39 protein-coding genes and 1 rRNA gene are annotated in these 40,873 nt (G+C 70.8%); 25 read left to right on the top strand and 15 right to left on the bottom strand.

The features are described 5' to 3' along the window. From rrf to ACIQAC_RS14810, 9 genes are all read left to right on the top strand, one after another. Positions 1–95, top strand: a 5S ribosomal RNA gene (gene rrf, locus ACIQAC_RS14850); the annotation flags it as partial. A gap of 59 nt (positions 96–154) precedes the next feature. Continuing rightward, on the top strand, positions 155–799 hold the full coding sequence (locus ACIQAC_RS14845) for an HAD family hydrolase (RefSeq protein WP_402190648.1): 645 nt from the start codon (positions 155–157) through the stop codon (positions 797–799). Between the two features lie 101 nt (positions 800–900). After that, positions 901–2,118 carry an MFS transporter gene (locus tag ACIQAC_RS14840; protein WP_402190645.1) on the top strand — a complete coding sequence of 406 codons (1,218 nt, stop codon included), beginning with the start codon at positions 901–903 and terminating at the stop codon, positions 2,116–2,118. Beyond that, positions 2,069–3,244, top strand: a complete 1,176-nt coding sequence (locus ACIQAC_RS14835; RefSeq protein ID WP_402190642.1) for an acetoin utilization protein AcuC — start codon at positions 2,069–2,071, stop codon at positions 3,242–3,244. Before ACIQAC_RS14840 ends, ACIQAC_RS14835 begins: the two co-directional genes overlap by 50 nt. 197 nt (positions 3,245–3,441) lie before the next feature. After that, the gene (locus tag ACIQAC_RS14830) at positions 3,442–4,239 is read left to right on the top strand and encodes a phosphatase (RefSeq protein ID WP_402190640.1); all 798 of its coding nucleotides are present in this window, start codon (positions 3,442–3,444) and stop codon (positions 4,237–4,239) included. A gap of 129 nt (positions 4,240–4,368) precedes the next feature. Continuing rightward, positions 4,369–4,581 (top strand): helix-turn-helix domain-containing protein, encoded by a 213-nt coding sequence (locus tag ACIQAC_RS14825; RefSeq protein ID WP_402190637.1) that lies wholly within the window; start codon positions 4,369–4,371, stop codon positions 4,579–4,581. Positions 4,582–4,747: 166 nt separating this feature from the next. Beyond that, a complete protein-coding gene (locus tag ACIQAC_RS14820; RefSeq protein WP_003948845.1) occupies positions 4,748–4,846 on the top strand; it encodes a 30S ribosomal protein bS22 in 99 nt (32 codons plus the stop codon). Between the two features lie 244 nt (positions 4,847–5,090). Next, positions 5,091–6,152 (top strand): NAD-dependent epimerase/dehydratase family protein, encoded by a 1,062-nt coding sequence (locus tag ACIQAC_RS14815; protein WP_402190635.1) that lies wholly within the window; start codon positions 5,091–5,093, stop codon positions 6,150–6,152. A 14-nt stretch (positions 6,153–6,166) separates the two neighbouring features. Further along, entirely contained in the window at positions 6,167–7,255 is a 1,089-nt protein-coding gene (locus tag ACIQAC_RS14810) for a lysophospholipid acyltransferase family protein (RefSeq protein WP_402190633.1), read from the top strand. A gap of 101 nt (positions 7,256–7,356) precedes the next feature. Here the strand turns inward: ACIQAC_RS14810 and ACIQAC_RS14805 are convergent, their stop codons facing one another. The 3 genes from ACIQAC_RS14805 to ACIQAC_RS14795 all read right to left on the bottom strand — a co-directional run bounded on the left by ACIQAC_RS14805 (position 7,357) and on the right by ACIQAC_RS14795 (position 11,367). Further along, positions 7,357–8,601 (bottom strand): DUF5667 domain-containing protein, encoded by a 1,245-nt coding sequence (locus ACIQAC_RS14805; RefSeq protein WP_402190630.1) that lies wholly within the window; start codon positions 8,599–8,601, stop codon positions 7,357–7,359. Between the two features lie 255 nt (positions 8,602–8,856). Continuing rightward, positions 8,857–9,639, bottom strand: coding sequence for an ECF subfamily RNA polymerase sigma factor, BldN family (locus ACIQAC_RS14800; RefSeq protein WP_402190627.1), 783 nt, complete (start codon positions 9,637–9,639; stop codon positions 8,857–8,859). Between the two features lie 783 nt (positions 9,640–10,422). Next, positions 10,423–11,367 (bottom strand): HAD family hydrolase, encoded by a 945-nt coding sequence (locus tag ACIQAC_RS14795; protein WP_402190625.1) that lies wholly within the window; start codon positions 11,365–11,367, stop codon positions 10,423–10,425. A gap of 95 nt (positions 11,368–11,462) precedes the next feature. On the opposite strand from ACIQAC_RS14795, the gene ACIQAC_RS14790 reads away from it, so the two are divergent. From ACIQAC_RS14790 to hemB, 6 genes are all read left to right on the top strand, one after another. Beyond that, positions 11,463–11,756 (top strand): glutaredoxin family protein, encoded by a 294-nt coding sequence (locus tag ACIQAC_RS14790; protein ID WP_402190622.1) that lies wholly within the window; start codon positions 11,463–11,465, stop codon positions 11,754–11,756. A gap of 272 nt (positions 11,757–12,028) precedes the next feature. Beyond that, the gene (locus tag ACIQAC_RS14785) at positions 12,029–12,790 is read left to right on the top strand and encodes a redox-sensing transcriptional repressor Rex (RefSeq protein WP_402190619.1); all 762 of its coding nucleotides are present in this window, start codon (positions 12,029–12,031) and stop codon (positions 12,788–12,790) included. Beyond that, positions 12,787–14,484 carry a glutamyl-tRNA reductase gene (locus tag ACIQAC_RS14780; RefSeq protein WP_402190617.1) on the top strand — a complete coding sequence of 566 codons (1,698 nt, stop codon included), beginning with the start codon at positions 12,787–12,789 and terminating at the stop codon, positions 14,482–14,484. Before ACIQAC_RS14785 ends, ACIQAC_RS14780 begins: the two co-directional genes overlap by 4 nt. Beyond that, positions 14,481–15,440 carry a hydroxymethylbilane synthase gene (gene hemC, locus ACIQAC_RS14775; RefSeq protein WP_402190615.1) on the top strand — a complete coding sequence of 320 codons (960 nt, stop codon included), beginning with the start codon at positions 14,481–14,483 and terminating at the stop codon, positions 15,438–15,440. The genes ACIQAC_RS14780 and hemC overlap by 4 nt, the downstream gene beginning before the upstream one ends. Next, positions 15,437–17,143 (top strand): uroporphyrinogen-III synthase, encoded by a 1,707-nt coding sequence (locus ACIQAC_RS14770; RefSeq protein WP_402190612.1) that lies wholly within the window; start codon positions 15,437–15,439, stop codon positions 17,141–17,143. The genes hemC and ACIQAC_RS14770 overlap by 4 nt, the downstream gene beginning before the upstream one ends. Positions 17,144–17,339: 196 nt before the next feature. Continuing rightward, entirely contained in the window at positions 17,340–18,332 is a 993-nt protein-coding gene (gene hemB / locus ACIQAC_RS14765) for a porphobilinogen synthase (protein ID WP_402190609.1), read from the top strand. Positions 18,333–18,360: 28 nt separating this feature from the next. Here the strand turns inward: hemB and ACIQAC_RS14760 are convergent, their stop codons facing one another. Further along, positions 18,361–19,101: a DUF4232 domain-containing protein gene (locus ACIQAC_RS14760; protein WP_402190607.1), complete on the bottom strand. Its 741-nt coding sequence runs from the start codon at positions 19,099–19,101 to the stop codon at positions 18,361–18,363. A gap of 215 nt (positions 19,102–19,316) precedes the next feature. Here ACIQAC_RS14760 and ACIQAC_RS14755 point away from each other — a divergent pair, with 215 nt between their 5' ends. From ACIQAC_RS14755 to ACIQAC_RS14745, 3 genes are all read left to right on the top strand, one after another. Further along, positions 19,317–20,624, top strand: a complete 1,308-nt coding sequence (locus tag ACIQAC_RS14755; RefSeq protein WP_402190604.1) for a helix-turn-helix domain-containing protein — start codon at positions 19,317–19,319, stop codon at positions 20,622–20,624. A 184-nt stretch (positions 20,625–20,808) separates the two neighbouring features. Next, complete coding sequence (locus tag ACIQAC_RS14750; protein ID WP_402190601.1) at positions 20,809–22,029, top strand: PLP-dependent aminotransferase family protein; 1,221 nt, start codon at positions 20,809–20,811, stop codon at positions 22,027–22,029. Positions 22,030–22,099: 70 nt separating this feature from the next. After that, positions 22,100–22,918 carry an arylamine N-acetyltransferase gene (locus ACIQAC_RS14745; RefSeq protein WP_402190599.1) on the top strand — a complete coding sequence of 273 codons (819 nt, stop codon included), beginning with the start codon at positions 22,100–22,102 and terminating at the stop codon, positions 22,916–22,918. Between the two features lie 172 nt (positions 22,919–23,090). On the opposite strand, the gene ACIQAC_RS14740 is transcribed toward ACIQAC_RS14745, so the two are convergent. The 3 genes from ACIQAC_RS14740 to ACIQAC_RS14730 all read right to left on the bottom strand — a co-directional run bounded on the left by ACIQAC_RS14740 (position 23,091) and on the right by ACIQAC_RS14730 (position 25,287). Then, positions 23,091–23,495 carry a hypothetical protein gene (locus ACIQAC_RS14740; RefSeq protein ID WP_402190596.1) on the bottom strand — a complete coding sequence of 135 codons (405 nt, stop codon included), beginning with the start codon at positions 23,493–23,495 and terminating at the stop codon, positions 23,091–23,093. A 92-nt stretch (positions 23,496–23,587) separates the two neighbouring features. After that, the gene (locus tag ACIQAC_RS14735) at positions 23,588–24,475 is read right to left on the bottom strand and encodes a helix-turn-helix domain-containing protein (RefSeq protein ID WP_402190593.1); all 888 of its coding nucleotides are present in this window, start codon (positions 24,473–24,475) and stop codon (positions 23,588–23,590) included. Further along, positions 24,472–25,287, bottom strand: coding sequence for a peptidoglycan-binding protein (locus tag ACIQAC_RS14730; protein ID WP_402190590.1), 816 nt, complete (start codon positions 25,285–25,287; stop codon positions 24,472–24,474). Before ACIQAC_RS14730 ends, ACIQAC_RS14735 begins: the two co-directional genes overlap by 4 nt. A 285-nt stretch (positions 25,288–25,572) precedes the next feature. Here ACIQAC_RS14730 and ACIQAC_RS14725 point away from each other — a divergent pair, with 285 nt between their 5' ends. Beyond that, complete coding sequence (locus ACIQAC_RS14725; RefSeq protein WP_402190587.1) at positions 25,573–26,031, top strand: peptidoglycan-binding protein; 459 nt, start codon at positions 25,573–25,575, stop codon at positions 26,029–26,031. Positions 26,032–26,096: 65 nt separating this feature from the next. Here ACIQAC_RS14725 and ACIQAC_RS14720 read toward each other — a convergent pair whose 3' ends face one another. Both ACIQAC_RS14720 and ACIQAC_RS14715 read right to left on the bottom strand, forming a co-directional pair. Further along, entirely contained in the window at positions 26,097–26,348 is a 252-nt protein-coding gene (locus tag ACIQAC_RS14720; protein WP_402190585.1) for a DUF397 domain-containing protein, read from the bottom strand. Next, a complete protein-coding gene (locus ACIQAC_RS14715) occupies positions 26,345–27,172 on the bottom strand; it encodes a Scr1 family TA system antitoxin-like transcriptional regulator (RefSeq protein ID WP_402190582.1) in 828 nt (275 codons plus the stop codon). Before ACIQAC_RS14715 ends, ACIQAC_RS14720 begins: the two co-directional genes overlap by 4 nt. Positions 27,173–27,285: 113 nt before the next feature. On the opposite strand from ACIQAC_RS14715, the gene ACIQAC_RS14710 reads away from it, so the two are divergent. Then, positions 27,286–27,729 carry an ATP-binding protein gene (locus tag ACIQAC_RS14710; protein ID WP_402190579.1) on the top strand — a complete coding sequence of 148 codons (444 nt, stop codon included), beginning with the start codon at positions 27,286–27,288 and terminating at the stop codon, positions 27,727–27,729. A 1-nt stretch (position 27,730) separates the two neighbouring features. Here the strand turns inward: ACIQAC_RS14710 and argS are convergent, their stop codons facing one another. Continuing rightward, complete coding sequence (gene argS, locus ACIQAC_RS14705; protein WP_402190763.1) at positions 27,731–29,497, bottom strand: arginine--tRNA ligase; 1,767 nt, start codon at positions 29,495–29,497, stop codon at positions 27,731–27,733. Positions 29,498–29,673: 176 nt separating this feature from the next. On the opposite strand from argS, the gene lysS reads away from it, so the two are divergent. Continuing rightward, positions 29,674–31,440 (top strand): lysine--tRNA ligase, encoded by a 1,767-nt coding sequence (lysS, locus tag ACIQAC_RS14700; protein WP_402190576.1) that lies wholly within the window; start codon positions 29,674–29,676, stop codon positions 31,438–31,440. A 230-nt stretch (positions 31,441–31,670) separates the two neighbouring features. On the opposite strand, the gene ACIQAC_RS14695 is transcribed toward lysS, so the two are convergent. From ACIQAC_RS14695 to ACIQAC_RS14685, 3 genes are all read right to left on the bottom strand, one after another. Continuing rightward, positions 31,671–32,921 carry a DUF2637 domain-containing protein gene (locus ACIQAC_RS14695; protein WP_402190574.1) on the bottom strand — a complete coding sequence of 417 codons (1,251 nt, stop codon included), beginning with the start codon at positions 32,919–32,921 and terminating at the stop codon, positions 31,671–31,673. Between the two features lie 142 nt (positions 32,922–33,063). Next, entirely contained in the window at positions 33,064–33,894 is an 831-nt protein-coding gene (locus ACIQAC_RS14690; protein WP_402190572.1) for a DUF3558 family protein, read from the bottom strand. A gap of 155 nt (positions 33,895–34,049) precedes the next feature. Then, positions 34,050–34,880 carry a DUF3558 domain-containing protein gene (locus ACIQAC_RS14685; protein ID WP_402190570.1) on the bottom strand — a complete coding sequence of 277 codons (831 nt, stop codon included), beginning with the start codon at positions 34,878–34,880 and terminating at the stop codon, positions 34,050–34,052. Between the two features lie 230 nt (positions 34,881–35,110). On the opposite strand from ACIQAC_RS14685, the gene ACIQAC_RS14680 reads away from it, so the two are divergent. Continuing rightward, entirely contained in the window at positions 35,111–36,304 is a 1,194-nt protein-coding gene (locus tag ACIQAC_RS14680) for an RtcB family protein (RefSeq protein WP_402190567.1), read from the top strand. 30 nt (positions 36,305–36,334) lie between these two features. Here ACIQAC_RS14680 and ACIQAC_RS14675 read toward each other — a convergent pair whose 3' ends face one another. Beyond that, on the bottom strand, positions 36,335–37,123 hold the full coding sequence (locus tag ACIQAC_RS14675; protein ID WP_402190565.1) for an SDR family NAD(P)-dependent oxidoreductase: 789 nt from the start codon (positions 37,121–37,123) through the stop codon (positions 36,335–36,337). A 219-nt stretch (positions 37,124–37,342) separates the two neighbouring features. After that, positions 37,343–37,777 carry a winged helix-turn-helix transcriptional regulator gene (locus tag ACIQAC_RS14670; RefSeq protein ID WP_402190562.1) on the bottom strand — a complete coding sequence of 145 codons (435 nt, stop codon included), beginning with the start codon at positions 37,775–37,777 and terminating at the stop codon, positions 37,343–37,345. 126 nt (positions 37,778–37,903) lie between these two features. On the opposite strand from ACIQAC_RS14670, the gene ACIQAC_RS14665 reads away from it, so the two are divergent. The 3 genes from ACIQAC_RS14665 (at position 37,904) to ACIQAC_RS14655 (ending at position 40,685) form a co-directional block, all read left to right on the top strand. Continuing rightward, entirely contained in the window at positions 37,904–38,788 is an 885-nt protein-coding gene (locus tag ACIQAC_RS14665; RefSeq protein ID WP_402190560.1) for an NADP-dependent oxidoreductase, read from the top strand. A gap of 167 nt (positions 38,789–38,955) precedes the next feature. Further along, on the top strand, positions 38,956–40,089 hold the full coding sequence (locus ACIQAC_RS14660; RefSeq protein ID WP_402190558.1) for an LLM class flavin-dependent oxidoreductase: 1,134 nt from the start codon (positions 38,956–38,958) through the stop codon (positions 40,087–40,089). Then, positions 40,086–40,685 (top strand): CE1759 family FMN reductase, encoded by a 600-nt coding sequence (locus tag ACIQAC_RS14655; protein WP_402190555.1) that lies wholly within the window; start codon positions 40,086–40,088, stop codon positions 40,683–40,685. The genes ACIQAC_RS14660 and ACIQAC_RS14655 overlap by 4 nt, the downstream gene beginning before the upstream one ends. Positions 40,686–40,873: the final 188 nt, after the last annotated feature.

Here is a 40,873-nt window from a genome sequence, read left to right as displayed (position 1 = left end):
AAACGCCCGGTTACATTCCGAACCCGGAAGCTAAGCCTTACAGCGCCGATGGTACTGCAGGGGGGACCCTGTGGGAGAGTAGGACGCCGCCGAACAATTATTGAGGAAACCCCGCATCTTCGGATGCGGGGTTTTCTGCGTTTAAGGTTGATTCATGCGCTACGACCTCGTGATCTTCGACAATGACGGTGTCCTCGTCGACAGTGAGCCGATCTCGAATCGGCTGCTTGCCGCTTATCTCTCCGAGCTCGGCCATCCCACCTCGTACGAGGAGTCGCTGCGCGACTACATGGGGGCCGCCATGCATCGGGTGCACGATCTGATCGCCGAGCGGACCGGGGAGCGGCTGCCGGGGGACTTCGACGATGTTTTTCATGGGCGGGTCTTCGCCGCGTTCGAGCGGGAGTTGCAGCCGGTTGCCGGAGTTGTGGATGTGCTGGAGAAGCTGACGGCCGACGGAGTGCCGTACTGCGTGGCCTCTTCCGGGAGCCATGAGCGGATTCGGGTGGGGCATCGGACGACCGGGCTGGACCGGTGGTTCGACGATGAGCGGATCTTCAGCTCGCAGGACGTGGGCAAGGGGAAGCCGGCGCCGGATCTGTTCCTGCACGCGGCTCGGGTGATGGGCGTACCGCCGGAGCGGTGTGTGGTGGTCGAGGACAGTCCGCTGGGGGTGCAGGCGGCCGTGGCCGCGGGCATGGATGTGGTGGGGTTCACCGCGATGACGCCGGCGGAGCGGCTGGCGGGGGCAGGTCATCTCTTTTCCGACATGGGGGAGCTGACCGACCTGCTGATGTGACCCGGGGCGGTGAAGCCTTCCAGGTCGGCCGGGGTAGCTGAGGGAAATTCATCTTTGGCTGGATATACCCAGCGGTGCTCCGGAGCCCTACGCTCGCCGCCATGACTCAAGTGCTGCGGCGCGGCAGGGCCTCGCTCGGGTTCGGCTTCTTCGCCCAGGGCGTCGCCTTCGCCCTGCTGGTGACACGGATCCCGACGACCCAGGACCGCTACGGAGTGTCCGACGCGCTGCTGCCCGCCTTCCTGGCCGCGGTACCGATCCTCGCCGGCGTCGGGAGTGTGGCCACCGAGCATCTGGTGAAGCGGGTGCGGCCCAGTGTGGTGCTGCGCTGGGCGCAACCGGTGGTGCTGCTGGCGCTGTTCGGCGTCGGGGTCGGCGACCGGATGGTCGAACTCGCCGTCGCGTTGGGTGCGTTCGGGCTGTCCGTGGGTGCGCTGGACGCCTCGATGAACATGCTCGGGGTCACCCTTCAGCGGTCGTACGGGCGCAGCATCATGCTGGGGTTCCATGCCGCGTACAGCCTCGGTGGGATCGTGGGGGCCTCGTTCGCGTGGGTCGGGGCGCACTGGGATCTCGCGCTGTGGGTGTCGTATCTCCCCGTGGTGGCGGTGCTGGTGCCGGTGTGTCTGGTGGGGAGCCGGTGGTACGTCGACGGGGACCACGGCGAGAAGAGTGCCGAGGGGGAGGCGGGGGCCGGGGGCGGGCTGGTCTTCAAGGCGCTGCTGCCGCTGTGTCTGGTGATGGCCTTCGCCTATATCGGGGACTCGACGGTCTCCAACTGGAGTGCGAAGTACCTCCAGGACGTGCTGGGGAGCTCGGAGCAGCTCGCGACCGTGCCGTACAACGTGTACATGGTGACCACGCTCGTGGGCCGGGCGCTGGGGGACTTCGGGGTGCGGCGGCTGGGGGCCGTGACGGTGGTGCGGGGTGGGTCGGTGCTGGCGGCGATCGGGTTCGCCGTGGTGGCGGCGGCGCCCGGACCGTGGGTGGGGATGCTCGGGTTCACGCTGCTGGGGCTGGGGTTGTGTGTGCTGGTGCCGCAGACGTTCGCGGCGGCCGGGCGGCTCTTTCCCGGGGCTTCGGATGCGGCCATCGCGCGGCTCAACATCTTCAACTATGTCGGGTTCCTGATCGGTTCTCCTTTGGTCGGGGCGCTGGGGGACGCCTGGAGCTACCGCGGGGCCATGCTCGTACCGATGGTTCTGGTGCTGCTGACACTTGTGTACGCCCGCTCGTTCGATGGTCAACAGGACCGATACCGTGGCGGGCATGAGCGGTCGCGGGCAGCTGATGTGGGACGAGGCAGTAACGGGCTATGACTTCGGTCCGGATCATCCGATGGATCCGGTACGGCTGGATCTGACGCGGAGACTGGTCGCGGCGTTCGAGCTCGACCAGGAGATGGACGTGGCGACGGCGAAGCCGGCCGGGGAGTCGACGCTGCGGCTCGTCCACCGGCAGGACTACATCGACGCGGTGAAGGCCGCGTCGGCGGATCCGGGGGTGGCGGACGCGTCGTACGGGCTGGGGACCGTGGACGATCCGGCGTTCGCCGGGATGCACGAGGTGTCCGCGCTGATCGCCGGGCTGTCCGTGGGGGCCGCCGAGGCGGTGTGGCGCGGCGATGTCGCGCACGCGGTGAACTTCGCGGGTGGGCTGCACCATGCGATGCCGGGGTCCGCGTCGGGGTTCTGCGTCTACAACGACGCGTCGCTGGCGATCGCGCGGCTGCTGGAGCTGGGGGCCGAGCGGGTCGCGTACATCGACGTCGACGTGCATCACGGGGACGGGGTGCAGGCCGCGTTCTGGGACGATCCGCGGGTGCTGACGATCTCGCTGCACGAGCATCCGCGGACCCTGTTTCCGCAGACCGGGTGGCCCGAGGAGACCGGGGCGGACGGGGACGCGGCGGGGTCGGCCGTGAATGTGGCCCTGCCGGCGGGGACGGGGGACGCGGGGTGGGTACGGGCGTTCCATGCCGTGGTGCCGGAGCTGCTCGCGGAGTTTCGGCCTCAGGTGCTGGTGACTCAGCACGGGGCCGATACGCATTTCGAGGATCCGCTGGCGCATCTGGCGGTGTCGCTCGATGCGCAGCGGGCTGTGCAGGTCGCCTGTCACTCGCTGGCGCACGAGTTCGCCGACGGGCGGTGGGTGGCGCTGGGTGGGGGTGGATACGCCGTGGTGGATGTGGTGCCGCGGTCGTGGACGCATCTTGTGGGGATTGTCGCCGGGCGGGAGGTTGCGCCGGAGGCGGTGACGCCTGAGGGGTGGCGGGCGGAGGTGTTTGCTCGTACTCGGCAGATGGCGCCTCTGCGGATGACTGATGGGCGGTGGCCTGTGGGGTGGGGGGAGTGGGGGGCGGGGTACGACCCCTCTGATCGGGTGGATCAGGCTGTGTTGGCTACTCGGCGGGCCGTGTTTCCGCTGCGGGGGTTGTTGGCGTAGGGCGTTTTCCCGGGCCCGGGCCCGGAGTGGAGGCTGGGGGCGGGGTGTTGCGCGGCCCGGCGTTTGCGGGGTGCCGCTGCGCCCACCCGTGCCGCCCTGCGGCACGACTGCCCGCAGCGGCGGCCGTTGTTAGGCCAACCGTGGTGGGTTTTTGGTGAGTTGGGGACTTGGCGGGGTGGTTTCGGGAGGATTGGGGGATGTTTGAGTATTTGGTTCGGTGTGGGCTTGCTGGGGTTGTGGGGACCTCGCGGGAAGTGAGCCTGCGGAGGTATCGGCTGTTCGCGGCACGGGATCCTCGGGTGCTGATCGGGATTGATCCCGAGGGGTCCTGGGGTGAGCGGGAGTTGATCGCTCTGATGGCCGAGAAGTGTGGAGTTTCGGCCGATCCCGAATGTGTTGACGGTCAGGATGTGATCGATCCGGGGCGGACGGTGGCCGCGCTGGACGCGTTCGCGGAGCGGCTCGGCACCGCCGCGCGGCACAGGGTTCCCGTACTGCTCGGCACTGGGCACCCGCATCGCCTGATCGGTTTCTACGCCGCGCTCGCGGACGCGTTGTCGGCGGCGGGATGTGCCGTACTCACACCGGCGCAGGGTCGCTGTGTCGACATAACGACCCGGTTCGGTCTACGCACGTACAACCTTGACTACGTACGAGGCGTCGCGATCGTGCGGGCGCGCGACGGGGAGGGGCCCGGTTGTGCGACCGGCGCACACTCGCACTCACCACTGCCGGTTCGGACGGCTCTGGCGGCGGTCGCCGAGGCCGGCGGGCCGCTCCCCGAGCTGGTGATCGGAGACCACGGCTGGGTCTGCGGAGCAGGTCAGCTGGGGTTCGACGCCATGGGGCTGGCCGACACGGACGACCCCGCCCCGTTCGTGGGCGAGGCGGAGGGGCGCGTGTCCGTCGTCGTTCCACTTGATGACGGCGTGCGGGCCGATTACTACCTGCCGCTGACCCGCTACGTACTCAATCGAGCGTGTCTGTCACAGTAGGCCAGCGATGGGTGCACCTCTTCCCCACTCGCATCACCCGCCCCTACATTGGGGAGTGAGCACGCAACGACGAAGAGTCACCGGAAGGGGAAGCCGGTGGCCGTCGAGTGCGGAAGGTTCAGGTGTGTCATGGCAGCAGGCGATCAGAGGCCTCTGAATGAGGTCGTGTTCCTTACCGTGGCGGAAGTCGCCTCGGTGATGCGAGTGTCGAAGATGACCGTGTACCGGTTGGTGCACAGCGGTCATCTGCCCGCGATCCGGGTCGGGCGGTCGTTCCGAGTCCCGGAGCAAGCGGTTCACGAGTACCTCCGCGAGTCGTATGTGGGGGTGGAGACGGCCTGACGGCGGTCCGGGGAGATCCGTACCAACGCGGCACAGGGCACCTTCGGATCTCCCCGTCCGGCCTCGATTACGACCCCGGCGCTCGGGCGGGTAGGCTAGCCCCTCGTAGGTCGTATGGGCCCATGGCGCCCAAACGCCGAGTGATGAGAAGTGAGCGAGGGTAGTCGTGGGCTCTGTTATCAAGAAGCGGCGCAAGCGGATGGCCAAGAAGAAGCACCGCAAGCTGCTCAAGCGCACGCGCGTTCAGCGTCGCAACAAGAAGTAGTACCGCTCTCCGGCGGTACTGCTCGCGAACGGAACGCCGCATTGCGTGGCTGTGGCCCCCCATCGGATCCGATGGGGGGCCACGCGCGTATCCGGGTACCCGTCCGGGGTTGGTCCGGCGGCTGGTCCGGGCCGGTTCGGGGCCGGTTTTGGCACTTCGGGCCGTGGGCGGTCATCACAGCGCAACACCAACCCGCTAAGTTGGCCCGCAGGGACGCGGTACGTCTGGAAGGAAGGCGCTGATCTTGGGCAAGGTCGTGCTGGTGACCGGAGTGGCCCGTCGACTGGGAGGCCGGTTCGTACGACGGATCCAGCGCGATCCCGACGTGGAGCGGGTCGTCGCCGTGGACGTCGTGGCCCCCGAGCACCACCTGGGCGGCGTCGACTTCATCCGCGCGGACATCCGGCAGCCGACCATCGCGCGGGTGCTCGCCGAGACCGGCGCCGACACGGTCGTACACATGGACGTCACCGCGACCGCGCTGGGCAGCGGCAGCCGGACGACGGTCAAGGAGACCAACGTCATCGGCACCATGCAGCTGCTGGGCGCCTGCCAGAAGTCGCCGACGGTGAAGCGGCTTGTGGTGAAGTCCAGTACGAACGTCTACGGGTCGGCGCCGCGTGATCCGGCCGTGTTCACGGAGACCACTCCGCCCAAGTCGCTGCCGAGCGGCGGCTTCGCGAAGGACACCGTCGAGGTCGAGGGGTATGTGCGCGGCTTCGCGCGGCGGCGCCCCGACGTCGCCGTGTGTGTGCTGCGGTTCGCCAACATCCTCGGGCCGAGCGCGGACTCGCCGCTCGCCTCGTACTTCTCGCTGCCGGTGCTGCCGACCGTGCTCGGCTACGACCCACGGCTTCAGTTCGTGCACGAGGACGACGTGATCGACGTCCTGCGGATCGCCTCGCACGAGCCGCGGCGGTCCACGCTCAACAGCGGGACCTTCAATATCGCCGGGGACGGCGTGCTGACGCTCTCGCAGTGCTCCCGGCGGCTCGGCCGGCCGACCGTGCCGCTGCTGCTGCCGGCGGTCACCTGGGCCGGTTCCCTGGTGCGTACGCTCGGCATGACCGACTTCTCGCCCGAGCAGATCCGGCTGTTGACGCACGGCAGGGTGGTGTCGACGGCCCAGATGCGCGAGACACTGGGGTTCCAGCCGAAGTTCACCACCGCCGGGACGTTCGCCGACTTCGCGCGCGGTCGCGGGCCCGGGCTGCTGCCGCCGGAGGCCCTCGCCGCGGCCGTCGACCGGATCGCCGCGCTGCCCGTCGCCGGCGGCGGGCGGCCCCCCACGCAGAGCGCCAACTGAGGAGCGCATCAACGATGGCGGATGCCAAGGTCATTCCGTTCGACGACGACCGGTCCCGTGGGGGCGCCGCGCAGCGGCCGCCGCGGCGCCGGAGCGCGGGGAGCCGGCGAAAGAACGGGGAGCCGGCCCCGGTCCGTCAGCTCGACGAGCACCAGCAGGAGCCCGAGACCGGTGAGGTCCAGCCCCTGCCCGGCCGGGCCGATGCGCAGGATGATGTTGCTGTGACCCATGAGGAGGAGCCGCCGCAGCAGCCGGCGGCCGAGGGCGGTCTGGAGCAGCGGATCGCGAGCGGGCTGGCGTTTCTGCGCCGCCGGCTCACCGGGGACTACGAGGTCGACGACTTCGGCTACGACGCGGAACTCACCGACCAGGTCCTGATGTCGCTGCTGCGGCCGGTGTACGAGCAGTACTTCCGTGTCGAGGTGAAGGGCGTCGAGAACATCCCGTCCGAGGGTGGGGCGCTGATCGTCGCCAACCACTCCGGGACGCTGCCGCTGGACGGTCTGATGATGCAGGTCGCGGTGCACGACCATCACCCGGCCTCCCGGCATCTGCGGCTGCTCGCGGCCGACCTGGTCTTTGTGCTGCCGGTCGTCAACGAACTCGCCCGCAAGCTCGGCCACACCCTGGCCTGCGCGGAGGACGCCGAGCGGCTGCTCGCGCAGGGCGAGCTCGTCGGGGTGATGCCGGAGGGCTTCAAGGGCCTGGGCAAGCCGTTCAGTGAGCGCTACAAGCTCCAGCGGTTCGGCCGCGGTGGCTTTGTCTCGACGGCGCTGCGGCAGGGCACACCGATCATCCCGTGCTCGATCGTGGGCGCCGAGGAGATCTATCCGATGATCGGCAACTCGAAGACGCTTGCGCGGCTGCTGGGATTCCCGTACTTCCCGCTGACACCGACGTTCCCGTGGCTGGGGCCGCTCGGGGGGATTCCGCTGCCGACGAAGTGGACCATCCAGTTCGGTGAGCCGATCCCGACGGACGGGTATCCGCCGGAGGCGGCCGAGGACCCGATGCTGATGTTCAACCTCACGGACCAGGTCCGCGAACAGATCCAGCACACGCTGTACAAGCTGCTGGTGCAGCGCAGGTCGGTGTTCTTCTAGTCGGTCGCGTACGAGTAGCCGGTCGCGTACGAGTACGAGTACGAGGACGGAGGCGCCCTTTTCATCAGGCGCCCCCGTCCTCGTGGTTCCGGCCAGGTGGCCTAGTCCGCGTCCTCCGCCTCGATGCCCAGGCCGGGCAGCAGGCCCGGGAGGAGCGGCGGGAGGGTGACGTCGGGCTCCGCCGTCGGCGGGCGGGTCTGGGACGGGGAGGCGGTGCCGGTGTCCTTCGGCGGTTCGAGAAGGCCGCCGGTGTTGCCGCCGAGCAGACCGTCGTCCTCGCTGCCGGAGTCGGCCGAGCGGCTGGGGTCGCCGGTGCGGGAACGGTCGCCGTCGGACGAGCCGTGGCCCGTACTGGGCGCGGACGGCGCCCGGCCGGTGTCGGTGGCGCCGGGGGCCTGGCCGGTGCCGGTGCCCTGGCGGTTGTCGTCCGTGCCGCCGCCGCCCCGGGCCGGGGGCTGCGGGAGCAGTGACTGGAGCGGGGCGACCTCTTCGTCTATGGCGTCGAAGACCGACGTCACCTGCTGGCTGACGTCGCCGAGCTGCACCGGCAGCCGGTCGCGCAGGGCGCCCCAGGCCTCCCGGTGCGACTGGGAGAAGGACGACAGTGCCTGGATGGGGCCCAGGGAGTCCGGGTCCCGCTGGTAGGCCGCGGTGAGCAGCCGGTGGCCCTCCGAGGCGTCGTGGGTCATGCCGGACAGGGCCCGGCGGATCTCGCCCAGGAACTCGTGGTCGAGGTGGCCGCCGCGGTCCCGCTCCATAAGCCGGCGGGCTTCGCTGAGCCGGGTGGAGGCCTGGTCGAGATAGGCCTCACCCCGCTCGTCGTCGCCGTCGGCGAGGCCGCGCTTGAAGTCCTCGATGCCGCGCTTGAGCCCGTAGAGCGAGTCACCGGGGAGGGCGTCGTGGCTGGCGGCGGCGACTCCGCCGAACGCGCTCGCCGCCACCCCCACACTGAGACCGCCGGCCGTGAGGCCCTTGGCCAGCCGGGTGCGGGGCCGGAATTTCCCCAGGGGGGTGGCCCGGTGCGCGCCCTTGCTCCGGCGGGAGCGCTGCTCGGGTACCGATGGGTCCGTCGCCGCCCCTCCGATGGTGCCTTCCGCGAGCATCGCCTCCATCGCGGCCACCAGCTGCGCCCGCTGGACGACCTTGACCTCGGGATCCAGCTCCGGTTTGGGCAGCTCGTCGAGACTGGTCGCGAGGGCCAACAGGCTTCCCCGCTCGGTCTGTTCCGCTGCCGGGGCCGGTGGTGATCCCTCGGACTGCTCGGCCGCCGGGCCCCGGTCGGTCTGCTCCTCCAGGGCCTGGGCGAAGGCGTTCGCCCGCCGGTGCGCCGATACGTTCGCGATCACTGGCGGCACCTCCTCTCGTCATGACGGTCGACTCCCCAGGGGGTCCTGAGGGTTGCACGCCCTGACCATGAGCACACGATCGAGTGACCGGCACCGGCCAGGGAGTGACCACAGGGAGCCTGCATCCCGCACAACGAGTGGCGCGGCACTTGGGTTACGGACTGCGGATGATCGGATCGGGGAGTCAACAGGCTTTCACTGACCGTGAGTTGGCGATTGCTGAACGTGTACGGCCAGACGCGCCGGGCGGATGGGTCAGCGGGCGTCGTCCGGGAGCAGCCGGGCGAGGGTGCGGACGGCGCGGTACTGGAGGGTCTTGATCGCGCCCTCGTTCTTGCCCATGACACGGGCGGTCTCGGCGACCGAGAGGCCCTGGAGGAAGCGGAGTGTCACGCACTCCTGCTGCTGGGGGTTGAGCCGGCGCACCGCGTCGAGAAGGGCGGCGTTGGAGAGGGACTCCAGGACGGAGTCCTCGGGGGAACGCTCGACCTCGTTGGCGTCGAGCATCTCGCCGGTGGTGACCTCCAGACGGAAACGGCTGGACTTGAAGTGGTCGGCGACCAGGTTGCGGGCGATGGTGACGAGCCACGCGCCGAAGTCGCGGCCCTGCCAGGTGAAGGTGCCGATGCGGCGCAGGGCGCGCAGAAAGGTCTCGCTCGTGAGGTCCTCGGCGGTCGCTTTGCCTCCGACGCGGTAGTAGATGTAGCGGTACACGGTGTCGCTGTACTGGTCGTACAGGCGGCCGAACGCGTCGGCCTCGCCGGCCTGGGCCCGCTCCACCAGGTCCATCATCCGGGCACTGTCGCTGTCGGCCGCCGGGCGGCGGGCCGTGGTGGTGGCGGGGGCGGCGCCGGACGTGCGCGATCGTCTGCCGACCGCGGCGCTGCCCTCGGCCAGTGCGTAGCACGGGCCTGCGGGTGCGGCGGAGGCGAAGGCGGGGACGGCGTACGACGTGGGGACGAGGTCGCGCAGCAGTTGTTGGACCGTTGCGCGCAGCGTAGCCAGGCCCGAGGCGTCAACCCCGACGTGTGGGTACACGGGACTCCCAGAGGCAGAGCTTCCATCACGTGCAGTGCGGGACCGTTCACCCGTCGTAGCGACGGAAGGGGTACCGGTTTGCGTCTGAGGAGAATAACGCTTCGTGCAGGCACTGCTACACCCAGTTGCTCAAATCATCGATTACGTCGCTTCTGTAACCGATTGACGCTCGATCAAGTGCCGGGGAGTGAACGGTTGTTGATCGGAATGGTTCGGGTTGTGGGTGGATGCGGGGCGTGTTGTGGCGGTGCGCGGACAAGGGGAGTGGTCAGGGGGGTTCGGGGGTACGACGTTCTGATTGGCCGGGATTGCGTTGGCGCGGCGGCGCCGAGGGCGTTTGGGGGCGCGGGGAACTGCGCGCCCAGCCACCACGACGCCGCACCGTCCCGACAGCGCTCACCCCCTCCAGGGGCGCGGGGAACTGCGCGAACGGCCACGATGGCGCCGCACCGTCCCGACAGCGCTCACCCCCTCCAGGGGCGCGGGGAACTGCGCGAACGGCCACGACGGTGCCGCACCCGACACACTTCCCGGCGTGGGGGCTGGGGCGCGGGGCGTTGCGCAGCCCGGCGCGACGGGGTGCCGCCGCGCCCACCCGTGCCGCCCTGCGGCACGCCTGCCCGCGGCGGCGGAGGGAATGTGGGCTGCGGCGCGTGGGTGGGCAGCGCCCTGCGGCACGCCTGCCCGCGGCTGCGGAGGGAAAGGTGGGCGGCGCCCCGCGGTGTGCGTGGCTGCGGCTGTGGAGGGAGAGCGGTACGTCTGGCTGCGGCTACGCCGTGGTTGTCAGCGGCGTTTTCTGTGGAGGGCGATTGCTGCTGCTGTGCCTCCGGCTACTGCGCCTACTCCCGCGGCGGCCGGGATGCCCACCTTGGCGGCCTTGCGGCCCGTGCGGTAGTCGCGCAGGCGCCAGTCGAGGTTCCGGGCGTGCTTGCGGAGCTTGCTGTCCGGGTTGATGGCGTAGGGGTGGCCGACCAGCGAGAGCATGGGGATGTCGTTGTGGGAGTCGCTGTAGGCCGCGCAGCGCGAGAGGTCCAGGCCCTGCACCGAGGCCAGCGCACGCACCGCCTCCGCCTTCGCGGGCCCGTGCAGCGGCTCGCCGACCAGCTTGCCGGTGTAGACGCCGTCCACGGACTCGGCGACCGTGCCGAGCGCGCCGGTCAGGCCGAGCCGGCGGGCGATGACCGTGGCGATCTCCACGGGGGCCGCGGTGACCAGCCAGACCTTCTGGCCCGCGTCGAGGTGGGCCTGGGCGAGCGCGCGGGTGCCCGGCCAGATGCGCTCGGCCATGTACTCGTCGTAGATCTCCTCGCCGATGGACATCAGCTCGGCGACCCGGTGGCCCTTGACGATGGACAGGGCGGACTCCCGGACGTCCTGCATGTGGTCCGGGTCCTCGAAGCCGGCGAGCCGGAACCAGGCCTGCTGCCAGGCGAACCTGGCGAGGTCGCGGGTCTGGAAGAACTTCCGCTTGTGCAGGCCGCGTCCGTAGTGGAAGAGCGCGGCGCCCTGCATGACGGTGTTGTCCAGGTCGAAGAAGGCGGCGGCCTTGGTGTCGCCGTGCACCGGGAACACCGGTTTCTCGCCGGGGACGTCCGTGGAGACGCCGGCGGAGACCTCGTCGGAGACCTCGGTGGTCTTGCGCGCGGCCTCGGCCGAAGCCTCGCCTGCCAACACGCTCCGCGCCGTGGCGGAGCGCCTACGGGGAGTGAGCCATCCAAGAGCGGCCATGGCGTGAGCATAGCCAGTCTGTTCGGTCGTTCCGGAGTCGGGAGGTTTGCGGGGTGTGAACTCTCCGCATCCGGGCGTTGAAGGAGCCCTCGATAATGGGCCGTATGAGCCCCATCTTCCGGCGGAAGGACTCCGCCCCGCAGGAGCGTCTCGTCACACTCGTCCGCAAGCCCGGCTGTCATCTGTGCGACGACGCAGAGGTCGTGATCGAGAAGGTGTGCGGCGAACTCGGTGTGCCCTGGGAGGGCAAGGACATCACCCAGGACCAGGCGTTGTACGACGAGTACTGGGAGCAGATTCCGGTGGTGCTCGTCGACGGCCGGCAGCACACGTTCTGGCGGGTGGACGAGCAGCGGCTGCGGAAGGCACTGACCGACCAGTCCAAGTAGGCTCGAAAGTCGCTTAGGATCGACGGCGAATCGGTCTCGGGGGCGTTGATCGTAAGAGGAGTGTGTGCGGTTTGCCCCCAAGAGAAGAGGAACGGTGGTGCTGGTGCGCCGGTTCCGTACGGTCGCGCCGGGGGCGCGTGACGCCGGTCACGTTGGCCGGGCAAATCGGACACCATCTTTGTGCACGCGTTCACAAAGACATAGCCTGCTGTCGACGGGGCGGTCTGGGGACGCATGACCGCCCACAGCCCCGCTCTACCCGCAGGAGCACCGTGGCAACTGGCCGAACTCACCGACCGGCGACCCGTAGCCGAGGGATTCCCGAGGCCACCGTCGCCCGGCTTCCGCTGTACCTCCGGGCCCTGACCGCGCTCTCCGAGCGCTCGGTGCCCACGGTCTCGTCCGAGGAACTCGCGGCGGCGGCGGGGGTCAACTCCGCAAAGCTGCGCAAGGACTTCTCGTACCTGGGCTCCTACGGGACGCGTGGTGTGGGGTACGACGTCGAGTACCTCGTCTACCAGATCTCCCGCGAGCTGGGCCTGACCCAGGACTGGCCGGTCGTGATCGTCGGTATCGGTAACCTCGGCGCCGCGCTCGCCAACTACGGCGGGTTCGCCTCCCGCGGCTTCCGGGTCGCCGCCCTCATCGACGCCGATCCGGCGCTCACCGGGGAGTCGGTCGCCGGCATCCGGGTGCAGCACACCGACGACCTGGAGAAGATCATCCAGGACAACGGCGTCTCGATCGGTGTGATCGCGACCCCCGCGGGCGCCGCCCAGCAGGTCGCCGAGCGGCTCGTCGCCGCCGGTGTCACCTCGATCCTGAACTTCGCGCCGACCGTGCTGACCGTCCCCGAAGGGGTCGACGTACGCAAGGTCGACCTCTCCATCGAGCTCCAGATCCTCGCCTTCCACGAGCAGCGCAAGGCCAGCGAGGAGCAGTCGGGCGACAGCGAGCCCCCGGCCGCCCGCGGCCGCAAGGCGTCCGCCGACAAGGGACCCGACGGGGACGTACCCGCCGTGATGCCGGCATGAGTCTCCTCGTCGTCGGGCTGAGCCACCGCAGCGCCCCGGTCAGCGTGCTGGAACGGGCCGCGCTGAGCGCGGACGCCCAGATCAAGCTGGCCCAGGACACGGTCGCCGCCGAACCGGCCGCCGAGGCCGCGGTGCTGGCCACCTGCAACCGCATCGAGCTGTACGCGGACGTCGACAAGTTCCACGCCGGTGTCGCCGAGCTGTCGACGCTGCTCGCCCAGCACAGCGGGGTCGGCCTGGAGGAGCTCACTCCTTATCTCTATGTGCACTACGAGGACCGGGCCGTCCACCATCTGTTCTCGGTGGCCTGCGGCCTCGACTCGATGGTCGTCGGCGAGGGCCAGATCCTCGGCCAGATAAAGGACTCGCTCGCCACCGCGCAGGACCTGCACACCTGCGGACGGCTGCTCAACGACCTGTTCCAGCAGGCCCTGCGGGTCGGCAAGCGCGCCCACTCCGAGACCGGCATCGACCGCGCCGGGCAGTCCCTGGTCACCTTCGGCCTGGAGCAGCTCGCGACGGGCGCGGACACCAGCGCCTGGGCGCGCGGCAAGAAGGCCCTGGTCGTCGGCGCCGGCTCGATGTCCTCGCTGGCCGCGGCGACGCTCGCGCGCGCCGGGGTCACCGAGATCGTGGTCGCCAACCGCACCGCGGACCGCGCCGAGCGGCTCACCCAGATCCTCAGCCAGACGCACGACACGGACGTGACGGCCCGCGCGGTACCGATGGACGCGGTGCCGGCCGAGCTGACACGTGCCGACGTCGTCGTCTCCTGCACCGGCGCGACCGGTCTCGTCCTCACCGGCGACATGATCGCCGCCGCCGTCGAGGGCCGTACCGGAGAGCCCGCCGCCGAGTCCGAGCCCGACGGGAAGCACCGTACGCCGCTGCCGCCGACCTCTGTCGGCAGTGACGACGGCTGCCCGCTGGACCTGTCCGCCGTGTCGCCCGGGTTCTCCGTGATGGGCGAGGCCGCCGTCGCCGGCATGGACGCGGCGACGCTGGAGCAGCACGCCAACTGGGTCGGCGGCGGTGCCGTCGACCGCCGTGAGGCCGCCCGGCGCGCACCCGGCACCGACGCCGAACTGATCAGCGCGCTCGCCGCGACCGCCGCCACCGTCGGCCGGGTCCCCGAGCACCGCAGGCCCGAGCCGGTCGCCGAACCGCCGCGCCCCGAGCCGCTGCTGTTCCTGCTCGACCTCGCCATGCCGCGCGACATCGACGCCGCCGTGCACCGCCTGACCGGGGTGCGCCTGGTCGACATCGAGTCGCTCGCCGAGGCCTCCGCGGACGCGCCGATGGCCGCCGACGTGGACCAGGTCCGCGAGATCGTCGCCGACGAGGTCGCCGCGTTCGGCGCCGCCCAGCGGGCCGCGCACATCACCCCGACCGTCGTCGCGCTGCGCACCATGGCCGCCGACGTCGTCGCCGGTGAGATCGCCCGCCTCGAAGGACGGCTGCCCGCACTCGACGACCGGCACCGCGCCGAGATCACCCAGACCGTGCGGCGCGTGGTGGACAAGCTGCTGCACGCGCCGACCGTACGGGTCAAGCAGCTCGCGGCCGAACCCGGCGGCGCCGGGTACGCGGACGCGCTGCGCACCCTGTTCGACCTCGACCCCGAGACGGTGGCCGCCGTCTCCCGCGCCGAGGACAGCACCGAGTTGAACGGCAAGAACCGAGGGCCGGCATGACTGACCACACACTGAGACTCGGCACCCGGCGCAGCCGGCTCGCCATGGCTCAGTCCGGACTGGTGGCGGACGCCGTGCACCGGTTGACGGGCCGGCCCGTCGAACTCGTCGAGATCACCACGTACGGAGACACCTCCCGCGAGCAGCTCGCGCAGATCGGCGGCACCGGGGTCTTCGTGACCGCGCTGCGCGACGCGCTGCTGCGGGGCGAGGTCGACTTCGCGGTTCACTCGCTGAAGGACCTGCCGACCGCGCAGCCCGCCGAACTGGCCCTGGCCGCCGTCCCGCTGCGCGAGGACCCGAGGGACGTCATCGTCGCCCGGGACGCCCTGAAGTTCACCGACCTGCCCCGCGGCGCACGGATAGGTACCGGCTCACCGCGCCGCATGGCACAGCTGAACGCGTACGCGCGCAGCCACGGGCTGGACATCGATACCGTTCCGATTCGCGGAAACGTCGACACCCGGATCCGGTACGTGCAGGATGGTGAACTCGACGCCGTCGTACTGGCCGCCGCCGGACTGAACCGGATCGGCCGGGGCGACGAAGTGACCGACTTCCTGTCGGTCGACACGGTTTTGCCCGCCCCCGGCCAGGGGGCACTGGCGATCGAGTGCACTGCGGACAACGCAGACCTGATCGCCGCGCTCGGCGAGCTCGACGACCCGTTCACCCGGGCCGCCGTGACCGCCGAACGGTCCCTGCTCGCCGCCCTGGAGGCCGGTTGCAGCGCACCCGTTGGTGCACTCGCCGACCTGCTGGCCGACGGGCAGATTGTCAAGGAAATGCGCCTGCGGGGCGTCGTCGGCACGACCGACGGCTCCCGTACGGTGCAGCTGTCCACCACCGGTCCCGTGCCCGAGACGCACGAGGGCGCAACTGCTCTCGGCCGCGAACTCGCAGCCGAGATGCTCGCCCAGGGTGCGGCCGGTCTGATGGGGGAGCGAGCACATTGAGCCCCACCACCCTTCCCGCCGGTCCTGAACACGGGCACGTCACCTTCCTGGGTGCCGGACCCGGAGATCCGGGACTGCTCACTCTGCGCGCCGTGGAGGCGCTCGCCCACGCGGACGTACTCGTCGCCGAGCCTCTTGTGCTCGACGTCGTGCGCGCCCACGCCAGGCCGGGCGTCGCCGTCGTGAACACGGACCCGGGTTCCTCTTCGGACCCTCATCCGGGCACGGGCACGCCTCAGCTGACGGTTGTTGACGGTTCGTCAACAACCGTTGCGGGCCCCGTGGAACGGGATGCCGCACATCTTGTCATGGAGGCCGCACGGGGCGGCAGGCGGGTCGTGCGTGCGGTCTCGGGGGACCCGGGACTTGATACGTACGCCGCCGAGGAAATGCTCGCCTGCGCCGCGGCCGGTGTTCCCTTCGAGGTCGTCCCCGGCATCGCCAGCGCCGTCGGCGTGCCCGCCTACGCGGGTGTGCCGCTGCGGGACGCGCAGGGCGCGGACGTCCGGTTCGTGGACGCCCGTACCGCCTCCGACCGCTGCTGGACCGAGGTCGGCGCCTCCGACGGGACCGTTGTCGTGTCGACGTCGCTCGACTCGGTGGCCTCGGCCGCGGGTGAACTGGTGTCGGCCGGCCGTAAGCCGGACACCCCGATGACCGTCACCGTCGCCGGTACGACGACCCGGCAGCGCACCTGGACCGCCACGCTCGGCACCATCGCGCAGACCCTCAAGCAGGCCAAGGTGCTGCCGTCGCCCGAGGGCGGGCAGCCGGTGATAGCCGTCGTCGGCGAGCGGTCCGCCGCCGCACAGCGCGAGCAGCTGTCGTGGTTCGAGTCCAAGCCGCTCTTCGGCTGGCGCGTCCTCGTGCCGCGTACGAAGGAGCAGGCGGCGTCGCTCTCCGACCAACTGCGGTCCTACGGGGCCGTGCCGCACGAGGTGCCGACGATCGCCGTCGAACCGCCGCGCACGCCCCAGCAGATGGAGCGCGCGGTCAAGGGGCTGGTCACCGGGCGCTACGAGTGGATCGCCTTCACCTCGGTGAACGCCGTCAAGGCCGTGCGGGAGAAGTTCGAGGAGTACGGGCTCGACGCGCGTGCCTTCGCGGGGATCAAGGTCGCCGCGGTGGGCGAGCAGACGGCGAAGGCGCTGGTCGCGTTTGGTGTGAAGCCGGATCTTGTGCCGAGTGGGGAGCAGTCGGCGGCGGGGTTGCTGGAGGACTGGCCTCCTTATGACCCCGTGTTCGATCCGATCGACCGGGTGTTCCTGCCGCGCGCCGACATCGCCACCGAGACGCTGGTCGCCGGGCTGATCGAGCTCGGGTGGGAGGTCGACGACGTCACGGCCTATCGGACCGTGCGGGCGTCGCCGCCGCCTGCGGAGACGCGTGAGGCGATCAAGGGTGGTGGGTTCGACGCCGTGCTGTTCACGTCGTCGTCGACCGTGCGGAATCTGGTGGGTATTGCCGGGAAGCCGCACAACGTGACGGTGATCGCCTGTATCGGGCCCGCCACCGCGAAGACCGCGGAGGAGCATGGGCTGCGGGTGGATGTGATGGCTCCCGAGCCGTCTGTTCACAAGTTGGCGGAGGCGTTGGCCGAGTTCGGGTTGCGGCGGCGGGCTGCCGCGCTTGAGGCCGGGGATCCTGTTACTCGGCCCAGTGAGCGGCGGCCGGGGGCTCGGCGACGGCGGACCACTACGTAGCGTTGGTGTGCGGGGTGCTGTTCCGTTGCCCGGGGTTGGGGCTGGGGGCGGGGCGTTGCGCAGCCCGGCGCATACGGGGTGCCGCTGCGCCCACCCGTGCCGCCCTGCGGCACGATTGCCCGCAGCTGCGTGGGTGGGTGGGGTGGCCGACTTGTCGTCGGTAAAGGGTGGGGGTGGGTGGGCGTAGCGTGGGGGTATGTCGAAGTACGGATCCTTTCCCGGGGCTCGGCCTCGTCGGTTGCGGGGCAGTGAGGCGTTGCGGCGGATGGTCGCCGAGACCCGGTTGCATCCCGCGGATTTCATCCTTCCCGCGTTTGTGCGGGAGGGCGTGAGTGAGCCCGTGCCGATCGCCGCGATGCCCGGCGTGGTGCAGCACACGCGAGACAGTCTGAAGAAGGCCGCCCTCGACGCCGTGGAGGCCGGGGTGTCCGGGATCATGCTCTTCGGGGTGCCGGAGGAGGGCAAGAAGGACGGGCTCGGGACCCCCGGGACCGATCCCGACGGGATTCTTCAGGTCGCCCTGCGCGATGTCCGCGCCGAGGTCGGGGACTCGCTGCTGGTGATGTCGGACCTGTGTCTCGACGAGACCACCGACCACGGGCACTGCGGGGTGCTCGACGAGCACGGGCGCGTCGACAACGACGCCACCCTGGAGCGGTACGCCGAGATGGCCCAGGTCCAGGCGGACGCCGGCGCCCATGTCGTCGCGCCCAGCGGGATGATGGACGGGCAGGTCGGGGTCGTCCGGGACGCCCTGGACCAGATCGGCCGGGAGGACGTGGCGATCCTCGCGTACACCGCCAAGTACTCGTCCGCCTTCTACGGGCCCTTCCGTGAGGCCGTCGCCTCCTCCCTGAAGGGCGACCGCAAGACGTACCAGCAGGACCCCGCCAACGTGCGGGAGTCGCTGCGCGAGCTCGCCCTCGATCTGGAGGAGGGCGCCGACATGGTGATGGTCAAGCCGGCGGGACCGTACCTGGACGTGCTCGCCCGGGTCGCCGACGCCGTCGACGTGCCGGTCGCCGCCTACCAGATCTCCGGCGAGTACTCGATGATCGAGGCCGCCGCCGAGAAGGGCTGGATCGACCGCGACCGGGCGATCATCGAGACGCTGACCGGCATCAAGCGGGCCGGAGCGCGGAACATCCTCACCTACTGGGCCACCGAAGTCGCCCGCAAGGTGAGGTAGTTCCGGCCGGTCCGGCCGCCGGTCAGGCTCAGTACAGGGCCGACTCCCGCTCCTGCTGCCAGTACGTCACCGAGAGCACGCTGTCGTAGTAGACGCCCTTGGCGGGCAGCGGCGGGGTCGCCGAGGGGCCGCCCGTGCTGTTCGGGGTCCGGCCCTGGAACGCGACCGTCAGCTTCCGGCCCGTGGTGCCGCCCGTGCCGCTGCCGTCGCCCGAGCTGAGCCGGACGCCCGCGTATCCGGACTCGCCCGGGTTCAGCGTCGGCACCGCCTGCGGCTTGCTGTCCTCGATGGGCTGCGGCACCCACTGCATCTCGTCGAAGCGGAGCACCGGGTAGTACAGCAGCGCGCACGGCTTCGAACCGGTGTTGGTGACCGTGAGCAGCATGTGGTTGAGGGGGCGGGAGACCGGCTGGGCCGTTGTCCTGGTGTTGGCGCCGTTGCAGGTGGCCAGGTTCTCGGGGGAGTAGGGGTCGGGGTCGTGCCGGTCCGACTGGGCCGGGCGCTCCGTGCCCTTGGGGCGGTCCGTCTGCGTCGGCCGCTTCGAGTCCGAGCCCGAGTCGGACGTCTGTACCCGGTCGTCCGACGGCTGCTCCCGCGCCGGCTTCGAGGGCTCCGTCGACCCCGCCGACCGCGCGGTGGCCGGCGGGCGGACCGTCTTCGAGGCGCCCTCGTCACGGGTGCCCGTGCCGTCGTCGCAGGCGGTCAGGGCGAGGGCGGCGAGCGCGGTGCCGGTGACGGCGAGGAGGCGGGCCTGGCGGAACGTACGCATGGCTGTTTCCGTTCTGTACGGGTGGGTTCTGAGCCGTCCGCTCGACCGGGTGCCGGGAGCGGCGTGCTTGGATGACCAGAGCTTGTGCCGTGCTTCGTCCCGGCCGCCAGGGCCGGCGGGCCATCCGGGACGCTGGAACGGCTGTAACACGTCTGACCTGGAGGAACGTCCTTCCCCTGGAACGGGGGAACGGGACGCGGGGGATGGAGGAACGGGTGGCGGAAGGCACGGCGGCGGCCGAGTTCGCGGCACTTCTGCGAGAGCTGAAGGACCGCTCCGGGCTGAGTTACGGCGTCCTCGGCAAGCGGCTGCACCTCAGTACGTCGACGCTGCACCGCTACTGCAACGGGGATGCCGTACCCGCGGACTACGCACCCGTCGAGCGGCTCGCCCGGCTGTGCAAGGCCACTCCGCAGGAGCTGGTGGAACTGCATCGGCGGTGGGTGCTGGCCGACGCGCGGCGGGGGAGGAAGGGAGCGGGCGGGGAGGAGACGACCCTGTCCGGTGCCGGTGCCGGTGCCGGGGACGCTGGGGACGCCGGGGTCTCCGAAGCGCCGCCTGCCGGTACGGCCGCCGACCTCCCCGGCCCCCTCCGTCCCGACCGCTCCCGGCGTCTGCGTCGGCGTACCGTCGTGCTCGCCGGTGTCGCCGTGGCCGTGGTGTTCGGGGCCGTCGCGCTCGCCGTGGGGCTGCCCGGCGGCGGCGGGGGCGGGGGCCAGGACGGCGACCGGCGGGACAGTCCCGTCGGGGCCGCCGCGTCCGAGCGGGGTTCCGCCTCGCCGACCGGTCACCCGTCCTCCGGGGCCCCCACCCGCGGCGCCGCGCCCGGCGGGCGGAGTTCACCGGGCGCCCCGGCGTCCAAGACGCCGACCCCGGCCTCGACGCAGGGCGGCGCGGCCGGTGACCGGAGCGACACCGAGCCGCCGCTGACCGTGAACACCCGGCCGTACACCTGGGAAGGCCCCTGTTCGCAGCGGTATCTGATCGACCGGGAGCCCGCGGACGTCGGGCCGCCGCCGGTGGAGCAGGACGCGCCGGCCTGGGTGGGCGCGTACAAGGCGGTGTCGGCCGGGGAGCAGCTGGTGACGCTGACCGTGCAGGGCACCGGCGCGGACACGGTGGTCGTCGACGGCCTCCAGGTCCGGATCGCCGGCAAGGACACCCCGCTCGCCTGGAACGACTACGTGATGGGCGTCGGGTGCGGTGGCGGGGTGCCGACGCGGCCGTTCTCCCTGGCGCTGGACGCCGCACGGCCGCGGGTGGTGGCGGGCGACGGGCAGCGGGACTTCCCGTTCAGCGTGAGCGAGTCCGACCCGGAGGTCTTCGAGATCTACGCCGACGCGTCGGCCTACGACGTGTCCTGGTACCTGGAGCTGACCTGGTCCAGCGGCGACCGCAAGGGCACGGTCGTGGTCGACGACAACGGGCGGCCGTTCCGCACGAGCGGGGAGAACGGGCGGCCGTTGTACGAGTTCCCGCTCGGCGGCGAGAAGTGGCTGAAGTCGAGCGGCGAGGGTCGCTGAGCCGACCCCGTCCCGGCCGGGGGCCCCGTTCCGGCCGGGGTCCCGTCCCGGCCGGGGAGCACGTCGGACGCGGAGCCCCCGCGTCCGTATCGCGGAAATGTCTGTGCAGGCCACAACCGTCTTCCTAGGCTGCGGGGACGAGCCGTCGTGTTCGCCGTCCCGCAGTCGAAGGAGCCGCTGAGCCATGACCGTCACCGAGCCCGCCCAGGCCCCCGCACCCGTGCCGCCGCTCGCCGAGCGGGCGCGTTCGATCGGCGGCTCGCCGGTGCGGGACATCCTCGCCGTCACGGCCCGGCCCGAGGTGATCAACTTCGCCGGCGGGCTGCCCGCGCCGGAGCTGTTCGACGCCGAGGGCATAGCGGAGGCGTTCCGCGCGGTGCTGGCCGAGACACCGGAACGGGCCCTTCAGTACGCCACCACCGAGGGCGAGCCCGCGCTGCGGACCGCTCTCGCCGCCCGCGCCACCGCCCGCGGACTGGTCACCTCCGCCGACGACGTCCTCGTCACCACCGGCTCCCAGCAGGGCCTCTCCCTGCTCGCCACCGCCCTGCTCGAACCCGGTGACACCGTCCTCGTCGAGAACCCCTGCTATCTCGCCGCCCTCCAGGCGTTCGGTCTCGCCGGCGCCCGGGTGATCGCGGTCCCCTGCGACGAACAGGGCCTGGACCCGCAGGCGTTGGAGGAACTGGTCGGCATCCACCGGCCCAAGCTGCTCTACACCGTCCCCACCTTCCAGAACCCCACCGGCCGCACCCTGCCCGCCGACCGGCGGGCCGCCGTCGCGGCCGTCGCCGCCCGCAGCGGACTGTGGATCATCGAGGACGACCCGTACGGCGAGCTGCGCTTCGAGGGCGAGCGGGTGCCGTGGATCGCCTCCTACGACGGGGCCGGCGACCGTGTCGCGCTGCTCGGCTCCTTCTCCAAGGTCATGGCGCCCGGACTGCGGCTCGGCTCGCTGCGGGCGCCGGCCGGACTGCTGCGCGCCTGCGCGGTCGCCAAACAGGCCGCCGACCTGCACACCCCGACCGTCAACCAGCTCGCCGCCGCCCGCTATCTCGCCGACCGGGACCTGGACGCCCATGTGGCGCGGGTCGCCCGGGTCTACGGCGAGCGCCGCGACGCCATGCTCGCCGGGCTCCCCGCGGCCCTGCCGCAGGGCTCGACCTGGAACCGGCCCGAGGGCGGCATGTTCCTGTGGGCGCGGCTGCCGGAGACGTACGACACCACCGCGCTGCTCCCCGAGGTGGTCCGGCACGATGTGGCCTACGTGCCCGGCGCCCCCTTCTACGCGGGTGTGCCCGACCGGGCGACCCTGCGGCTGTGCTTCGTCACGCAGACCCCCGAGGAGATCGCGGAGGGGCTGCGGAGACTGGGCGCCGGGCTGCTCGCGGGCCGGAAGGCCTAGGTCGAAGCGGGTAGCGGGGATCCGGCGCGTGGCGGGGGATCCCCGCGGCACGGATGCGTACGGTGAAGACATGCCAGACACGACACCAACGGCAGGGTTCGACCTCGACGCGTACTTCAAGGGCATCGGCTGGACCGGGTCGGCGCGGGCCGATCTCGCGACGCTGCGCGGGGTGCATCTCGCCCACGCGCGGGCCATCCCGTTCGAGAACCTCGACCCGCTCGCCGGCGAGGCGCCCTCCCTCGACCTGGCCGACATCACCGCCAAGATGCTGCACAGCCGGCGCGGCGGCTACTGCTACGAGCACAACACCCTGTTCGCGGCCGTGCTCCAGGCGCTCGGCTTCGGCGTGACGCTGCTCGCGGCCCGCGTCGTCGTCGGCACCGACCGCTTCGAGAGCCGGCCGCGGTCGCACATGGCGCTGCTGGTCGAGGTGCCCGGCGACCCGCAGCCGTATCTCGCGGACGTCGGGTTCGGCGCGATCGGGGGGCTGCTGGAGCCGGTGCCGCTGATCGCGGAGACCGAGTTCGCCGACGCCGGGCGCCACCACCGGCTGGTGCACACCCCGCACGACGGGCCGCTGGAGCCGTGGGTGCTCCAGGCGCACACGGCCGAGGGCTGGGAGTCGCAGTACGCGTTCACGCTGGAGCCGTTCGAGCACTCCGACTTCGAGATGATCAACTGGCATGTGGCGACCAACCCGCGCTCGCCCTTCAGCCGCAGGATGTACGTGCTGCGGGTGACGCCGGAGCGCCATCTCCTCCTGGACGACGGGGTGCTGACCGAGACGCGGGAGGACGGGCTGGTCACCACCCGCCGGCTGGCGGACCGGGCCGAGATGGTGCGGGTGCTGGACGAGGAGTTCGGCATCGAGATCCCGCGGCCGTAGTACGGCCTCGGGACTGGTGCGCTCGCAGGTTGAGGTGTCGCGTATTCCAGGGGTTTCTCGTCGGGAATCCGAGGGTTTGGTGTCCTGCTTCCCGGGTGTGGTGCCTCGGGGGCGCTGTGAACCCGCGCGAGTGGCCTCTGGTGTGGGGACGTGCGTGTTGTCCGGGCTCGGTTCACGCTTCGTCGTGGTGGGTGAGGTGGCCGTCGGTGAGCCGCCAGTAGTGCTGGTGGGGAGTCAGTTGCCAGGTCTCGTCGGCGGAGATCGCTTGCGTGATCCATTCATGGAGCTGCGGGAGCGCGTCTGCTCGTAGAACAGCGCGGGTGGCAGCACGTTCAGTGGCGTCGACGGGGTGGACGTCTATGCGGAAGCCGACGCTGTCCGGGTGGATGCCGCGGCCGTAGTTGCGGGGGTTGGGGGCGATCCATGCCGCTCCCAGGACGATGGTCCCGCTGTCATGTCCGGTGAGGAAATCCACGTCCGTGACCCGGGTCATGTAGGGGCCCAGACACTCGTTGATGTCGGTGGTGGTCAGCGGCCAGGCACGGTGCCGGGGCAGTCTTCGATTTCGTGCGGACATGGAGAGCAGAATGACAGAAGGTCACTGTCGGCCGTCGCAGGAGTCGGTGGGCTTGCGGTAGCCCTGCGGACACCGGCTCACGCGGACGGGCGTCAGCCCACGCGCTGTTCGAAGCACTCCTCCTTGCCCGCCTGGGCCGCCGGCTGGAAGCAGGCCCGCAGGACGGCTCCCGGGCGGGTCACCGTCATCAGCGTGTAGACGTAGGCGGCCGTGTCGACCTCGTCCCTGATGTCCGTGCCGTACGTCGCGCCGCCCGCCGTGCTCTCCAGCCGGTCGCCGACCCGGGTGCCCCAGGTCCGTGCCCAGCCGGTCCGGCACTCCGGGCTGTGGCGCAGCTCGATCCAGGCGCCGGTGGACGTGCGGAACGTGGCGACGTTGTCCGGCGAGTCGCCGCAGTTCATGTGCATCGCGTCCTGGCCCTCGCAGGCCGTGCCCCGGCAGCGCGGCGGGTCGGAGGCGGACGGCGGCGCCGCCCGCAGGCTGCTGCGCCGGTCGCCCCGGTCCGCCTGGAGCACCACGGCGGCCGCGGCACCGCCCACGACCACCGCGCACACCGCCGCGATCAGTACGGTGGCCCGGCTGCCGGGCCGCCACCGCGGAGCCCGGCCCGGCACCGGCACGACGCCGGGCGCCGGGGCGGACGGCGCGCCGGGAGCGGCGGGCGGCGGTGGCACCGGTACGACCGCCTGCTGGTCCGGGCCCGCCGGTTCCGTGCCCCGGCCGCTTCCCTCCGACTCCGCGATCTCCCACAGGGCGACATACCGCCCGGCGGGCTCCCCGGCGAGCCGGCACAGCTCCTGCACGGCCTGCCGGGGCGGCAGCGCCCTGCCGTTGAGATAGCGGTCCCACGACGACTTGCTGTACGTGGTCCTGGTCGCGAGCGCGGCCAGGCTCAGCCCGGTCTTCGTACGCAACTCCCGCAGTGCGGCGGCGAGATGAGCCCGCCCGGGAGAAGCGACGGTCCGCTTCGCCGGGGTCATGCCCGCAGTGCCTTCCAGGTGTGCGGGCCCACGATGCCGTCCACCACCAGGTCGGCCTCGTTCTGCACCTGCTTCACCGCGCGCTGTGTCAACGGCCCGAAGATCCCGTCGACATCGCCCGTCGCGAAGCCGGCCCGCCGCAGCAGACACTGCACCTCGGCCACGTCCGGCCCGGCATGGCCGTACGCCACCAGGGTCTTCCCCGTACGGCTGTTGCCCGCGAACCACTGTCCGTCGACGCGCTCGAACTCGCAGGTGTACGACGGTCTCGACGGCGAGGGCGACTCGGGCGCCCCGGCGACGCCGGACGCGCGCGGGGCCGCCACGGAGCCGGTGTCACCCATCACGAAGCGCGCGATGAGCACCACGCTCACCGCGACCACCACGGCCAGTGCCACCGCGCCCGCCATCAGCGCCAGTCCGGGCGCCCGTCCCGGGGACGGCCCGTCCTCGGCTCCGGCCACCGGCGGCGCGGGCCCGGTGACGTCCGTGACGTGCGTGACGCCCGCGGAGTCCGTGTCGGACGCGGCCGCTGTCCGTCTGGCGTCGTCCCAGGCCACGGCGGCGACCTCGTGCAGTGCGAGCAGTTTGGTCGGGTCCTCGTCGCCGATCGGGGCGATGGCCTCGACGGCCTCTCTCGGCGGCAGGGCCCGTCCGCCCAGATACCGCTCCCACGACTTTGCGCTGTACCCCGTCTTGGCTGCGAGTTGTCGGACGCTGAGCCCGCTGTGGTCCTTCAGCCGGCGCAGCCTGGTGATCAACTGCCTTACCCGTGGGTCGAGTTCCGCGGGCAGCTCTTTCCAACGCGACATGTTCCCCCCGGAGACGCGGTCGTCGTGCTCCGTGTTTCGCATTCTGCATCAGAGCGCGCGTTCGATATCCGCCGCCGACTTCCGTACCCGCCCGGAATCGGCCAAGGTCCGCTTCCGGCGTCCCGCGGGACCGTCATCGCCGCCCGTCTCCCACCAGGTCAGCGGATGGGCCGTCCCATGGGACCGTCACTTCTGAGGCAATTGTGGTGGGCGCCACCGTTGGCGGCCCAAGCTCGTGTCGAGCCGGCCGAGCGGTCGGCCACCGTCCCACAACAGGGGGAAAGCATGCGAGCTTTGACGAAGACCTTCGTCAGCGTCACCTGTGCCGTCGGGATCGCCGCGGGCACGCTGGCCACCGCGGGCACCAGTGCCGCGGCGCCCGCGCCGGCCGCGCAGACATCGGTCAGCACGCAGGACGCGGGCGTCCTCGCGGTCAACAACCTTGGCCTGAGCACCGGGCAGGCCCGCAACGTGCAGTGCTGGCTGAACGAGTACTGGGGCTACCCCGGTCCGTTCGACGGGCTGCTCGGCACCAACAGCTGGATGGCGTTCCAGCGCCAGCTCCGGGCCCACTGGGACTACAACGACAGCATCGACGGGATCGTCGGACCGAACACGGTGAGGGCGCTCCAGCGACTGCTGAAGGCCGCCTGGGGCTATACCGGCGCCATCGACGGGGACGCCGGAGACGGCACCCGGGCCGCGTTCAAGCGCTTCGCCAACAACTGGGGCCACCTCTGCTGAGGTTGAGGTCCTGAGCCCGGACACGGCCCGTCCTCCCACCGGGGGAGAGGACGGGCCGCCCGGCGTCAGCTCGCGGCGACGTGTCCCGCGAAGGCCGCCCAGGCCTCCGGCGAGGCGGTGAGGACGGGGCCGGTCGCCGCGGGGTTCTTGGAGTCACGGATGTGGATGGTGTGGGGGCAGGCGGCGACCTCGACGCATTGGCCGCCCTCGCTGCCGCTGTAGCTGGACTTGGTCCAGGAGAGGGCGACTTCGAGGCAGGCGCCGCCCTCGCTGCCGCTATAGGTCGACTTGAACCACTGAAGCGCCTCGGTGCTCATCGCTCTCCTAGCAGACGGTCGAGCAGGCCCGTCGAGTCCTGAGTGGTCAGGGCCTGCGTCCGCAGCATCGCATACTTGCGCGCCAGCCTGGAGACCTCGTCCGCATCGGCGACCCACTGGCTGCCGCGCTGGGACTCGGCGTACGCGAGGTGCTGGTGGTCCGGGGTTTCGAGGAGAATGAAGGGCCCGTCCACCCCCGCGTGGCAGGGGCTGCTCAGAAGCAGGAACTGTAGTGATACGCAGGGGAGTTCCGCGATCTCGCGCAGGTGACGAAGTTGTCCGATCCGGACCTCCGGTCCGCCGAGTCCCATGAGCAGCACCGCTTCCCAGACCACGAAGCTCAGTGTCGGCGCGTTCTTGCGGTGCAGGATCTTCTGCCGCTCCAGTCGCGCCGCCGTCCGTGTCTCGATCTCGTCCCCGTCGTAGGCGGGCACGCGGTTACGCAGCACGGCCCGCACATACTCCTCCGTCTGGAGAAGTCCCGGGAGCACCGCGTTGTCGTACCAGGACAGGGCGATCGACTCGCGCTCATGCTCCATGTAGACCTCGGCCCACATCGGGAACTGGTCCACGTCCGGGAGGTTGGCCACCCCCGCCCCCAGCATTCCCTTCGTCTGGAGGATGTCGTCCAGCAGCGCGGCCAGGTCCGGTTTCAGTGACCTCCGGCCCTGCTCGACCGACGCGATCGTCTCCTCGTCCAGACCCACGAGGTCGCCCAGCGCACCCTGGGTGTACCCCGCGAAGCGCCGGGCCGCGCCCAGTTGCTTGCCCAGCATCTTCATCGACGTCAGGTTCTTCGGCCGCGGCGGCCTCTTCGCGCTCATGCTGGACTCAATCCCCCCGCGCAGACGTACGTCACCGGCTGGGCACCCGTACAAAAAATCTGTACGGGTTCACCCGGTGATCAACGTTAGTGACTCTCCGCAACCATCGTCTTGTGAACGAGTCGATTCAACTTCCGCCCCTGCGCGAGCGGTTCTTCCCGCGAGCCCGGCGATCCGTGCCCGCCGCGCGGCGGTTCACGGCCGAGACGCTCACGGGCTGGGGCCTCGGCGGCACCGCGCGCGCCGACGACGTACTGCTCTGTGTGAGCGAGCTGGTGACCAACGCCCTGCTGCACGGTGTGCCACCGGGGCGTCAGTTACGGCTCTTCCTGCGGTACGACGGGCGCCTGCTGGCCGTGGAGGTCCATGACAGCGGTGGCGGAACACCGCGGATCGTCCGCGACGGCGACGAGGGCGGCCGGGGGCTGCTGCTGGTCGCGGCGCTCAGCGACAAGTGGGGGGTGCGGGAGCGGGAGTTGGGCAAGGCGGTGTGGTGCGAGTTCGTGTGCGGGGAGGGCGGGGCCGATGCCGATCGGCCCTGCCCTCCCGCCCGGTGAGTCAGAGGCGCTCGGGGGTGCGGATGCCGAGCAGGGCCATGCCCCGGTGGAGGGTGCGGGCCGTCAGTTCGACGATGAACAGGCGGTTCTGTGTCTGCTCGGGGGTGTCGGCCTTCAGGACCGGGCACTGGTCGTAGAACGTCGTCAGGTGCGACGCCAGCTGGTACAGGTACGCGGCCAGCTTGTGCGGTGCGTACTCCGCGGCGGCCTCGAAGACCGTGTCGCCGAAGGCGTCGAGGTGCAGGCCCAACGCCCGCTCCGCCGGGGCGAGTTCGAGACTCGGGCGGGCGATCGGGGTGGCCTTCGCCTCCTCCGCCTTGCGCAGGATCGACTTGATCCGGGCGTACGCGTACTGGAGGTAGACGGACGTGTCGCCGTGCAGCGAGACCATCTTGTCGAGGTCGAACTTGTAGTCGCGGTTCGGCGACGTCGACAGGTCGGCGTACTTCACGGCGCCGATCCCGACGTACCGCCCGTTCTCGACGATCTCCTCCTCGGTCAGGCCGACCTTCTCGGCCTTCTCGCGGACGACCGCCGTCGCCCGGTCGACCGCCTCGTCCAGCAGGTCCTCCAGCCGTACGGTCTCGCCCTCACGTGTCTTGAACGGCTTGCCGTCCGCGCCCAGCACCGTGCCGTAGCCCATGTTGTGCGCGGTGATGCCCTCGCTCAGCCAGCCCGCCCTGCGGGCCGTCTCGAAGACCATCCGGAAGTGCAGCGACTGGCGGACGTCCACGACGTAGAGCAGCGTCGTCGCGTGCAGGTCGAAGACCCGGTTGCGGATCGCGGTCAGGTCGGACGCCGCGTAGCCGAAGCCGCCGTCCGCCTTCTGCACGATCAGGGGGACCGGCTGGTCGTCCTTGCCGCGGATCTCGTCGAAGAACACGACCAGCGCGCCCTCCGAGCGGACCGCGACGCCCATCTCCTCCAGGAGGCGGACCGTCTCGGGCATCCCGTCGTTGTACGCGGACTCGCCGACGATCTCCTCGTCGCGGATCTCCATGTCCAGCTTCTCGAAGACCGAGTTGAAGTAGACCTTCGACTCGTCGACGAACTGCTGCCACAGGTCGAGCGTCTCCTTGTCGCCGGACTGGAGGGCGACGACGCGCTTGCGGGCCCGCTCCTTGAACTGCTCGTCCGCGTCGAAGACCGCGCGTGACGCCTTGTACACCCGGTTCAGGTTGCTCATCGCCTGCTCGCCGTCGATGTCGGCCGCGGGGGCCAGCTCGCCGGGGTTCTCGACCAGGTACTGGATGAGCATGCCGAACTGGGTGCCCCAGTCGCCGATGTGGTGCCGGCCGATGGTCTGCTCGCCGGTGAAGTCGAGCATGCCGCGGAGGGCGTCGCCGATGACCGCGGAGCGGAGGTGGCCTACGTGCATCTCCTTCGCCACGTTCGGCTGGGCGTAGTCGACGATCGTGATGCCGGGGTTCGGCTTCAGGGGGACGCCGAGGCGGTCGCCGTCCAGGTGGCGGGCGGCGAGGTTGGAGATGATCGCCTCGTCGGTGACGGTGATGTTGAGGAAGCCGGGGCCGGAGACCTCGACGTCCTTGATCACTTCGCCGGTGGTGATGTTGGCGACGACCTGGGTGGCGAGGTCGCGGGGGTTTGTCCTGGTCTTCTTCGCGAGGGCGAGGATGCCGTTTGCCTGGTAGTCGGCCCGGTCGCTTCGTCGGAGTGACGCGTCTGCGGCGGTGCCCGGGAGGGTGGTCGCGAGGGCGTCATTGAGCTGGGTGTCGACGAGGGTGGTGATGGAGGGGACCGGGGGCATGGGCATGGGCTGCCGTTCTTTATCGGGGATTGACAGTCCCCTTCATTGTCCCACGGGGGTCCAGCGCATTTCCGTGCGCGGCCCCCACCGGGCCCGCGGACGAAATTGGGTGGAACCTGCGTGGGAGAATGTGGGGGTCGGCCGTGGACCGTGCGGCTGCCTGGAGAAAGAAGGACGTGCCGATCGTGGCTCAGAGTACCGAGACCACCGACTGGGTCTCCCGTTTCGCGGATGAGGTCATCGAGGAGTCGGAGCGTCGGGCCCCGGGCGCGGTGACATCAGTCGCTACCGCTCCGGGTCTCGTCGTCGCGTCGGGGCTCTCGCCCTCCGGGCCGATCCACCTCGGGAACCTCCGCGAGGTGATGACCCCGCACCTCGTCGCCGACGAGCTGCGCCGCCGCGGGCTCCAGGTGCGGCACCTGATCTCCTGGGACGACTACGACCGCTACCGCAAGGTCCCCGCGGGCGTCGCCGGCGTCGACGAGACCTGGGCCGAGCACATCGGCAAGCCGCTGACCTCCGTGCCCGCCCCCAAGGGCTCCGCCCACCCCAACTGGGCCGAGCACTTCAAGGCCGCGATGGTCGAGTCGCTCGCCGAGCTGGGCGTGGAGTTCGACGGGATCAGCCAGACCGCCCAGTACACCTCCGGTGTGTATCGGGAGCAGGTGCTGCATGCGATGCGGCACCGCGGTGACATCGACGCCATCCTCGATCAGTACCGGACCAAGAAGGCCCCGCCGAAGAAGCCGCAGCAGAAGGCCGTCGACGAGGCCGAGCTGGAGGCCGCGGAGGGGTCCGGCGCCGCCGCCGAGGACGACGGCAGCTCCGGGTCCGCCGGGTACTTCCCGTACAAGCCTTACTGCGGCAACTGCGAGAAGGACCTCACCACCGTCACCGCGTACGACGACGACACGACCGAGCTGACGTACACCTGCGACGCGTGCGGGTTCTCCGAGACCGTACGGCTCAACGAGTTCAACCGCGGCAAGCTGGTCTGGAAGGTCGACTGGCCCATGCGCTGGGCCTACGAGGGTGTCATCTTCGAGCCCAGCGGCGTCGATCACTCGTCGCCGGGGTCCAGCTTCCAGGTGGGCGGGCAGATCGTCGGGATCTTCGGCGGACGGCAGCCCATCGGGCCCATGTACGCCTTCGTGGGGATCTCCGGGATGGCGAAGATGTCCTCGTCCCGTGGCGGTGTGCCCACGCCCGCCGACGCGCTGAAGATCATGGAGCCGCAGCTGCTGCGCTGGCTCTACGCCCGGCGCCGTCCCAACCAGTCCTTCAAGATCGCCTTCGACCAGGAGATCCAGCGGCTCTACGACGAGTGGGACAAGCTCGACGCGAAGGTCGCGGACGGGGAGGCACTGCCGGGTGACGTCGCCGCGCACGCCCGTGCGGTGGGGATCGCCGGCCGTGACCTGCCGCGTACGCCGCGGCCGATGCCGTACCGGACGCTCGCGTCCGTCGCCGACATCACCGCCGGGCATGCGGATCAGGCGTTGCGGATTCTGTCCGAGCTGGATCCGGCGCAGCCGGTGGGGGCGCTTGACGAGGTGCGGCCGCGGTTCGACAAGGCCGAGGCCTGGATCAACACGCAGGTGCCTGCCGATCAGCGGACGATCGTGCGGGGGGAGCCGGATGCGGAGTTGTTGAAGTCGCTCGATGATCGGGGGCGGGAGTCCGTACGGCTGTTGCTGGACGGGCTTGCCGGGCACTGGTCGTTGGACGGGCTGACGCATCTTGTGTACGGGGTGCCGAAGGTGCAGGCCGGGTTCTCCGCCGACGCGACGCCGAAGGAGTTGCCGGCTGAGATCAAGACCGCGCAGCGGGCGTTCTTCGCGTTGCTGTATCACCTGCTTGTGGGGCGGGATACGGGGCCGCGGCTCCCCACGCTCCTCCTGGCCGTCGGCCAGGACCGAGTCCGCCGCCTGCTCGGCGAGTAGCCCACCAGCGCCCCTTGGGAGGCGGCTGCGCCGCCATGTTCTTCGTCCGCGGGCCGGTGGGGGCCATTCGCGCAGTTCCCCGCGCCCCTGAAGGACGGCGGCTACGCCGCCTGCCCTTCCCCTATGGCGGCGGAGCCGCCTTAAGGGGCGCGGGGAACTGCGCGACAAGCCCCCGCCGGGCCCGCGGGTGCACTCGATGGCGGCGGAGCCGCCTTAGGAGGCCCGCGGGGTTAGGCGATGTGTTCGTCTTCCAGTTCTGCTGTGTGGCGTTTTTGGAAGCGTAGGACCATGCGTTTGGCGTCTGCGTCCGGAACCGGGACGCCATACGTCGCTTCTACGTTGGCGCTGTATTCGCGGGGGGTCGGGTAGCCGCTGCCGTCTATCGATTGTTTGAAGACCTGGTAGTAGTCCTCCTCGGTGGGGTCCGGGGGCAACTGGCCCCCGCCCTCACCGAGTTCGCGCGTACGCCCCGGACTCACCGGGATCGGAAACGTGCCGGTGTCCTCCGGCGAGGTGGGCGGCGGCGGCTCCTCGAAACGCCCCGCCTGCTCCTCGTAGCGCTGCTGCTCCTCGTACCACTGCTCGTACTGCGTCTCCGGGTCGTACCGGGGGTCGTAGCCACCCTGGTACTCGACCTGGCGGGGTTCCGCCTGGAACCAGGGGCTTGCTTCTTCCGGCTGCGGTGGGAGCGGGATCGGCGCTTCGGGGCGTTCGGCGCGCTCGGGGGCGGGGGCCGACAGCTGCGCGGGGGGCGGGGCCGCCTGCACCTGCACCGCCGGGATCAAGGTCTGGTCGATGCCCGCCGCCGCGAGGCCCGCCGGGGCGGTGTTCGCGAGTGGTACGCCGTATTTCGCCAGGCGCAGTGGCATCAGTGACTCCACCGGGGCCTTGCGGCGCCATGCGCGGCCGAAGCGGGAGCGCAGCCGGGCCTGGTAGACGAGGCGTTCCTGTTCCAGCTTGATGACCTGCTCGTAGGAGCGCAGCTCCCACAGCTTCATCCGGCGCCAGAGCAGGAACGTGGGTATCGGCGAGAGCAGCCAGCGGGTGAGCCGGACACCCTCCATGTGCTTGTCGGCGGTGATGTCGGCGATCCGCCCGATCGCGTGCCGGGCCGCCTCCACGGCGACCACGAACAGCACCGGGATCACCGCGTGCATACCCACACCCAGCGGGTCCGGCCAGGCCGCCGCGCCGTTGAACGCGATCGTCGCCGCCGTGAGCAGCCACGCCGTCTGGCGCAGCAGCGGGAACGGGATGCGGATCCAGGTCAGCAGCAGATCGAGGGCGAGCAGAATGCAGATGCCCGCGTCGATGCCGATGGGGAAGACGTAACTGAAGTCCCCGAAGCCCTTCTTGAGCGCGAGCTCACGGACGGCCGCGTACGAACCCGCGAAACCGATCCCCGCGATGATCACGGTTCCCAAGACGACCAGACCGATGAGAACGCGGTGCGTCCGTGTCAGCTGAAGTGGCGCGGCCACCCGTACTCCCCTCCCACTGCGTGTTGTTGCGCGGCCAACAGGGTGGCACATGAGAACGAAGGACGGGGGCCCGGTCTCCGGACCGTCACCGACCGGACGCCAACACGACGCGGACGAAGAAGACTTCGCCGGTCAAGCCCGATCAGGAGGACTTCGAGGACGACGAGGACTTCGGGGACGACGGGGACGCGCCGGACCCCGTGGGGGCCGCCTCCGGGGAGGTGTCGCCGCCCGTGCCCGATCCGTTCGCCTTCGTCACCGAGGCCACGGCCTCCTTGGCCGCCTTCTGCGCGTCCTTCATCAGATCGTCCGCGTCCGGCGTCTTGTCGCCCGCCAGGCCGGCGCCGTTGTAGTCGAGCGTGACGACCACGTTCTCCACGCGCGCCACCACCGTCTGCTGCTTGAACGCGCCCTCGTCCTTCTTCAGGTCGTAGCGCACGGCCGTCGCCTGGTCACCGACACCGGTCGCCGGCGCCGCCTTCACGTTCTTCGCGCCGTCCACGGCCTGGACGTCCTGGACCTGCTTCTCGTAGTACTCCCGCGCCAGTTCGTCGCCCGCGCCGCGGGTGACGTCGGACTCGAAGCGCAGCAGCGACACGTTCAGCCAGCGGAACTGGGAACCGTCCACACCGTTGTTGTCGAGGCTGCTCCAGGAGCAGCTGGCACGCGTCGAGATGTCGTCCGACGTGCCCTCCTTGCCCTTGACGCCCTTGGGCACCAGATCCTCGAGGGTCTTCTTCGCCAGTACGTCACACGACTCCGGCAACTCCCGGTACGCCGCCGCCTGCACGGTCGGCGAGGGGCTCTGGGACGCGCTCGACGGGCTCTCGGACGCCTTCGCGTCGTCGCCGGAGCCGGAGGAGCAGGCCGTGGCCACCAGCATCACGGGAACGGCTGCCACCCCGAACAGGACCCTGCTCACGCCCCGGGCTCGCATGTCGCGCTGGTCGGCTCGCTGTGCTCGTCGCTGCATGGTTCCTTCACTCATGAGGCTCGTGCTTCCTGCGTTCGGACTGCGTTCGGACTGCGTTCGGATCAGGTCCGAGGGGCCACGGTACGCGGTGAAGAACCTGTGTGAGCCGTCTTCAGGGGCTTGGCATACAAGGGTGTGGAACGCCTCACATGCCGTCAGCCGGACAGCGAGTCGGCCAGCTGCGAGGCCAGTTTCCGGGCTTTGTCCTGCATTTCCTTGCTGTCCGGGACCGCCCCGACGGTCGCCGGCTGCTCCTCGTACTCGATCGTCACGATCACGTTGGACGTGCGGAACGCCACAGTCACCGTGCGCTGCTCGGCCGTCGAACCGGAGCTGCTGAGCGCGTCGTCCACAAACGCCTCGTCGCCGAGGCCGTCGAGGGTGCGCGGCTGGAGCGCGGTGGGGGTGGCGTCGGCGGACGGCGAGGCGGTGGAGGACGGGGACCCGGAGGACGGCGTACCGGAGGGGGAGCCGGACGGGCTGCCCGACGGACTGCCCGAGGGGCTGCCCGCGCTCGCCGTCGGCGTCCCGGTCGGCTCCGGCAGGTCCGCCGCGACCTGCTTCGTCCCGAACAGCAGCTCCGCCTGGGAGTCGTCACTGACCGAGCTGTCGTACGACACCACCCGCTCGAAGTCGACCAGCAGATGGTCCGTGGCGGTCGTCCCCTCCACCTTCCACCGGCAGCCCACCTTGCGGTCCGTGTCGTACGTCAGCGTCGCCTCGCCCTCGTAGGCCTGCGCGCGCCGCTCCTCGTCGGGGAGCTCCTTGATGCCCGGGAGCAGCGAGTCGAGGGTGTCGTCGCTGACGACTCCGCAGGGCTCGGGGAGGGTGCGGTAGCGGCCGGGCTGGGCGGCCTCCGTCGCCGTACCGGCGTCGCCGGGGTTGGCGTTGTCCTCCGTGCCGCCGTCGGTCGAGCCGCCGGTGCAGCCGGCCAGCAGGGCCGCGAGGAGTGCTGCGACGCCGGGTACGTAAGCCTTCCGCTGCACGGTCGGGCTCCTCTCGACGGGGGTTCGGACGGCGGTGGACCGGGTGATCCTTTATGGCCGGTACTCCAGTGTCCCCGCTGGTTATTCGCTTGCCGCGCCGGGGTGGCCACTGGGAACAATGTGTATCGCACGCCGAGCCGTGGACGCCGGTCCGTTGTCCCTTTCCTTGCTCCTGGCGCCGTTTTTGCGATTTCCGAATTTTATTAGTTTCACGGGGGATTGGATCAGTTATGTCGTACGTGGAAGTACCGGGTGCGAAGGTACCCATCCGGATGTGGGCCGACCCGGCGTCGGTCGAGGGCGGTGCGCTCCAGCAGCTGCACAACGTCGCGACCCTGCCCTGGATCAAGGGCCTGGCCGTGATGCCGGACGTGCACTACGGCAAGGGGGCGACGGTCGGGTCCGTCATCGCGATGCGGGGTGCGGTGTGCCCGGCGGCGGTGGGTGTCGACATCGGCTGCGGAATGTCGGCCGTCAAGACGTCCCTCACGGCGAACGACCTGCCCGGCGACCTCTCCCGGCTGCGCTCGAAGATCGAGCAGGCGATCCCGGTGGGCCGCGGGATGCACGACTCCGCCGTCGACCCGGGCCGTCTGCACGGCTTCGCGACGGGCGGCTGGGACGACTTCTGGGGACGGTTCGACGGTGTCGCCGAGGCGGTCAAGTTCCGTCATGAGCGGGCCGGAAAGCAGATGGGAACGCTTGGATCGGGGAATCATTTTGTCGAAGTCTGCACGGATTCGACCGGCTCTGTCTGGCTGATGCTGCACTCCGGTTCGCGGAACATCGGCAAGGAACTCGCCGAGCACCACATAGGCGTGGCCCGGAGCCTGCCGCACAACCAGGGCCTGATCGACCGCGACCTGGCGGTGTTCGTCGCGGACACCCCGCAGATGGGGGCGTACCGCAACGACCTGTTCTGGGCGCAGGAGTACGCCAGGTACAACCGCACGATCATGATGGCGCTGCTGAAGGACGTGGTCCGCAAGGAGTTCAAGAAGGCGAAGCCGGCCTTCGACACGGAGATCTCCTGCCACCACAACTACGTCTCGGAGGAGCGCTACGAGGGCATGGACCTGCTCGTCACCCGCAAGGGGGCGATCAGCGCGCGGTCCGGCGAGTACGGGATCATCCCCGGTTCCATGGGGACGGGTTCGTACATCGTGAAGGGTCTCGGCAACGAGAAGTCCTTCAACTCGGCCTCGCACGGCGCGGGCCGGCGCATGAGCCGAAGCGCGGCCAAGCGGCGGTTCTCGACGAAGGACCTGGAGGAGCAGACGCGGGGCGTGGAGTGCCGCAAGGACTCCGGCGTCGTCGACGAGATCCCGGGCGCCTACAAGCCGATCGAGCAGGTCATCGACCAGCAGCGCGACCTCGTGCAGGTCGTCGCGAAGCTGAAGCAGGTCGTGTGTGTGAAGGGCTGACCAACGCCTCCGGGTGACCCTGTTGAGGGGTTACTCGGAGGCGTTGTCCGTTTCGCGGTGGACCTTTGTGTTGGAGGCCTGGGCCCGGGGGCGGACCACCAGGAGGTCGATGTTGACGTGGCTGGGGCGGGTGACGGCCCAGGTGATGGTGTCGGCCACGTCGTCCGCGGTGAGGGGGGCGGCCACGCCGTCGTAGACCTTCGCGGCCCGGGCCTCGTCGCCGCCGAACCGGGTCAGCGCGAACTCCTCCGTCCTGACCATGCCGGGCGCGATCTCGACGACGCGGACCGGGCGGCCGACGATCTCCAGGCGCAGGGTCTCGGCGAGGACGTGCTCGGCGTGCTTGGCTGCCGCGTAGCCGCCGCCGCCCTCGTAGGTGGCGAGGCCCGCCGTCGAGGAGACGACGACCACCGTGCCGTCGCCGCTCGCCTCAAGCGCCGGGAGCAGGGCCTGGGTGAGGTTGAGGGTGCCGAGCACGTTCGTCTCGTACATCTGCCGCCAGTCCGCCGGGTCGCCGCTCGCCACCGGGTCCAGGCCCAGCGCGCCGCCTGCGTTGTTCACCAGCACGCCGATCGTGCGGAACGCCGTGGCGAACTCGTCCACCGCCTCGCGGTCCGTGACGTCCAGCGGGTACGCCGTCGCCTTGCCGCCCGCCGTCTCGATCTCCTCGGCGAGCGCCTCGATGCGGTCCTTGCGGCGGGCCGTCAGGACGACCCGGTAACCCGCCGCCGCCAGTTGCCGGGCGGTCGCCGCGCCGATTCCACTGCTGGCTCCGGTGATTACGGCGATACGGGACGCGGCGGCGGGTGGCGTCGTCATGTGCGGTGCTCCTTGGCGCGGGTGCGGGTGCGGATGCGGGGGCTGCTGGGGCGGGGGTGAGGATGCGGGTGCGGGGGCTGATGGGGCGGAGGTGAGGAGGCGGGTGCGGGCGGGGACTGTGGGACGCGGGTGCCGGCGGGGACTGCGGGACGCGGGGTGCGGGGCGCAGGCCGTGGTCAGGATATGTGGGTGGGGCGGGGGCCTTTCGGGGCCCTCCGCCTAGCGGCGGACCGTCCCCGTCGCCGCCCCCGCGGCGGCGGGCTCGCTGTCGTAGCGGTCGCGTGCCTCGTGGACCTGCTCGATGTTGGCCTCGGCCCAGTCCTTCACCGCCGCCAGCAGCATCCGCAGGCTCATGCCGAGCGGGGTCAGCTCGTAGTCGACGCGGACGGGGACGGACGGGGTGACCGCGCGGGTCAGCAGGCCGTCGCGCTCCAGCGTGCGCAGGGTCTGGGTGAGCATCTTCGGGCTGACGCCGGCGATCTTGCGGGCGAGGTCGCTGTAGCGCATCGGGCCGTCGCCGAGCGCGGCCAGGACCAGGCTGACCCACTTGTCGCTGATACGGCCCAGGAGCTGGTTGGTCGGGCACGAGCGGATGAAGGCGTCGTACTCGCGACGGGCCTCTTCCCTGCGCTGGGCGGCGGTCTGGGTCGCCATCGCTTTCCTCCCGGTGATGTACGCACCTTCAGGTAACTACTTACCAATGGATAGTAGCTCTTCCTAGGGTTGCTCCCGGTTGCGGAGATACCGCGACCGACAGTGACATTTCGGGAGCTGATCGGCATGCGTGCAGCAGTGGTGACGACCTTCGGCGGGCCGGAGGTCGTGGAGATCGCCGAGACCGGGACGCCGGAGCCCGGTGCCCGGCAGGTGCGGATCAAGGTCGCGGCCGCCGCGCTGAACCCGGTCGACGCGGGGGTGCGGTCCGGTGTCTTCGGCGGGGCGGGCGAGCGGCTCGGCCAGGGCTGGGACGTGGCCGGGACGGTCGACGCGGTCGGCGAGGGCGCCGCGTGGCGGGTGGGCGACGAGGTGGTGGCCCTGCACTACGGGGCGGTCAAGCCGCTCGGGTCGCACGCGGAGTACGTCGTGGTGGACGCCGGTGCGGTGGCCAAGGCGCCGGCCGGGGTGGACGCCGTCCACGCGGCCACCCTCCCGCTGAACGCCCTGACGGCCGTACAGGCCCTGGATCTGCTGGAGCCGACGCCGGGGCAGTCGCTCCTGGTGACGGGTGCGGCCGGGGCGGTCGGCGGGTACGCCCTCCAGTTGGCCGCGCTGCGGGGCGTTCCGGCGACCGCGCTGGCCCGCGAGACGGACGAGGAGCTCGTGCGGTCCCTGGGGGCGGCCCGGGTCGCGACCGCGGACGAGGGCGGCTTCGACGCCGTACTCGACGCGGCCTTCCTCGGTACGGCGGCCCTCGCCCGGGTGCGGGACGGGGGCGCCTACGTCGGTGTCATCCCCGGGGCCGGGCCGGCGGCCGAGCGCGGGGTGCGGGTGGACACGGTGGAGGTGTCCGCCGACGGGGCCCGGCTGGCCGAGCTGGTGAGGCTGGTGGAGGACGGCACGCTGACCCTGCGGGTCGCGGAGACGTACGCCCTGGACGACGTCGTGAAGGCGCACGCGCGGCTCGCGGAGGGTGGGGTGCGGGGGCGGATCGTGCTGGTGCCGTAGCGCGAGGCGGGGCGGGGCGGTGCGGTGCGGTGCGGGAGTGGCGTGGCGTGGCGTGGCGAGGCGGGGCGTGGGGAGTGGCGTGGCGTGGGTGTCGGGGGAATAGGGGGCGGGGGGTCGTCGTTCACCGGGTAAAGTTGAAGAGTCAACAACCTGGAGGGTGAGCGACCATGCAGTTCGGGATCTTCAGCGTCGGCGATGTCACGCCGGACCCGACGACGGGCCGGACGCCGACCGAGCGCGAGCGGATCAAGGCCATGGTCGCCATCGCGCAGAAGGCCGAGGAGGTGGGCCTGGACGTCTTCGCCACCGGCGAGCACCACAACCCGCCGTTCGTGCCGTCCTCGCCGACGACCATGCTCGGGTACATCGCCGCCCGTACCGAGCGGCTGATCCTGTCCACGTCCACCACGCTGATCACCACCAACGACCCGGTGAAGATCGCGGAGGACTTCGCGATGCTCCAGCACCTGGCCGACGGGCGGGTCGACCTGATGATGGGCCGGGGCAACACCGGCCCGGTCTACCCCTGGTTCGGCCAGGACATCCGGCAGGGCATCAACCTCGCCGTCGAGAACTACGCCCTGCTGCACCGGCTGTGGCGCGAGGACGTCGTGAACTGGGAGGGGAAGTTCCGTACGCCGTTGCAGAGCTTCACGTCCACGCCCCGGCCGCTGGACGGGGTCCCGCCGTTCGTCTGGCACGGGTCCATCCGCTCGCCGGAGATCGCCGAGCAGGCCGCGTACTACGGCGACGGGTTCTTCCACAACAACATCTTCTGGCCGGCCGACCACACCAAGCGGATGGTCGAGCTGTACCGGTCGCGGTACGCCCACTACGGGCACGGCACGGCCGAGCAGGCGATCGTCGGGCTCGGCGGGCAGGTGTTCATGCGGCGGAACTCGCAGGACGCGGTACGGGAGTTCCGGCCGTACTTCGACAACGCGCCGGTGTACGGGCACGGGCCGTCCCTGGAGGACTTCACCGACCAGACCCCGCTGACGGTCGGCTCCCCGCAGGAGGTCGTCGAGAAGACCCTCGCCTTCCGGGACTACGCCGGTGACTACCAGCGCCAGCTGTTCCTGCTCGACCATGCGGGGCTGCCGCTGAAGACCGTCCTCGAACAGCTCGACCTGCTCGGGGAGGAGGTCGTGCCGGTGCTGCGCAGGGAGTTCGCGGCGCGGCGGGCGGCGGGGGTGCCGGATGCGCCGACGCACGGGGCGTTGGTCGCGGCGCGGCGGGTCGGTGCCGGTGCCAGTGCCGGTGCTGGTGCCGGTGCTGAGCAGGAGGTGAGTGCGCGATGAGGCTCGTGGTGGTGTCGGCGGGGTTGAGTGTGCCGTCGTCCACGCGGCTGCTGGGGGATCGGCTGGCTGCCGCCGTCGTGGGGTTGTCGCCGGTCGACGTGGACGTGGAAGTGGTGGAGCTGCGTGAGCTCGCCGTCGAGATCGCGCACCACTTCACCAACGGGTTTCCCGGGCGGCGGCTCGGGGAGGCGTTGGCGGCGGTCGCCGGGGCGGATGGGCTGGTCGTGGTGACGCCGGTGTTCAGTGCGTCGTACAGCGGGCTGTTCAAGTCCTTCTTCGATGTGCTCGACGAGGGTGTGCTGGACGGGAAGCCGGTGCTGGTCGCGGCGACGGGGGGTAGTGCTCGGCACTCGCTGGTGCTGGAGCATGCGATGCGGCCGTTGTTCGCCTATCTGCGGGCTGTGGTCGTGCCGACGGGGGTGTACGCGGCGTCGGAGGACTGGGGGGCGGAGGGGTTGGATGCGCGGATCGCGCGCGCTGCGGGGGAGCTGGTCGCTCTGACGGGGGTGGGGGCGGCTGCGGCTGCGCCGGTGGCGGATTCGGGGTTCGAGGTCGTGCCGTTCGAGGAGCGGCTGGCTGCACTGCGCGCGGGCTGACGGGGCCCGGGGTGAGGGTGCCCTGCGGGGCGTTTGCGCTGCCCGGCGCGTCGGGGATGCGGCGGGTGTGGGTGCCCTGCGGGGGCGTTGCGCAGCCCGGCGTGACGGGGTGCCGTCGCGCCCACCCGTGCCGCCCCAGCGGCACAGCTGCCCGCGGCTGGGTGGGTTGTGGGGGCGCGGGTGCCGCG

The organism is Streptomyces sp. NPDC088387, from assembly GCF_044753385.1.
Taxonomy (GTDB): Bacteria; Actinomycetota; Actinomycetes; order Streptomycetales; family Streptomycetaceae; genus Streptomyces.
Note: the sequence above shows the minus strand (reverse complement) of the source record. Positions and strands in the feature narration are given on the sequence as shown.

Excerpts from the sequence above, each read along its gene's own strand:
- ACIQAC_RS14845 (WP_402190648.1), top strand. The coding sequence starts at position 155 with ATGCGCTACGACCTCGTGATCTTCGACAATGACGGTGTCCTCGTCGAC.
- ACIQAC_RS14840 (WP_402190645.1), top strand. The coding sequence starts at position 901 with ATGACTCAAGTGCTGCGGCGCGGCAGGGCCTCGCTCGGGTTCGGCTTC.
- ACIQAC_RS14835 (WP_402190642.1), top strand. The coding sequence starts at position 2,069 with ATGAGCGGTCGCGGGCAGCTGATGTGGGACGAGGCAGTAACGGGCTAT.
- ACIQAC_RS14830 (WP_402190640.1), top strand. The coding sequence starts at position 3,442 with ATGTTTGAGTATTTGGTTCGGTGTGGGCTTGCTGGGGTTGTGGGGACC.
- ACIQAC_RS14825 (WP_402190637.1), top strand. The coding sequence starts at position 4,369 with ATGGCAGCAGGCGATCAGAGGCCTCTGAATGAGGTCGTGTTCCTTACC.
- ACIQAC_RS14810 (WP_402190633.1), top strand. The coding sequence starts at position 6,167 with ATGGCGGATGCCAAGGTCATTCCGTTCGACGACGACCGGTCCCGTGGG.
- ACIQAC_RS14795 (WP_402190625.1), bottom strand. The coding sequence starts at position 11,367 with ATGGCCGCTCTTGGATGGCTCACTCCCCGTAGGCGCTCCGCCACGGCG.
- ACIQAC_RS14790 (WP_402190622.1), top strand. The coding sequence starts at position 11,463 with ATGGGCCGTATGAGCCCCATCTTCCGGCGGAAGGACTCCGCCCCGCAG.
- ACIQAC_RS14780 (WP_402190617.1), top strand. The coding sequence starts at position 12,787 with ATGAGTCTCCTCGTCGTCGGGCTGAGCCACCGCAGCGCCCCGGTCAGC.
- hemC (WP_402190615.1), top strand. The coding sequence starts at position 14,481 with ATGACTGACCACACACTGAGACTCGGCACCCGGCGCAGCCGGCTCGCC.
- hemB (WP_402190609.1), top strand. The coding sequence starts at position 17,340 with ATGTCGAAGTACGGATCCTTTCCCGGGGCTCGGCCTCGTCGGTTGCGG.
- ACIQAC_RS14760 (WP_402190607.1), bottom strand. The coding sequence starts at position 19,101 with ATGCGTACGTTCCGCCAGGCCCGCCTCCTCGCCGTCACCGGCACCGCG.
- ACIQAC_RS14750 (WP_402190601.1), top strand. The coding sequence starts at position 20,809 with ATGACCGTCACCGAGCCCGCCCAGGCCCCCGCACCCGTGCCGCCGCTC.
- ACIQAC_RS14745 (WP_402190599.1), top strand. The coding sequence starts at position 22,100 with ATGCCAGACACGACACCAACGGCAGGGTTCGACCTCGACGCGTACTTC.
- ACIQAC_RS14740 (WP_402190596.1), bottom strand. The coding sequence starts at position 23,495 with ATGTCCGCACGAAATCGAAGACTGCCCCGGCACCGTGCCTGGCCGCTG.
- ACIQAC_RS14735 (WP_402190593.1), bottom strand. The coding sequence starts at position 24,475 with ATGACCCCGGCGAAGCGGACCGTCGCTTCTCCCGGGCGGGCTCATCTC.
- ACIQAC_RS14730 (WP_402190590.1), bottom strand. The coding sequence starts at position 25,287 with ATGTCGCGTTGGAAAGAGCTGCCCGCGGAACTCGACCCACGGGTAAGG.
- ACIQAC_RS14725 (WP_402190587.1), top strand. The coding sequence starts at position 25,573 with ATGCGAGCTTTGACGAAGACCTTCGTCAGCGTCACCTGTGCCGTCGGG.
- ACIQAC_RS14720 (WP_402190585.1), bottom strand. The coding sequence starts at position 26,348 with ATGAGCACCGAGGCGCTTCAGTGGTTCAAGTCGACCTATAGCGGCAGC.
- ACIQAC_RS14715 (WP_402190582.1), bottom strand. The coding sequence starts at position 27,172 with ATGAGCGCGAAGAGGCCGCCGCGGCCGAAGAACCTGACGTCGATGAAG.
- argS (WP_402190763.1), bottom strand. The coding sequence starts at position 29,497 with ATGCCCCCGGTCCCCTCCATCACCACCCTCGTCGACACCCAGCTCAAT.
- ACIQAC_RS14690 (WP_402190572.1), bottom strand. The coding sequence starts at position 33,894 with ATGCAGCGACGAGCACAGCGAGCCGACCAGCGCGACATGCGAGCCCGG.
- ACIQAC_RS14680 (WP_402190567.1), top strand. The coding sequence starts at position 35,111 with ATGTCGTACGTGGAAGTACCGGGTGCGAAGGTACCCATCCGGATGTGG.
- ACIQAC_RS14675 (WP_402190565.1), bottom strand. The coding sequence starts at position 37,123 with ATGACGACGCCACCCGCCGCCGCGTCCCGTATCGCCGTAATCACCGGA.
- ACIQAC_RS14670 (WP_402190562.1), bottom strand. The coding sequence starts at position 37,777 with ATGGCGACCCAGACCGCCGCCCAGCGCAGGGAAGAGGCCCGTCGCGAG.
- ACIQAC_RS14665 (WP_402190560.1), top strand. The coding sequence starts at position 37,904 with ATGCGTGCAGCAGTGGTGACGACCTTCGGCGGGCCGGAGGTCGTGGAG.
- ACIQAC_RS14660 (WP_402190558.1), top strand. The coding sequence starts at position 38,956 with ATGCAGTTCGGGATCTTCAGCGTCGGCGATGTCACGCCGGACCCGACG.
- ACIQAC_RS14655 (WP_402190555.1), top strand. The coding sequence starts at position 40,086 with ATGAGGCTCGTGGTGGTGTCGGCGGGGTTGAGTGTGCCGTCGTCCACG.